The organism is Mesorhizobium sp. CAU 1732, assembly GCF_039888675.1.
GTDB lineage: Bacteria > Pseudomonadota > Alphaproteobacteria > Rhizobiales > Rhizobiaceae > Aerobium.
The window spans coordinates 281,418-338,404 of the sequence record NZ_JBDQQR010000003.1 but is presented as its reverse complement, the minus strand read 5'-3'; the positions used below and the strand labels follow the sequence as shown (position 1 = coordinate 338,404).

The following is a 56,987-nucleotide window of genomic DNA, read 5'->3' as shown; positions in this document are numbered from 1 at the left end:
ATCGGAAGCGCCGGAGATCGCCGTGGTCAGCGTCGCGGTTAGCTCGCTCGCTTCCTTGTTCAACTGCTGCAGGATGAGCTGTGTCTGGGATAGGCGCGACGCAGCGAGTTGATTGGAGTCCTTGAGGCCTTCCAGCCGGTCTATCTCGCGATGCATCGACACCGAGATTCCCGTGCGGGCTCCCAGTGCCAGGCCCTTGTCTGCGACGGTCATCGTCGTCAGCTCTTTCTTCGCGATGACGAGATCGTTTTGCAGTCGGTTCGTTTGATACCGCAAGGCTTGCGATATCGCCTGAGATGAAACGAAAGAAACCTTCATGGTTTATCTCACAATATTCAGGAGAGTTTTGAGCATCTCGTCGATGATCTGCATCATCTTTGCCGACGCGGCATAGGAATGCTCGAGTTCAAGCATCAGCGCGAGCTCTTCGTCTCGGTTCACGCCGGTAACGTTCGACAGGGCTTCCGCCGTTCGGATCATCATCGCGCCCTTGGTTTCCGCTGCATCGGCTGCGGTCTTGCGGGCGTCCTCGAACCAGCTCACGGCTGCCGTCGAGTAATCGGTGAGGCTGAGGGAAACCGTCGTGCCGGCGACCGTTACGAAGCTGGCCGATCGGTCCATGGCCGTGGTGAAGCCGATCAGGCGATCCGAGAAGCTCGCATTGTTGGCGGGGTTGAAGTCGAACGCAACGCCGTCGCGAAGCGCTTCGGCATTGCCGCCCTGCAAAGGATCGATTCCGGCATGAAGGCTGATCTGGCCGGCAAGGCCCGTCACGACCGTTCCGTCTGCCGGGATTGCCGGCGCGCCAGACCATGTGCAGAGGCCGGCGACCGTGTTTCCGGGAGGGGCGGGGTTGGTCTCCGAGAATGCCGAGATGAGGCCGCGCGCGATCTCGTCCAACTGCTGCTGCATGCCGGTGGCGTAGGTGTCGCGCATCTGGACCATGGCAGCGAGGGAGCCGCCCGCGCTGGTGTTCGCCCCGGAAGCCTTTACGATCGGCACGCCATCGACAAAAATCCTGCCGCCGGTCGTGCCTGCCCCATAGGCTGCCGTCGGCTCGAAGGCGACATGGCGCGGCACAGTCTCGAACAGGGTGTTTCCGTCCGTCGTCACGATCATGAGATCGTTGTTCGACCGCGAGATCGTGGAGATCGGAACGAGTTCCGAAATCCTTTTCAGAAGTGTATCCCGCTTGTCTAGGGCATCGTTGACGTCGCGGCCTGCCGCCGTGCCGCCCTTGACCTCGTCGTTGATCGTCTTGAAGTCGGCCAGCAAGGCATTCAATTCGGCAACGCCTGTCGCGATCTGGCTGTCCATGTCGGTTCGGAAAGCCTGGATCGCCTTGGTGCCTTCGTTGAGGCTGCCGACAACCTGGCGCGCTGCCTCGACGGCATTGTCAGCCAGGGTGCGGTTGGACGGGGTCGAGGAGTAGAGCTGTATCGCCTCCTGCAGCTTTCCAATCATGGCTGCGGCCGAATTCACGTTGTCCACGCCGTTGACGGACGTGCTCAGGTGATCGAGGCCGCTCATGATCTTGCTCTGGGCGATGTAGCCGGAGAGCGAGGAAAGGTTCTGCTTGAAGAGAGCGTCGTCCGTCGCGCGGCGGATTTCCACCGCGCGGGAGCCTGGAGCCATCGAGGTCACGACCGCGGTGCGGCGTGAATAGTCGGCATTGTAGGCGTTGGAGATGTTTCGCGTCACGACGTTCGTCTGACGCTGGGAATTCAGGAGCGAGTTCTGCGCAATGTTAAGTGCAGTCGAAAGTGACATGTTCCCTCTATCCCTTACCCAACGCCTTCGTCGCTACCTCTTGAGGTTGACGAGGACGTCCATGAGGTCCGATCCGGTCTGGAAGACCTTGGAGTTCGCGGTGTAGTTGCGTTGCGACTCGATCATGTTCGTCAGTTCGGTCGCGATATCGACGTTCGAATTCTCGAGGGCGCCCGACACGATGTCGCCAAGTCCGCCCGAGCCTGCGAAGCCGATCTGGACATTGCCGGAATCAAGACCAGGCGAAAAAACATTGCCCGGAAGAACCTGGAGCTGGTCGGGGCTCTGCACGGTTGCCAGCGGAAGCCTGTAGAGTGGCGTGGTGGCGCCGTTTTTGTACTGCGCGTACACGATACCGTCCGTGCCGATCACGACCTTGTCGACTGCCGAAGGCGTATTGCCATTGAGATCGGCCGGTCCCTGAACGTATGACGAGGCAAGCTGCGTCATCCCGCTAAGATCGACTTCGACAACCTGCCCATTCAATGCAGAGAGATCGATGTCGATCTTGCTGAGAACGCTGGTGTCAAGCTTTCCAAGGGCGTCGAACGGCAGGGTCTCTGTCGCCACCGCAGGGGTGCCGTAGGGAAACGAGCTGGTTGCCGTCGCATCGGGCTGATAGAAGACCGACATCTCCCATTCGTTGTCGCCCATCTTCTGGAAATAGATGTCCAGAAGCACTTCCTCGCCGACATTGTTGACCGCGGTCAATGACGCCTTCACGACCGAACCCGATTCAATGGCGGCTTCCAGGCCGGCTGGCGGGGTCGTTGGATTGTCGGCCAGACGCGGTGTCGGCCAGGCGTCGGCGCTATAGGGGAGGTTACCGCTGAAAAAGCCGGAGGTAGATGGCGTTGCGCTGAGCGACTGGCCGGAAATCTGCACCGGCTCCAGGCCTGCAAAGCCGTTGGCGACCGGGCTTGGGATACCGTTCTCGTAGTTGTAACCCATCAGATAGAAGCCGGCGGCGTTGACGAGGCGGCCATTGCCGTCAGGTACGAATGAGCCTGCGCGAGACAGGAAAGGCTGGCCGTTCGAATTCTGAACGACAAAGAAGCCGTCACCCTTCACCGCGAGGTCGGTGGCGGAGGTTGTGTACTGGAGGTTGCCGGCTTCGGAAATTGCGTAACGCACCTGGGTGGCGACGCCGCCGGAGACATAGCTCGTACCGGCATTCGGGATCACGAGCGAGGAGAACTCGACGCTGGCGCGCTTGTAGCCGTTCGTGCCGGAGTTGGCGATGTTGTCGGCGACCGTGCCGAGACGTGTCGACTGCGCCGCCATGCCGGATACGCCCGTGCGCATCATTCCATACAAGCTCATTGGGAGTTCTCCTCAAGATTCAGACCGCTCCAGCTGAGGCTAGTCGATCTGTCTTGCGTGAAGCTGGCTATGGCGCGGCGCAGTCGGCAGAAATCCGGCCGGTTCGCTGGCGCCATCGCCGCGTACATCAGGTGATGAGCCGGTAGCCGAGGAACCGCTTGGAATCGATCGGGTCGAAGCCGAGCTTCCCGCGAAGTTTCTTGCGCAGCTTGCTGATGTGGCTCTCGACCACGTTCTCCTCGACCTCTTCGTCGAAGATGCCGTAGATCGCGTTGAAAACCTGCGTCTTGGTCACGCGGCGGCCGGCATTGCTCGCAAGGAATTCGAGAATGCGGCGTTCGCGGCGCGGCAGCGGCAATGGCTCGCCGGAAATCTCCGGATCGCGGCCATCGACGAAGATACGCATCTCGCCGAATTCCGAATAGGGCTTCTCATCCTGAAAGCGCCGGCTGATCGCCGAGATGCGTGCCAGGATTTCCCGAATGTGTACCGGCTTGCGAATGACGTCATCGACGCCGGATTCGAACAATCGAAGCGTGTTCTCAAGGGAGTGCTGGTCGCTCAGCGCAATGACCGGTGCCGAGGTACGGTCACGGATCCTGCGTGGTGAAACCAGGTCGCTGGAGCACTCGCCGATGAGGAATGCGCGCACGGCCTTGAGGTCGTGTTCGTCCACCGTCGAGACCCATTCCCCGAACTCGTGCGACCCAAATCCGGCGCTTGCCACGCCTTCCCGGTCGAAAAGTGAATTGAATCCGTCTTTTACGAGCTCTCGCTCGTCAACTACTACTATCATCGGCCCGCCCTCCGAATCAGTTGATCTTAACTGTGGATAAAGGGGTAACCGGCGTGAGGAATCAGCGACAACCGTAATTTCTTGTAGCTGGTTTCTTGGGAGTCTTAGTTTGCGTGGGAAGTTTGGGAGGAGGTCGGTCGAGGCGATTCGCTCATCATGTCCACCCGGACGCGATGCAACCTATGAGTTGCAGAAGTCGCGCGCAGGCGGGGTCCATTTTCCAAAGCCGGTTGCGACCATGTTGGTGATGACACGGCAGACGTAGCGCTTCTGCGCGGGGTCGTTGTCCGGGCCTGCATGATACCGTGCGACGGCCATCGACCACGTATCGTGCCTGCGCTTGAGTTGCACGAGGAAGCGCGCGGCGTAGTCGACGTTCATGCGCGGATCGAGCATCTGGCCGACATTCGCGAACTGATCCGCGTGGTAATGATGGTTGATCTGCATGCATCCCAGATCGATGAGCTTTACGCCGGCGCTGCGTGCGGCGGAGAACTCGCGAACCGCTTCCTGCTGCGATCTGGCGAAGACGGCACGGCCCGCAATGTTGAGCGCGTAGGGCTGAAGACTGCCTTTGCGGCCCGTTTCGGTGAGGCCCACGGCGTAAAGAATGCCTGGCGGCACGCCATACCGCTCCGACGCGCGGAGGATTTCCGCCTCGCAGGCGTTGCCCGCCGCTTGGGCGGACAGGACCGTCGAGCTAGATATAGAGATCGCTGCCAGAGCGATCCGCAGGGGCTTCGCCAGGCGCATGCCGGCCTCCTTCACCATGTCGCCCGGCCGCATTGCGTTCGCCCTGCTGCCTTGCGCCATTCTCGCTCTGTGCCTGCTGGTTGGACATCGAGTGCTCGCGCCCGCCCATGCCTTGCTGGGCGGATGAGTTGGTGGCGGGCGCCTGCTGGATCGTAACCTTCTCGACGTCGAACCCGACCGCGCGAAGCGCCTTGATGATCGTGTCGCTGTCTGCCGTGAGCTTCTGGTGGGCTTCTCTCGACTCGACTCGGACTGCAATCAGGAGTTGCGTTCCTGAGGTGGTGAGTCGGGCTGTGACCATGCCCAGTTCGGCAGGATTCAACTGAATTTTGAGCGAATTGACCCCATGTGCCTGCCCGGGCGTTCTCTGGAGGACATCGGGATCCTGCGCGACGGCGCGCCAGGTGGGTTCGCTTTCGATCGCGGAGACGAGGCCGGCGGTGGTCACATTTGTTTGCGGGACGACCTGCGCGGGCGCTACGGCGTTGTTTGAGCCCAAAACCGTGACACGGGCAGCAAGCGGATCGGTCGTCGGAGCTGTTTGCGCAGGCTTTCCACCGCCCCCGGCGTTCAGCGCAGGGATCGCGGGCTTGCTGCTCGCATCCTGTGGCTTTTCGGCAACAGATGTCGGTCGATCAACCGCATCCGCCGTCAGAGTCCCGACAGCTGAGGCAGGCGGTCTGATTTGGGTGGCGCTATTGCCGTTGGAGATGCCCTTGGAAGCGGCGGGTTCCTGTCGCTCGCGCGCGGGGATGGCCATCTGGATTTCCGCGCCGACCGACGCGACACGCGGCGCGTCCTTCGTGGCTGTCGCGATAGTCTGGCTGGGAGGGGGGCCTTCGGCATCGAGCGTGCCAGCCACTTTCGCCAATGCTGCTTTGGCCTCGTTCGCGGCAGGCTGCTGTTCAGCCTTCGCCGGGTGTGCATCACCATCCGGCTTGGCTGCAATGAACGCGTTGAGGATCGAAAGGGTCGAAGGCTCCCGCGACGGCACTTCCACAGCGGCGATCGCGTCCAGCGCGCCGGCTTCGTCGTCTGGTCGAAGCTCGGGGGGCAGCGCATCAGCCTGTGGCTCGGGAGTATCGATGTCGCCGACCAATGCGGGGTTCACGCCGAAGCGTTTGGCGAATTCGGGCGCCTTCCAGACCGGCTGCTTGTCATCGGTGTCGGTCGTGCCGGTCTTGGCGTCCCGCTTGCCGGGGCGCATCGAGAGCGCGTCGTCGAAGGTCTCAAGCCTCGCGTCGCCGTCCTTTGGGTCCTTGGCCGTGTGCCCACCAGCGGCCTTCTGAGGCGTGGGCGCAGTTGCGAAATTGACGTTCACTGCGATTGTTCCTCCAGCATCTTGTCGATCGCATCCAGCTTCGCGCGGGCCGCCGCGACGATGTCGTCCGTCTCGCCCGAACCTTCGGCTGGCGCTTCCACGCCGGCTTGCATGTTTTCGTTGTTACGAACCCGGTCGAGCGGAGCCACGGTGGGCTTATCGACGGGCGCTACCACTTCGGCCGCCACTGATCGGGCCGCTTCCAGAAGCGCACGATCTGCCCGCGAAAGCTGGGTCGCATCGAGATCCTCCAGCTTCGCGAGAACCTCCTGCACGGTCTCCGAGGTGACCGAAGAGATGCTTGAATAAAGTTCGCTCCGCGCCGTGTGAACGGTCGGGCTTTCCTCGTCGTAGCTTTTCGCGCGGCTCGATGCGAAGTCCAGAAGAGCGGCATCACCGTCGATGGCGGCGCGTCGCGCCAGACGCAGATAGACCGTCTTGGCCTGTTCCCGCGACATCCAGGCGATCGTCTGCTCGATGCGAGCCAGATCAAGGTCCGTCCGCTTCAGTTGGAGGATGCCGGAAACGAACGCTTCGGCGAACTGGCTGGCATAGGGAGAGCGCAGGAACCTGCGCGCGTATTGCTCGGAGGCCGAGAGGAAGACCTCGGCGTCGCTCGAACTCACGGCAAGCGAGATCGTGCGTCGCAGCGCGGCCTCCTCGACGAGTGTTCCCGGACCGAGCAGCCGCGCCCTGTCGAGCGTCGCGATACCGGATTTCGCGTCCTCCAATGCGGCGACGGAGCCCTTGATGAGCGACAGGAACGCGCCGAGTTCGGGCTGGTGGGTTTTTGGGTCGACGGTGCTCATTGCCGAGCGCGCCAGAGCCATGTCTCCGGTCAGATAGCCGAGTACGCCCGTACCGAGCTGGTGCTCCATGTCCGGCAGTTCGATCCGTCGCATAAGACCGGCGACGGTTGATGGGTTGCCGCCGCTCATCGCGTAGACGAGCAGGGCATCGAAGTTCCGCCGATCGGCGAACTCTTCGTCTCCCGAACTTCGGAACCGGCCATCGATCATCTCGAGGAGCTTCTTTTGCATGGGCAGGGCCGCGTGATCGCCTCCGGCGATGCGGTCCTGCACAAGCTGAAGCGAGCGCACCATCTGATATGGCTGAAGCTCGCTTGCCGCCTCGTCCGACCACGCGCTGCCGGTGCTCAGCGCGATGAGCGCTGCGGCACCCAGTGCACGGCTGCGCAGTCTGGTCACCCGCCTGCCTCCAGGAAGATTTCGATGCGGCGGTTGGCATCCGCAAGCGGATCGTCGGCGATCTTCAACTCGCGATCCGCGAAGCCCGCGACTTCCCTGATGCGGTTCTCCTCCATGCCGCCACGGACGAGCATGTAGTAGGCCGCGTGGGCGCGCGCAGTCGAAAGACGCCAGTTGTCGTAGTTCTCATTGCGGAACGGGCGGCCATCGGTATGCCCGTTGATCCTGATCCTGCCCGCATGCTCGCTCAGCGTCTGGCCGATGCGCTCCATGGCACGCACGAGTTCGCCGCGCGGGACCGCGGAGCCGACCTCGAACATGCCGTAGTTGAGTTCGTCGGTAACGGAGATGAGCACGCCTTCGGCGCGCGCGGTCACCGAAATCGTCTTGTTCAACTCGGAATTCCGGCCGAAAGCCTCGAGAATCTCGTCACGGATCTGCTCGGCCAGCCTGGCGGTCTGTGGCGCGACGGCTTGATCCACCGATTCCGGCTCGGTCGGCGCCTGCTCGGAAACGGATGACATGGTTTCCGCCTCGGCGGCAGCATCGGGCGCGTCGGGAGCAGGCTCGCCGACACCGGGCAGAGCCTGTTCCGCGAGCGTCGCGATTTCTGCTTCGACCGCAGCCTCGGCCTCGCGAATTTCGTCTGCGGTCGACACCGACCTCTCGCGGAAGACGTCGAGCTCCGGGTCGTCCGATTGCGCGATTTCCTGAGACCAGAAGTCCGGCGCGAACGGGTCGCGATAGGATTCGCCACCTTGCGCACCGGTCGCCGGGCCTGACGTCTGCGCTCCGCCGTCACCTTCGGTCGATATGTTCTGAAGCATCGCGGTCTGCTGCGCGATTTCCGCAAGCACCGCGTACGGGTCGGAGAAGAGATGCCGGTCGGAGGGTTCGAGCCTGTCCGACTGGTTGGTCGAACTCTCTTGCTGGCCTGGACCGGATCTATTGTTCTCGATCACGTCCTGCGTATGCGGATCCAACTGTGCGTCAGGCTCTCGGTTCGCCTCGGGATTGGTCTCTTCTCCCGGGTCGCTGAGGCCCTTTTGCGACGGCGCGGCATCGACCAGCGTCATCGGGTTGAAGTAGCTGGCGATTGCGGCCTTCGTCTCCTCGTTGGATGCATTGACGAGCCACATGACGAGGAAGAAGCACATCATCGCGGTCATGAAGTCGGCAAACGCGATCTTCCACATGCCGCCGTGATGACCGTCCTCGAGGTCGTTGTTGCGCCGCTTGACGATGATGATCTCGCGGCGTGAGTCTTCGCCGTCGAACGCGCTCATGCGAGCACCTCCGACAGTGCGGTAGACCACTCGGCCAGACGCGTTTCGAAGACGCTGTCGTCGATCGTTACCGAAAGGTCGAAGCCTGCGCTTTCCGAGAAATCGAATTGGTCGGCATGGGCCGGCAGTTTCATTTTCAGCGCCTCGTAGAGCGGCATGCTGCCTTTGACGCGTATGCGGACAGCTTCGTCATCGTGCAGGGCTTCGCGAATGATTTCGGAGAGACGCTCCAGCGAGCGCTCGCGCATGTCGTCGGTCAGAAGAGAGCCGAGGATGCGGGCGGTCACGGCGCTCGTCAGATCGACGATTCGCGCTTCCATCTCCTCGATCCCGGCCTGAATCCTGATGCTGGCCTCTTCCGCGAAGTTCTTCTGGAATTCCATCAGTTCTTCCGCGTGCCGGTCGCGCTCGATCTGGAGCATGTCCGCATGCTCGCGCTCGAGCCGTTCGGTCAGTGCGGCTTCGGCCTGCGCAACCGCATCCGCGACCAGCGAGTCGATATCGACCTCGGTCGTCGCGGCGCCGTCGAAAGCCGATACCTCGGCTTCATCCATCGCAAAGCTCGGAGGTGCGGCGTAAACGCTGGCAACCGGCCGGGGCCGGGCACCGAAATCCTTCAGCGCGTTTGCGAGAGCGTTTGCTGGCATCAAGCCGCTAGCTCCTGATTGGCCCATTTGCGCAGGATCAGCGCGGAGCGCTCCTCGTTGAGATCAACCATCTGTGCGAGACGATCCTGCGGCGCCGGCTTCAGCTTGAAGCGGATGTCGTTGGCCATATGGTCGGGGAAGGGGCCACCCAACGGGTCCGACATTCCGCCCTGAAGCTGCATCGCGTCGAGCGGATTCGGCAGCGAGAGCTGGATGTCGTCGAAGTTCATCGCGTCAGCCGTCTCATTCTGCTTCGTGACGGCGGCGACCATCGGACGGAGGCCGAACCAGGAGACGAGGAACACGACCACAACGAAGGCGAGCGCGTTGATCATCGTGCCGGTATGACGGCCTGCGGCCTCCAGCCAGGTCGGCGCTACCATCTCGACACCCTCGGCGCTGTCGAGGAATTCAACCGACGTGACGTTGATGACGTCGCCGCGCGCCGCGTCGAAACCGGTGGCCGACGAGACGACGGACTGGATTTCGGCGATCCGCTCCTGCAGCAATTCGGGCGTGGCGTTCTCGCCCATCACCGCCATGATGCGATCGCGATTGACGACGACCGCGATCGACAGGCGCGATACGGAATAGCCGTTGCTGACGGTCGCGATGCGCTTCGAGTTCAGCTCGTAGTTCGTCGTTTCCTCGCGGCGTTCGCGCTGCTCGGACGAGGCGGGGCCCTGGCCGGCTTCCACCGTTTCCTCGGGAAGGTTCTGCTGCACGGTCGTGGGCGGTGCGGCCTGTGTCTGGTTGGCCTGGTCGTTGGCGCGAACCACTTGGACCGAGCGCTCCACGCGCGATTCCGGATCGAAGATCGTCTCTTCGGTCTGGCGGCTGTCGGTGTTGACGTCGGCCTTGACGCTCGCGCGGAAATTGTCGGGCCCGAGATAGGGCGCCAGCGCGCGACGGATGTTTTCCTCGATCTGCGTCTCAACGGTACGTTCGACGGAAAGCGACCGGGCGAAGCTGTTGTTGGACGGATCGTCGCCGGTGGCGAGCAGGTCGCCGGAGGAGTCGAGGATCGTCACCTTGTCTGCCGCGAGCCTCGGGACCGCTGCGGCGACCATGTGCCGGATCGCGTTGGCTGCCTTCAGGCCATCGGCTTCCGATGCGCGGATGACGACCGAGGCGGTCGGAGCCTGCTCTTCGCGCCTGAAGCTTGCGCGTTCTGGCATGACGATGTGGACGCGGGCCGACTTGATGCCGGAGATCGACTGGATCGTGCGCGCGATTTCGCCTTCGAGCGCGCGGACGCGGGTCACTTCCTGCATGAAGGATGTCAGGCCGAACGAGCCGACATTGTCGAAGAGTTCGTATCCGGCGTTGCTGCTCGTCGGCAGGCCGCGCTCTGCGAGCAGCATGCGCGCCTGGCCTGTGCTGCCGACGGGCACGGTGACGCTCGTGCCATCGCTGGAGACGTCGTAGCGGATGCCGGATTCGCTGAGAACGGAGCCGATCTGGCCGACATCGTTGCGGTCGAGCCCGACATAGAGCGTCTCGTAGGTCGGACGGTTGAGATAGAGCGAGGCGGTCAGGATGACCGCGATCACCGTCGCGCCGACGCCGCCAAGCATGGCGAGACGCTTCGGGCCGAAGCTGCGGAGGTTGTCGATGATGGACTGGATCTGTTGTGGCAAGGCTTCGCGCTCCGAATTTCGGCTCTCCCAGAATAGGCGGCGAAGCTTGTGCGAAAATGAAATCGGGCCGCGACGGATCGCGGCCCGAATTTCTTGGCGGTGACTGGCTTACTGGCGGAACAGCGAGAGGATGTTCTGCGCGTTGGAATTCGCGATCGACAGGGACTGGATGCCGAGCTGCTGCTGCACCTGAAGCGCCTGCAGCCTGGTGGATTCCTTGTTCATGTCGGCATCGACGAGTTGGCCCACACCACGGTCGATGGAGTCCATCAGGTTGGAGCCGAAATCCTTCTGCAGGTCGATGCGTTTCTTGGCCGCGCCGATCGAGGTGGCCGCATCGGTCATTTCCTTCAGTGTCGCATCCACGACGGAAAGCATGTCCTTGAGCTGGTCGTCGCTGTAACCCGAGACGGACAGGGACGCGACGGCATAGCCGTCGGTGGCTTCCGCGTCCGCGCCGGGTGTCGCCGGAGCCTCTGCCGTGTCGTCGCGCTTGCCGGTCGAGGCCAGGCGGAGGCCTTCGAGCAACCCCTTGGTTTCATTCGTCGTGGCCGCATCGTCATAGAGCTTGATGCGGTCCACGTCGATTTCGATCATGCCGAGTTCGATCGCGCCGGTATGGCCGCGCGAGAAGGACGAGACGATCTCGACGGGGCGGTGGACACCCTCCGCTGGATGACCGTTTGTTTCGGACGCGTTGACGGCGAGCCAATTCTGCCCGCTGAATGTCGCCGAGCGCGCCATCGATTCCAACTGGGCCTGTATGGCGGATATTTCTTGCTGGATCTGATCCTTGCCGCTGGGATCCTTTCCGATGGCTGCCAGAATTTTCTGCCTCATATCGCTGACGAGGTCGAGCGTGCTTTCCAGCGCCGTGTAAGCCGTGTCCACGCGGCTCGCGCCTAGCCCCAGAGTGTCCTGAACGGTGGCGAGGACTTTGTTGTCGGAGCGCATGGTGGTCGCGATGGACCAGTAGGCGGCGTTGTCCTTGGCCTCGGCCACGCGCAGGCCGGTCGAAATGCGGCCCTGGACCACCGCCAGTGCCTTGTTGGTGACATGCAGCGACTGAAGCGCCGTCATTGCCGATGGATTTGTGTTGATGCTCGCCAAGTGCCGCCCCTCTATGCCGAAACCAATGGTTAACCATAGCTAGGCTTTTACGGTTAACTGTTGGTTAAGGCGGGGAGTGGTCGTTAAGGATTTGTAGAAGCGCGAACAGGAAAGGCCGCGTGTGAAACACGCGGCCTTTCTCGATCATCGGGCTGCTTGTCCGGGACCTTATCCGCGGAAGAGCGTCAGGATGTTCTGCGTGCTGGAGTTGGCGATCGAGAGCGCCTGGATACCGAGCTGCTGCTGGACCTGGAGGGCCGCCAGACGTGCCGACTCGGCGTTCATGTCGGCATCCACGAGCTGGCCGATGCCGCGGTCGATGGCGTCGATCTGCTTCGCGGTGAACGACGACTGCGACTCGATGCGCATCTTCTGCGCGCCGTAGGTAGCGGCTTGCGACTTCATCGCGTCGAGCGCGGCCTGCGCGGTGTCGAGATCGGTGATGCCGTCCACTTCAGTCGACAGGTCGTAGGCCGCGAGGGTCAGTATCTGGAGCTTCTCGGTGTCGGCCGCAGTGCCGATGTAGCCGCTGACGACGTCGACTGGGGTGCCGCCGTCCTTGAGCAGGTTCTGGCCCTCGAAATTGGCGTTGTCGGCGATCGCGGTGATCTGCTCCTTGAGCTGGGTCAGTTCGGCATCGACTGCGTCCTGATCGATTCCGTCGGTGCCGCCGGTGACATACTTGCCCAGCATCTCGGTGACTTTGTCGATGGCTTCCTGGAGGGCGGTGTAGGTGGTGTCGAGGATTGCCTTGCCGAAGCCGAGCGAATCCTGGACGGCCGACAGCGCCTTGTTCTGCGCCTTCATGCCGGTCGCGATCGACCAGTAGGCGGCGTTGTCGGAAGCCTCGGAGATGCGCAGGCCGGTGGCGATGCGGTTCTGGGTGGTGGCGAGGTTCTTGTTGGTGGACGAAAGGGTCTGGAGCGCCGTCATTGCGGACGCGTTGGTCAACAGACTGGTCATGATTTTACGCCTTGTAACTCGATACTTGACAGCATGCCGGATGTCCGGCGAGGCGGCGCGGCGTCATGCCACCGGAGCTAAAAATCCCGGCCCGTCCTTCGAGGTCGTTTATGAAGAAGAATGGCTAATCCCGGGCTAAGAAACATGGTTAACAATTTCTATTTTATGGCTTTTTTTAACCATGACTGTCGGGAGCGTGCGTCCAAAAAGCAGAAGGCCGCGCTCCGAAGAGCGCGGCCTGCAAGATTTGTCGGAACCCGTTTTGGCGGGCTTCGATCCGCTTAACGGAAGAGCGACAGGATGTTCTGCGTGCTCGAGTTGGCGATCGAGAGCGCCTGGATGCCGAGCTGCTGCTGGACCTGAAGGGCCGACAGACGTGCCGACTCGGCGTTCATGTCGGCATCCACGAGCTGGCCGACGCCACGATCGATGGCGGCGATCTGCTTCGCGGTGAACGACGACTGCGACTCGATGCGCATCTTCTGCGCGCCGTAGGTAGCCGCCTGCGACTTCATCGCGTCGAGCGCGGCCTGTGCGGTGTCGAGATCGGTGATGCCGTCCACCTCAGCCGCAAGGTCAAAGGCGGCGAGGGTCAGCGTCTGGAGCTTCTCGGTGTCGGCCGCGGTGCCGATGTAGCCGCTGACGACGTTGACTGCGGTGCCACCGTCCTTGAGCAGGTTCTGGCCCTCGAAATTGGCGTTGTCGGCGATCGAGGTAATCTGCTCCTTGAGCTGGGTCAGTTCGGCATCGACTGCGTCCTGGTCGATACCATCGGTGCCGCCGGTGACATACTTGGACAGCATGTCGGAGGTCTTCTCGATGGCTTCCTGGAGAGCGGTGTAGGTGGTGTCGAGGATTGCCTTGCCGAAGCCGAGCGAATCCTGGACGGCCGACAGCGCGCTGCTCTGAGCCTTCATGCCGGTCGCGATCGACCAGTAGGCGGCGTTGTCGGAAGCCTCGGCAACGCGCAGGCCGGTTGCGATACGGCCCTGCGTGGATGCGAGGTTCTTGTTGGTGGACGAAAGGGTCTGCAGCGCCGTCATTGCGGACGCGTTTGTCAGCAGGCTGGTCATGATTTTACGCCTTGTAACTCGATACTCATCAGGCATGCCGGGTTTTCACCGGCGAAGTAGCGTGGCGTCATGCCGATCGGCTGGAGTCCCCAAACTCCGATCTGCCCCTCGACGCCAACCTACGACGCCAAAGGCTGAAAAACGCATAAGAAACAAGGTTAACGACCCGCTACCGGGCGTATGGTAAACAATTGGGAAATTTACGTTTTCGGGCTCAGGCGAACGAGCGCACGAGGCTTCCGACAAGCAGGTTCCAGCCGTCGATCAGGACGAAGAACAGGATCTTGAACGGGAGCGACACCACCACCGGCGGCAGCATCATCATGCCCATCGACATCGTGATCGTGGCAACGATCAGGTCGATGACCAGGAAAGGCAGGACGATCAGGAACCCCATCTCGAAGCCGCGCCTGATCTCCGAGATCATGAAGGCGGGGATGAGGATGCGGAAGTCGGCGCTTTCGATCTGGATGTCCGCCTGATCGCGCTCGCGCGCGAGGTCGGCGAAGAGGTCGAAGTCCCGGTCGCGCACATTTGCGACCATGAAATCGCGGAAGGGTTCGGCGATGCGTTGGATCGCCTCGCCTTCCTCGATCTGGTTGTTGACGAGCGGCTGCACGCCTTCGTTCCAGGCACGGTCGAAGGTTGGCGTCATGACGTAGAAGGTCATGAACAGCGACAGGCTGATCAGGATCAGATTGGCCGGCGTGGATGGCAGCCCAAGGCCCGAGCGCAGGATCGAGAAGACGATGATGAAGCGCGTGAAGCTCGTCACCATGATCAGGATGCCGGGCGCCAGCGACAGGATCGTCAGCAGGCCGAAGAGCTGGATGATCGAACCGATCGTCGAGCCTTCGAGCTGACCCGTCAGGCCGCCCAAATCGAGCTGCTGCGCCGAAGCCTGCCCGATGGCGATGAGCAGGAAGAATGTGGCAAGGGCGATCCGTCTCATTCGAACAGCAGCGTTCTGATGAGGATGCCCGTCACCTTGCCTTCGCTGCGGATACGTGCGCGCTCCTCGAGATCGGCGCGCAGATGCTGGAAGCCGCTCGGGCCTTCGACCTGATGGATTTTCACCGTCCGCAGATAGGCCAGGATATCCTGGTGGATTGTCTGCGAGATCAGGAGATCGGTTTCGCCCTCGAAGACGAGCGCGAGTTCGAGGCGCGCCCAGGTTCCGGTGGGACCGGCGAGGTTCGTCGTGATCGGCTCGAGATAGACGACGCCCATCGCTTGATGCGCTTCGGCAAGACGAACTTCGCTGGCTTGCGCCGTGGCATGCTCCCCTGCCGGCACGGCGGGCGCCTGCTGTCCGACGAGATACATGCCCGAGCCCCAGCCGATGCCGATCGCCAGGACCGTAAGTCCGGCAAGCAAGGCGATCTGGAGGCCCATCGAGGGGTCCTTCTTGATCGGGGCTGTATCGTCGATGATGGCCAAGTCAGGGGTTCCGCAGCTTAGAAGGGCAGGACGTTGTCGACGATCTGGTGACCCCAGCCCGGCTGTTGCACCTCGGTCAGGCGACCGCGGCCGCCATAGGAGATGCGGGCTTCGGCGATGCGCTCATACGAGACCGTGTTCATCGCGCCGATGTCGGATGGCCGCACGATGCCGCTGATGTTGAGGACGCGGAGCTCCGCATTGACGAGAACCTCCTGCGAGCCGGTGATGACGAGGTTGCCGTTCGGCAAGACGTCGGTCACGACGGCCGCGACAGAGAGCCTGATGTTTTCCGACCGCTCGGTCGCGCCTGTGCCCTTTGAGCGGGTCGCTGAATCGACATCGATGTCAGCCGAGCCGGAGGTGCCGATCCAGTTCCAGCCGGCGGCGGCTGCGACACCTATCCCGCGTTGTCCTGTACGGCTGCGCTCGGACTCGTTGCGGAACCGTGCGCGGTCGTTGATACTGATCTCGACGGTCAGGATATCGCCTGCGCGCAGGGCCCGTGCGTCGGTGAAGAACTTGCTCTGGCGGTCATCCCACAGCGAGTATTTCTTGACCTGCTGTGGAGGTGGCGCCGGATAGCTGTAGGCGGATTTCGGGTCCAGCCCCACCCCATAGCCGACAGGCGACAGCGCGGGAGGCTGATTGATCGCATCGCCGGACGGCGTCGTGCAGCCCGATACCGCGAGTGCTCCGAGGAGAATGAGCGACCTGTAGATCATGTCGGATCCTGTGGGCGTGCCGCGCTGGCCATGATGCCTGTCAGCGCTGCGGCAGCCTTGCTGTCCATTTCGTTGAGGATGATGCCCGCCTGGCGTGCCTGCAGTTTCATCAGGATGCCGGCTGCGAGTTCGACGTTGACCCCGGCGAGGCGCTCTGCTGCCGCGTCGGGGCGCATGCGCGAGTAGATTTCGACGAGGTTGCCTTCGGCCTTCGCAAGGAAGTCGTTCCGGCGCTGGAGCCACGATTCGTATTCCTCGCGCTTCGATTCGAGCGTTGCGATGCGCTGGTCGATATCCTTCTGGAGCATTTCCATCTCGCTCTTCTGAAGGGCGTAGCGGCGATCGCGCGCGGCGTCCGCGATGTTCGAGCAGAAGCGGCGGATGTCCTCGTCGACCTCGCCGGCCACGGCCGTGACGGTTTCGATCGCCTGCGTCGCCGCCGGCGTGCCGCCGAAAACGAGCGCCCCGAAAACGATGCCGGCGCCGCCTGCGAATACTGAGCGTCCGCGTGATGCGAGTTGGGAGAGGAGGGTCATCGCCATTCCTATTGCAGCACGAGTTCGGCCTGCAGCGCACCGGCAGACTTGATGCCCTGAAGGATTGCAATGATGCCGTCGGGCTTCACGCCGAGCCGGTTGAGGCCCGAGACCAGCGTGTCGAGATCGGGACCGTCGAGCATTGCCACGCGGGCATCGGGCTGGCCTGCTTCGATCGCTGTGAAGGGCTCGATTTCGGTTTCTCCGCGCGAGAACGGATCCGGCTGGATAACGCGCGGCATTTCCGTGATGCGCACCGTCAGCGTGCCGTGGCTGATGGCGACGCGCGAGATGCGGACCTGCTGGCCGATGACGATGGTCCCGGTCCGTTCGTCTACGACGACGCGGGCGGGCGCGTCGGATTCGACGACGATGTTCTCGAGCTCGGCAAAGAAGCGCGCGGCCGAGATGTTGGCCGGCCTGGTGATGAGGACCGTGCGCGCATCCTGCTCGCTCGCCACGCGCTTGCCGAAGCGGTTCCGTGCGTATTCGTTGATCGCGTCGGTGATGCGCACCGCGGTCGAGAAATCCGGATTGCGAAGCTGCAACGTGAGCGTGGTATCGCTGCTGAAGGAGGCCGGAACCTGCCGTTCGACGATCGCGCCGTTCGGCACGCGTCCGCCGGTGGGGACGCCTTGCGTCAAGGTCTCCGCCTGGCCTTGCGCCGAAAATCCCGACACGATGACGGGTCCCTGGCCGACCGCGTAGATTTCGCCGTCCGGCGCGCGCAGCGGCGTCATGACGAGCGTGCCGCCGGCCAGCGATGTCGCATCGCCCATGGACGACACGCTGATGTCGATGCGGGCGCCCGACTGCACGAAGGGCGGAAGGTTGGCGGTGACGATGACCGCGGCGACGTTCTTTGCACGCGATGCCCCGCCTCGGGTCGATACACCGAGATTCTCGAGCATGGCGCGCATCGACTGCTCGGTGAACGGCGAGTTGCGCAGGCCGTCGCCGGTGCCTTGCAGGCCGATGACGAGGCCGTAGCCGACGAGCTGGTTGTCGCGTGCGCTCTGCAGCATTGCGACATCCTTGATCCGGGAGGTCACGAAGCCCGCACCCGACAGTCGGTCGTCGCGATAGACGCCGCCATAGGCCGCGCCGCCATAGACTTCCGGGCCACCCGGAAGCGCTTCGTCGGCATGGGCGAAGCCGCTCATGCCCAGTCCGATCACGAATGCGGCGACGATCGAGCGGATCATGAGGAGGACACCCGGATGGTGCCGTCGGCCATGACGACACCGCTGAACACCACGCCGCTGTCGATGTTGCGGACGCGAACCATGTCGCCGGCGGCGCCGGACTGGAGCGGGACGCCCGAGATTGCGATCTGCAGGCCGCCATGCACGAACATGACCTGGACGGGAGCGCCGGTCTCGACCAGATAGGCGTCGCGAACCGAGCCGACCGCGATCATGCGGCCGGGCAGAAGGGTGCGGCGCGCTACCTTACCGTCGAGTTGCTGCATGCCCACGACGACCGAACTCGGGTTCTTCAACTGGCGCCGCAGGGGCACTTCCTCCAGCGCATCCGCCGAGATCGTCTCGCCGGGATAGATGATGCGCGTCGGAATGATCACCGTCTCCTGCGCGAAGGCGGGCAGCGTGGCCGCCGCCAGCGGAGCCAGCGCTGCCGCAAGCAGGGTCGTGCGCAGGAAGCGGCGCATCATCGGTCCTATCTCATGCCTTGGGTGATGGTCGCAGCCATTTCGTCGGCCGCCTTGATGACCTTGGAATTCATTTCATAGGCGCGCTGTGCGGAGATCAGCTCGGTGATTTCCTTCACCGGATCGACGTTGGACGATTCCAGGTAATACTGCTCGATCGTGCCGAAGCCGGGATCGCCGGGAATGCCGACATTGGCAGCACCCGATGCCGGCGTTTCCTGGAACAGGTTGTCGCCCAGTGGCGCGAGGCCGGATTCGTTGGAGAAGTTGGCAAGCGAGAGCTGGCCGAGGTCCTGGAGTTCCAACTGGTCGGAGAAGCGCGCGAAGAACTGGCCCGACTTGTTGATGATGACCTCGACTGCCTCGCCGGGAATGACGATGCCGCCGGCGACGAGATAGCCGTCGGCCGTGACCAGTTCGCCTTCCGCATTGGTGTTGAAGGCGCCGGCGCGCGTAAACAGCGCTTCGCCGTTCGCGCCTTCGACCTGAATCCAGCCTTGGCCCGCGACGGCGACGTCAAGCTTGTTGCCGGTGTTGGTGAGCGCGCCCTGGACATGCACGTTGCGGATCGCGGTCGTCTTGACGCCGAGGCCGACATGGGAGCCTTCCGGCACCAGCGCCTGGTTCGCCCGGTTGGGGACGCCCTGCAGGCGCTCGACCTGATAGAGAAGGTCGGAGAATTCGGCGCGCGCGCGCTTGAACCCCGTCGTGTTGATGTTGGCGATGTTGTTCGCGATGACCTCGAGATTGGTCTGCTGCGCGTTCATGCCGGTGGCGGCGATTGCGAGTGCTTTCATCTCAGTTTTCCTCAGATCGCCATACGGCTGACTTCGAGATACGCGCTGACGATCTTGTCGCGGATGGCGACCGCCGCTTGCAGCGTCTGCTCGGCGCTCATTACGGCGTCGACCACTTCGCGGGTCTCGAGGTCGGCACCCTGAAGTGCCTTCAGGGACATGCTTTCGGCGTTATGAAGCTTGCCGACGGCGGTTTCGGAGGCTGCGGTCAGCGCCGCGCCGAAAGACATTTCCGGGTTGACGGTGGCGGGGCTCATGCCCGGGCCGGCGATCTTGGCGAAGCCGTCGAGCCCCCCGACCGCGGAGGCCGATTTTTCTACGGCTGTTAGTCCCTGGATCATTACTGGCCTCGCATCAGGTCGATGGTCATGGAAATGAGTTCGCGTGCCTGCTTGATCGATTGCAGGTTCGCTTCGTAGCTGCGGTTGGCCTCGCGCATGTCGGCCATCTCGATCAGCACGTTGACGTTGGGCATCTTGACGTAGCCGAGCTCGTCGGCCGCCTCATGTCCGGGCTGGAACTCGGACGGGAAGGCGGTGCGGTCGGGCGAGATCGCCGAGACCTCCACCATCCGCGCGCCGAGTGTCCTGTCGAGTTCGGCCGAGAACGTTATCGTCTTGCGCTGATAGGGGTCCGCACCGGGAAAATTGCCGGTCGACTGCGCATTGGCCAGGTTTTCCGACACGACGCGCAGGCGCTCCGACTGGGCGCTCAGGCCGGACGCGGCAACCTTCATCGAAGAAATCAATGCGTCCATCGCGTCAGCTCCTCGTCGTCATCATCAGCATGCGGTGAAAGGATTTGACGATCGCGGCGTTGAGCTCGAACGATCTGTGCACCTCACCCGACTTCATCAGTTCCGTTTCCAGAACCACCGAATTGCCCGACGGCATCAGCGGCTTGTCCTGGTTTTCCTGGCGAACGGTGAACGCCGCCGGCGTGCCGGCCGTCGACACGTGCATCGGATGCGTCGCGCGCATCGGCACGGTCTTCTGGTTGAGAACGGCCTCGAAAGGCTGAACGTCCATGGTGCCGTAGCCGGGTGTATTGGCATTTGCGATGTTGCCGGCCACGACGGTCTGTCGGACAGACAGCCATTGGGCCTGCTGGGACGCAAGAGCGAACAGATTGACGGGTTGCATCGCTACTCCTTCGAAGCGTAGCGATACTGTATGAGGTCAGTCTTGCGTGGACCTTGCGCGCGGCCTTGTCGGCCCGGATCAGGGCTGCAGTTCGACGACCTTGTCGAGGCTCGTCACCAGCACCCAGCGCCCGTCGCGCTTTTCGATGGATGCGACCCGGCTTGCGTCCGGCAGGCGCGATCCCGGCTGGACCACCCAGAGCCCGTCACCGTCTTCGATCATGGCCCGGCCGTTGGCGACGTGAACCAGCTTGAAGCCGACGAGATCCGACGGGAAGGGCTGGTTTGCGGCTGCGATAATCCGCGGGGGCAAGTCGTCGGCAGGAAGCGTCGCCGTCGGGAAAAAGTCGAGGTTCATCTTGGGAGCCTCGCCGGCCTCGAACGGCTTGACGATCAGGGGAGGCTGGAAGGCGACCTGTGCGGGCGCCGATCCTTCCCGGCTTCCCTCGAACACCATCTCACGCACGCCGAACTTTTCCTGATTGAGGAAGATGTACCAGGGAAACAGTGCGCAGGTGAGGCCGAGCGTGATGCCGAGCGCCGCGACGGTGACGTCGCCGCGGTCGATCTTCTTGCGCTTGGTGGGATTCCAAACCGGCCGGGCAGGCGAGGCGGCCGGGGCCGGCTTCCTGCCGAAGCCAAATCTGCGGCGCTTCGTTTCGGGCAGCCGGGGCTGTACCGGCGAGGCGGGTGCCTGATCCTGTCTGGCGCCTGCCGTCGCTCCTGCTGCCGGCGCAGGACGGGCATCGTTCCCCTTGGCCGGGCGCTCGATCCTTGCGGGCTGGTATTCCGGGTCATCGTTGGAGGGAGCCTGGTTGCCCCGTCTGAACCAGCGCGACATCAGGCCCTTGTTCGTCGCGGCCGGCGGGTCGCGTTTGACGCGCTCGGGCTGAACACGGATGCGTGGTGCTGCGGGCCGCACATCGTCCCTGTGGTTCCTCGCCGCATGGTCGGTGAGATAGACCGCGTCGTTGAGCAGGTTGATCAGGTCCTCGGTGTCTCGCGACAGTGGCTTGGCCGCGCCAGGCTTACTCGGCAGTTTCATCTGACGGCCTTTCCTTGCTCTTCAGATGACGCGCCAGATCCGTGAAGGGATCGAGCGAGGGGTTTTCGTGCGGCGACTGCGTCAGGGCTTCGTAGATGAACGGAACCTGCCTGACGGCGAGATCGAGCTCGGGGTCGGCGCCCGGCTGATAGGCACCCAGCAGACGGATGTCGCGGGTGTCCTCGAAGCGCGAAATCATGCTGCGCAGGCGCGTGACCAGCACCTGCTGGTCGCGCGTCCAGGCCTTCGGCGCCAGGCGCGATATCGAGGCAAGCGGATCGACCGGCGGATAGCGTCCCTGTTCGGCGATGCCCCGGCTCAACACCACGTGGCCGTCGAGAATGCCGCGAACGGAATCCGCAATCGGGTCGTTGTGGTCGTCGCCATCGACCAGCACCGACAGGATGGCGGTTATCGAGCCTGAGCCCATGACGCCGGGACCGGCGCGCTCCAGGAGCTTGGGCAGGTCCGTGAACACCGAAGCCGGATAGCCGCGCGCCACCGGCGGCTCGCCGATGCCGATCGCGACTTCGCGGAGCGCGTGAGCGAAGCGCGTGATCGAATCGAGCACCAGAAGCACACGGTCGCCGCGCTCGCGGAAATGCTCGGCGACACGCATCGCCATGTCCGGCGCGCGCTTGCGCATCATCGCGCTTTCGTCGCTGGTGGCCACGACCGCGACGGTCTTGGCGAAGCTCTCCGGCCCGATCGTGTCCTCGAGGAACTCGCGAACCTCGCGGCCACGCTCTCCGATGAGCGCCACCACGACGGTGTCGAAGGCTTTTGCGCCGGCCAGCATCGCCAGAAGCGTGGACTTGCCGACGCCCGAGCCCGCGAAGATGCCGAGGCGCTGCCCGAAACAGATCGGCGTGAAGATGTCGATGACACGGACGCCGGTGGAAAACCCTTGCGCGACGCGTTGGCGAGACAGGGCTGACGGCGCGTTGTTGTGAAGCTCCGTCTTGCCGCTGACGAGAGGGCCGGCACCATCCACCGGGCGGCCAAGCGCATCGACGACGCGGCCTTTCCACGACGGATGAGGCGCCGAACCCTGGGTGGTCTGGATCACGACGGGGTCGCCGATGCCTGCATCCTGATTGCGCTCATAGGGCGCGATGAGCACGTCGTTCGGCCCGATGCGCACGATCTCGCCCGACCGCAGCCCGGCCGAGGAACGGTGCTCGACCACATCGCCCAGTCGCGCACTGCCCGATATGCCGCGAACGCGATAGTGGCTCGGCGACACCTCGTCGATACGGCCCCCGTTGCGCAGCAGCGTGCGCCCGTTTCTAAAGCGCGACTGGACGCGCTCCAGCGCGAGCAGGGACGTGTCCCGATTGACGCCGGGCGCGACCGCCTCGACGGGCGGGGCCGAGGGCATCTCGCCGGTTTCGATGGCTTCCGGCAGGGTCGACATGGACCTGCCTTACCGCGGGCCGAGTGCGGAGATGGCCTGATCGAGCGCGCTCTCGCTGTCGCGCATCAAGGATGAGGCGTGCTCGAATGCGCGCTGCACCTGAATGAGGCGCGTGATCTCCAGCACCGGGTTGACGTTGGAGTCTTCCACGAAGCCCTGCGCGATGCCGACATCGATGCGGTCCACGATCGGTTCCGGTGCGCCAGACGGCACGATGCCCGAATTGCCGTAACGCGTGAAGTTGAGGCCCGGCTGGAACTCGTAGAGCCCGATCGCCCCGGCAAGGTTGCCTTCCTGACGCAATGTGCCGTCGGCTCCCGCCACGGGCGGTCCGCCCTGCGGATCGAGCAGAATGCCGGCCCCACCGGCGTCGAGAACCGGATAGCCTTCCAGCGTGACGAGTTCACCCGTTTCCAGCATGGTGAAGCGGCCGTCGCGCGTCATCACCGGGCCTCGCGGCGTTTCGATCGCGAACCACGCATCGCCCTGGATGACGAAGTCGAACGGGTTGCCGGTCTCGCGCAGCGGTCCGACCTGCGTCGACAGGTACGTGTCGCCGGCGGATGCGAATGAGACGGACTTTTCGCCGAGCCCACTCACGATGTCCTCGAACTTCACACCGGTCGCGCGGAAGCCGACAGTGCTCGCATTGGCGACGTTGTCCGCGATTGTGTTGAGGCGCTTCTCAAGCGCCATCTGCGAGGAGAGAGCGACGTAAAGTCCAGACTGCAAGATGTTGTTCCTTATCTCTTGATGGCTGCAATCGCCATCAGCGTATTCACGGAGATGCCGAACTCCATCGGCTGGAAAAGACCGACGATAGAGGATTGCGCCGACTGGGTCGGGTTGTTCACTTCCCACATCGTGGCGAAGCGCTCCATCATCTTCGAAACCTTCTCCGGATCCCGGAAATCTTCGAAGTTGATGCGGGATTCGAGCATTGCGGCCTGCTTGTCGATATCCATCTGCGCGATCGCATCGGGCAGGCCGAGATAGGTGCGGATCACGGTCGCCAATGCCCTGTCGCCGAGCAACTGATAGGCATTGGTGATGGTGCCGGCCGTGCGCTCGAAATAGAGCGCGAGGCGAACGCCCTCGTTTTCCTGGCCCTTGTTCTGTTCGAGCTGCTGGCGGACGAACTTGTCCACCGCCGGCCTCAGGGCAAGGTTGTATGTGGTCGCGCTTTCACCAAGGCCGGCGAAGTCGAACGACTTCGCAAACTGCGCCCAGTTCTCGTTCGTATGAGAATTGGCGGGACTTTTCGGATCCGACGTGCCGCCCTCGAGCATCTGGCGGATCAGCTTCTTGTCGGAGAGCGAAGCTTCCAGCCCGAACGCCTGAAGCGCAAAGGTCAGCATGCGATCGTTGTCGAGGAACTGATCGATCGAGGTGATGCTGCCGATGTTGGCTGCGTAGTATTGGGCTTCCTTGACGTAGGCCTCGCCCGGAACGCCGCCGTCGGGCGTGGCGCGCGTCAAATAGCGATCCGTCGTACCGTGGTTCGCCAGATTGAAGGTGGTGGCGTTCTCGCCGAATGCGGCGAAGTTGAAGCTCCTGACGAACTCCGCATAGCGCTTGTCGGTGAGCTTGTTGGCGAAGGCGTCAGGCTCGCTGACGCCTTCCTTCAACGCCTTGAGCATGAAGGCCTTTGCGTAGGCCATGTCCTCGAGACCATGCGCCTTCATGGCATAGTTGAAGAGGCGGTAGTCGTTGACGAATTCCTCGGCGGTTTTCACCTTGCCGATATTCTCGAGGTAATATTCGGTGTCGCGTTTGACGATCGGTTCGCTCTCGACGCGCGCGAGCGACTTATTCAGGTCACGGGTGACAAGCTGATAGCTCAAATACGTATTGATCACGCGTGCCTCCGCTGCAGCGTATCGGACCTCTCATGAATAGTGGAAAATGCTTGCGCGAAACTGAACGGGGCCGCTTCGGCGCCCTTGGCTTTCCTGTTCAAGCTTCGCGCAAGCCATGCGCGCTAGGCAGGAGGACGAAAGCGTCCGAAAGGTGAACCGTGGGCATTGTAATCGGATTTGTCGTCATATTTGGCTGCGTCCTCGGCGGCTATATGGCTATGGGCGGGCATCTGGGCGTGCTGTTCCAGCCGTGGGAGCTCGTCATCATCGGCGGTGCCGGCGTCGGCACGTTCCTGATCGGCAACCCGATGTCGACCGTCAAGGACACCGGCCGGGCGATCATGGAAGCGTTCAAGCAGGACGTCCCGAAAGAGCAGCATTATCTCGAGACGCTGGGCGTGCTGCACAGCCTGATGCGTGAGTTGCGCACCAAGTCGCGCAACGAGGTCGAAGCCCATATCGACAACCCGGAAGAGTCGTCGCTGTTCCAGGCGTTTCCGCTTGTTCTGAAGAACAAGGACCTGACCAACTTCATCTGCGACTATTGCCGCATCATCATCATCGGCAATGCGCGGCCCTTCGAAATCGAAGCGCTGATGGATGAGGAAATCCATACCATCAAGCACGACAAGCTGAAGTCCTACCATGCACTGGTCGTGGTGGGCGATGCGTTTCCCGCGCTCGGCATCTGCGCGGCCGTGCTGGGTGTCATCAAGGCGATGGGCGCGATCGACCAGTCGCCGGAGATTCTCGGCGGCCTGGTGGGAGCCGCACTCGTTGGAACGTTCCTCGGCATCTTCCTCAACTATGCCGTCGTCGGTCCGATCGCCCAGAAGATCAAGATCGTTCGCGACAAGAAGAACCGCCTTTACGTCATGGTGAAGCAGACGCTGCTTGCGTACATGAACGGATCGCTTCCGCAGGTCGCTCTCGAATTTGGCCGCAAGACGATTTCCGCTTACGATCGTCCCTCGATCGATGCAGTCGAGCAGAGCACGCTGCATGGCGGCGACGCTGCCCGCAAGGCGGCGTGATCGATGAGGCGTGAGGCACGAGCGTGACCGAATTGGCACAACCCCGCAATCCGATCGTCGAGCGCCTGCTCGGGGATACCGGCGAACCGGACCACCTCATCAAGGCCGCGCGCTCGCTCGGACTGCGGGCGTTGCCGGCCATCAGGCAGAGCCTGAACGAGCAGGTTTCCTACCCCATCGAGATCGAGATGGAGTCCGTCACGCTGTCGCGCATGGCCGAGGCCAAGCGGGCGGATGTCACGAACGACGCGCTCGTCGTCGCGGCTTCGGCGACGTCGCCCGACGCGCTGATGCTCATCGCCGATGCGGATGCGATCGCACTGCTGGTGAGCGCGCTTTTCGGCGGCGACCCCGACATGAAGGTCTCGCCGATCCAGCGCGACCTGACCTCGATCGAGCTGGAGCTCGCCTCCGTCGTCTTCGAGGCGACCGCCAAGGCGCTCAACGGTTCGGGCGTGCGCGCGCTGTCGATCAAGTTTCCGATGCTGTCCGCGATCTCGGGCGTGGATCTCAAGAAGCTCATCGTGCGCGACGGGCCGGCCGTGCGTATCGCATTCACGCTTCTGGCTCCCTCGGGCGAGGGGCGTTTCATCGTGATGATGCCGCAGCGCGTGCTGCTCCTGCATCGTGGCGACGGCATTGCCGACCAGGGCGACGAGCAGCAGCAGGAAAAGACGTGGCGCGCCCGCTTCAGCGAGGAAGTGATGCGTTCGGCGGTCAAGCTGGAGGCAACCATTCCGCTGTCTCGCATGACGCTTGCCGAACTTTCCGAACTCGTCGTCGGACAGGTTATCGAGCTGCCGGAGGCGGCGCCGGTCAACACGCGCCTCTCGGCGCGGCGCAAGACGCTCTACACCTGCGAGTTCGGCCGGCTCGGCCAGAACTTCACCGTTCAGATCATCGAGCCCTACGACGCGGGCAAGGAATTCATAGATGGGCTGATGCCGCGCTAGACGCGGCGTCACGTCTTCAAGGAGACTACCATGAACCCAACCACTCCTGATCTCGGCGGTTTCGGTGATTTGCCGAAGGGCCTCGGCGACGATCCTCAGGAAGACGACCTGAACAAGGCCATCGAGGAGCTGCGCGGCGTGCTCCACGACGAAGAAGCTGTGGAAATGGCGGGCGACGAACCGGTCGGCGCGAGCTTCGGCCAGCCCGGGAAGCAGGAGCGTTTCCAGAACACCAACGTCATCATGAACATCCCCGTCGACGTGCAGATCGTGCTTGGAAGCGCGGAAATGCCCGTGTCGGAGCTCATGGCGCTGCAAAAGGGCTCGACCGTGGCCCTGAACCGCCGGATCGGCGAGCCGGTGGATGTCGTGGTCAACGGCCGAAAGATCGCAAGCGGCGAGATCACCGTTCTCGACAACGATCCGTCGCGCTTCGGGATCAAGCTCACCCAGATCATTGATGCTACAAAGGCCGGGTAGCCTGTATAAACTACATCGGTGCGAATCGGGGACAGTGTCGGAATGAGCCTGGAAGGCAAGCTGACGAAGGCTCAGAAAGCTGCTGCCGTTCTGGTTGCCATGGGCAAGCCGTCGGCGGGCAAGCTGCTGCGGTTTTTCAAGCAGGAAGAGCTGAAAGCGCTGATCGACGCTGCACGCATGCTGCGGACCATTCCGCAGAGCGAGCTCGAGAACATCGTTGCCGAATTCGAGGAAGAGTTTGCCGAGGGCGCGGGTCTTCTCGACTCCGGCGACCAGATGGACAACATCCTGAATTCGACGCTCTCGCCCGAAGAGATCAGCGCGCTGATGGGTTGGGGCAAGCCTTCGCTGATGAGCGACGAGGCGCCTCCGATCTGGCCCGAACTTGCCGAACTGGAACCGGTGCGGCTCGGCCTGCTTCTCGGCGGAGAGCATCCGCAGACGATCGCGATGGTCTTTTCCAATCTCGAATCCCAGCCGGCGGCCAATGCGTTGCTGACCTTCGACAAGCCGATGCGCAGCGAAGTCCTCAAGCGCATGCTCTCGATGACGACGGTGCAGCCGGCCGCGAAGCAACTGGTCGAGAACCAGTTGCGCGCCCGCATCGCCTCCGACTCGAACGGCAAGGATGTTTCCGCCGGCCAGAGCCGCGTGGCGAGCCTGCTCAACGAACTCGACAAGTCGGTCCTGGACGAGATCGTCGAAGACCTCGAGGCCAGCGGCGTCGACGGCATCGAAGGGGTCAAGGCACGGCTGTTCACCTTCGACGACATCATCGGGCTCGACCAGAAGTCGCGCGTCACCTTGTTCGACGGCCTGTCGACCGAGATGGTGACGATGGCGCTGCGCGGCGCGCCTGCCGACCTGACCGAGGCCGTGTTGTCGGCGATCGGCGCACGGTCGCGCCGCATGATCGAATCCGAACTGACCATCGAGTCCGACGCGGCGACCGCAGCCGAGATCGGCAAGGCCCGCAAGCGAATCGCGGCGACCGCAATCGGTCTGGCTGCGACGGGCGCAATCGACATGCCATCGATGCAGAGCGCGGCCTGAGGGCCTGAACGGAAGGCTCCATGTCCGACGAGCCGGACAAAGACAGCAAAACAGAAGACGCCTCCGAAAAGAAGATCCGTGACACGATCGAGAAGGGGCAGCTTCCGTTCGCCAAGGAATTGCCCGTCGTGGGCTCCTTCCTGGCGATTCTGGTCTTCATGATCTTCATCGCGAAACCCGCCACGATCGAACTCGGCGGGTTCCTGTCGATGTTCGTCGAGCGGCCGGAAACATGGTCCTTGTCGACCGAGCATGATGCGATGCTGCTCTATCGCCAGGTCTTTCTCGAAATCGCCAAGGTGCTGGCAGGGTTGATGGCGCTCCTGGTCGCGGCGGGGATCACCGCGTCCGTCGCGCAGAACGTGCCGCGCATGGTTCTGACGCGGGTTCAGCCGAAGCTTTCCAACATTTCCTTGAAAAAGGGCTGGGGCCGGCTGTTCGGCCAGAAGGGACTCGTGGAATTCGCCAAGTCGCTGGGCAAGCTGGTCTTTGCGGGCGTGGTGCTGACCCTCGTCATGCGCGGGTCGGAGACCCGGCTTTTGGCCGGCATGATCACCCAGCCCGAAGCCTTCGGCGCGGTGATCCGCGAGATGGCCATCGAGATCGTCATCTCCATCACGATCATCATGGTGGTGATCGCGCTGGTCGATCTCCTCTGGACGCGCTTTCACTGGCTTCAGGATTTGCGCATGACCAAGCAGGAGGTCAAGGACGAGCACAAGCAGTCCGAAGGCGATCCGATCATGCGCGCGCGGCTGCGCTCGCTGCAGCGCGACCGCGCACGCCGGCGCATGATCAGCGACGTGCCGCGCGCAACGCTCGTGATCGCCAACCCGACGCACTATTCGATCGCGTTGCGTTATGTCCGCGAAGAGACCGCAGCCCCCGTGGTCATTGCCAAGGGGCAGGACCTCGTCGCCCTGAAGATCAGGGAGATCGCGGAGCAGAACGACATCCCCGTCTTTGAAGACGTGACGCTCGCACGCTCCATGTACGATCAAGTTTCGGTGGATAGTGTGATCCCGCCTCAGTTCTATCAGGCGGTCGCCGAACTGGTTCGGGTCCTTTACGCAAACAAGGCAGCACCCGCTGCAAAGGTGACGTCATGATTCGTCAGCCCCATTCATCGGCACGCGAGCTCATCGTCGCGGAAACGATCAAGGAAGTGGTCAGCGAGCTTCGCCTTGTCGAAGTCGCCGACTACATCGCCTACATCCGGCTGGAGCGTTTCGCCTCCGTCGCCGACCTGGTCGACTCCGCTGCCGAGCTCTACTTTCTGCCCGGCACGCTCAAGCTCGGCCATGGCGGGGAGGCGCGTGCGAGCTGGTCCAAGCCGCCGAGCATCGTCCTCGATCTCGAACTGCGACCGCAGGGCGCGACCGTCTATTTCGCGCTGACGATGTCGGCGCGCCATGCCTCGGTCGAGGTCCACTACATCGCTTTCGACAATGCTTCGGACGATCCGCTGATCAACAATGCGTTTCTCGCGGAGACACTGGAACGGTGTCGTATCCGCAAGACGGTCGGCGCCGGCGCCAGCCGCTAGAGCATTTCAATTTTTACCGAACACCCCCTCCGTCCCTTCGGGCCACCTCCCCCGTAAACGGAGGAGGATCCCCGTCGAGGACGGCCGCAACGTGGATCCCCCCCCTTTTCATGGGGGGCCGCCGAAGGCGGTGGAGGGGGTGTTTCGCGCAACGCGATGCCACCTCATCGGGAACCGCTCTAGTCGATCAGTCCGCAGCGTATGGCCTTCGCCACGGCATGGATGCGGTTGACCGCATTCAGCTTCTGCGTCGAATTCGTCAGATACTGGTTGGCCGTGTGAACGGAGAGCCCGAGCGTCGCGGCGATCGCGTCGCTGGTCAGGCCGTTTGCCGTCAGGCGCAGGCACTCGATCTCCCGCTTCGAGACGACGGGCGTCTTCGCGCAGGTCGGCGTGCGCTGCCGCGCGACCTCCGAAAAGAGCGAGAAACAGCGTGCGTGCGTGTCGCACAGGGCGGCCTCGTCCAGCATCATCTCATTGCCGGCGAAGACGATAGCGCCGGCGCGTACGCGCTCGACGGAGACCGGAAATGCGATCGCCGATGTGCCGGGAGACAGGCAGTCGACCTGCGTCGTCCAGGCGCGGGCCGTTGCGGTCAGGAATGACGGCTCCTCGTCGGGACGCCACCAGTGCGGCACCGCGCTGCCGGCAAGCTGGCGAGCGAACGGTTCGGCCTCGCGCGACGAGATCGTGCGCGACAGGAGCGACACGCCGGGAAATTCGTTGTCGAAGACGGGGACCAGCCTGTGGCCGTCGGTCTGCGGCCCAAGGAAGAACAGGCCGTAGCTGTCGGCGCTGATGCTGCCTGCGATCGCCCTGCATTGACGCACGGCGTCGGGGAGCGTGCCGGATACCGGTGCCGCGCGGTCGAGAGGGGGCTGCCACTGTACGGGCATGTCCTGTGCGGGCAGTTCCGGGCTTTCCAGCAGTGCCGTGTCCGTCAACATCTCAGATGATCCCACTTCTGATCGCGGTGGCGATAGCCATGGCGCGGTTGCTTGCGCCGAACTTTTGAATTGCATGCGCGACGTAGCTGTTCACGGTGTTGGACGAGACACCGAGTATCAGTGCGACCTCATCGGTCGTCTTGCCCTCCGACACCCATGCGAGGCATTCGCGTTCGCGCTCCGACAGAGGGCCGCTTGCCGCCTGTCCGCGAGACTTCGCGAAATACTGGTTGAGTGCGTAGGTGCATTTCATGTGGGCGCGGGCCAGCGCCAGGATATCCATGAGACGCGGCGCGCTGGCCGAGAACAGCGCGAAAACGGTTGCGCCGTTGAGCGAGATCTTCTGGCAGCAGATTTCCGCCGTGCCGTGATCGTGCAGCGCGCGCTTTTCCGTCGCCGACAGGAACGTGGAGTTCGCGACGCCGAGCATGCGGGGCGCTGCACCGGCGCCGGTGGCCAATCCGCTCTCGACGATGCTGGCGATGCCGGCCGAGCCGAGTTCCTCCAGCGCATCGAACACCCAGTTGGACGTGATGATCTGGACCGATTTCGAACCGCGCTCCACGGACGGCTCGACGAGCATGTAGCGCTCGGCGCCCACGTCCGCGCAGATGCGTCTCAGCAGGGACGCCAACTCCGCGCGCGAGGTCACCGGTGTCGCGGTGTTCTGCCTGTCGGAAATCACGGTGGCGTAGGTCATCGGTCCGATGTCTGCCGGGTTGCTGCTTGCGCCCACCCATCTCTGGACAGGCTCTGAAAACTGCGCACGCCAAAACGCATGCCGACGCGATTGCGCGGGCTGTCCAACTGACGCGACTACGGACAAACACTGGAAAAGGGTGCGTGAAAATCACGCTGGAACAAACGCCGAGGCACTCGTTCCCGTACTCAAGTTGGGTGTGGAATTGCAGCCGAAGTCACGTTCGCCACATTGGCGCCCAGCCTCCGGATCGTCCCCACTCGCTCAAGCCCGCCTGCTTTCACTTTGATACGTATCCGTTTGATTCGCGTCAAGATTTCGACGTGATACAAAACGTTAAAAGTTGATTGATGTGGCGAAAATGACTCTCTCGCGCTGTGCGGGGGGCGTTGGCGGAGTGGGTCAGCGCGCCGCCGTTCGTGCGGTTTCGAAGGCCTCGCCAACAGGGAGAACGTCGCATCCGGCTGCAAGCACGCGATCGATCGCGCGCTCCAGGAGTTCGGGGGAGCAGCCATGCTCGCTTGGACCGGACTGCACATCATGCGTGTAGAAGATGAGCCATGCGTTCTTTTCGACCGCTTCGGCGATGATCCGGTCGAGACCTTCATCGTCCAGCCGGCAATCGTAAAGCTGCACGGCGCGAAGCTGGGCGCGGTCGATCGATCCGACATTCAAACCATGGCGTACGCCGCGGCAGGTGGCGAAGCGGTTCGCGGCCTGTCGCTTTCGCATGAAGCCGACCGCGCCATAGGGATAGGCGAAGCTGTCGAGCGAAACGCGCGGGTCGCGTGCGCTAAGCCACGCCGCGTTGCGCTCGAACTCGGATGCGAGCGTCTCCTCCGACAGCGTCTGAACGATCGCGTGCGAATGTGTGTGGCACCCCACCTCGTGTCCGGCGTCGAGAAGCGCGCCGACGTCATCGGGCGAAAAGAAGCGCCATGGACCGTAGGCAGCGTCTGCGAGGCCGCCTGCGAGGTAGAAGGTGCCCCGGCAGCCGCGCTCCGAGAGAAGCCGCGCTCCGTTCGTGATCGCGCTGTCGGGCACGTCGTCGAAGGTGAAGCTGACGAGAGGCCGCTGCGGCGCGATGGTCACCGGCGACCGGCGAAACCACAGGGCGCCGGCGCGGCCGATCCTGCTGATCGGATCGTGGCGGGAGCCTTCTTCCATGTGAACGGATCTGTCTGTCATGAGGGCACCGTTTCAGCGTGCGAAGGCGATCACGTGCCTCATGGCGAGGCGCATGGCGAAGAGGTCGTAGTGCCACAGGATGATCGTCCCGCTTCCGACGATCAGCGTGATGTTGGCAAGAAGGCGCATCAGCTCGTCGGCGACCACGCGATCGACCGCCAGGTGCAGCATCCAGACGACCGCGCCCACAGCCGCGATCTTCGCGATATCCAACGCCGGCACCGGCATACGGAAATCGGCTGAGCGCCAGAGCGCGACGAGGGCACAACTCGCGCACTGGCCTGCGATCAGCGCGATCGCCGCGCCGTGCTCGCGATAGACCGGCACCAGAGCGAAGACGAGGGTGGCGGTCACGAGGAGCTGAAGCGCTGCGGCGTAGAACTGCACCATGCCAGAGGGCAGGAAATAGACGACCTGGCCGAAATAATAGGTTCGGAAGACGAGGATCGAACTCGCGACCAGCAATAGCGGGAGGAGGTCGCGTGCGGTTGCGTGGAACTGCTCGCCGAAGAAGACGGTCACGATCGTATCCTGCAGCGCGAGCACGAGCAGCGAGCCGAAGACCGTGATGACCGCGATCGAGCGCATGGCCTCGCGCAAGGCAGAGCGCGCATCCGTCATGCGGCCTTCGGTGACGGCACGCTTGGCGACGGTGACGAGCGACAGCACCACCACCTCGCCGAAAACGAAGAAGCCCTGTTTGAGAAAGTCGGCCATCGCGCCATAGGGGCCGACGCTGGCCGAGCCGTGATAATGGCCGAGCGCGATGCGGTCGATGTTCTGCGCAAACGCCCAGGTCGCGCCTGCCAGCATGAGCGGCCAGCCGTAGCGAAACAGCTCCAAAGCCATCTCGCGATTGAAGAATTTGAAGAGGTGGGCGCGATAGCTGACGAACATCGGGATCGCAGCGCCCAGATGCGCCAGCGCGACGGCGATCGGCAGGGCCACTGGATCGTGGAACGTCGTGAGCGCGACGCTTCCTGCAACGACGATCAGGACCGCGCGTAGCATCGTGGTCGTGCCCGACAGCAGGACATGCATGCGTGTCCGCGAGGCCTGAACGGAAAAATCATAGGCCGCGAGGCCGGTCGTCGTCAGCCCCAGCGCGAGCGCGAGCGACGGTGTCAGATATCCCTGCGCAACCAGCACGGCGACGGGGAGAGAGGCGACGATCAGGGAGACCACCATCATCGCCAGCGCGGTCGACATGTAGCTGTCGAACGCATCTTCCCGATATCGCGCGAAAAAGGCCTCGTTGATCCACGAGGTGAGAAGGCTGTGGAAGACGAAGGCCCAGGCCAGCACGAGCAGGTAGATGCCGTACGTCTCCACCCCGCCCAGCCGCGTGAAGATCGCGACCGCAGCAAGGTTCAGGATCGCGGATGTGACCCTGCTTCCGAGAAATACAAGCATGCCTGTCTGGTGCCGCATCCGGTCGCCTCGCTCTCCCTGTTGCCTCGCCCGTGTTTCGATTTTCCATAAAGCAAGTCGCATGCCGGTTTGTGAATTCGGGCGCGATGAGCCGCTGCGCCGCCATTTCGAAGATGGCCCGGCGTTTGCAACGCCTCGAACAGGTGGAACGGGACACCATGAAACGTCCCACATCGATACAAACGGAGCGTGTTCGATGAGCCGGACTGGCATGGGGAAACTGGAATGGCACACTCCACCGCGCGGGGTGAGGGCATGACGATCAGCGTCGTTATCGCCGTGCGCAACGGCGAGCGCTTCATCGCCGAGACCGTTCGCAGCGTTCTCGCGCAGGGCGCCTGCGTCCGCGAAGTGATCGTCGTGGACGATGGCTCGGTGGACCAAAGCGTGGACGAGGCGCTGTCGCATGGCGATCCGCGCGTTCGCGTTCTCACCAATCCCGGACGCGGCGTCTCGGCGGCCCGCAATCACGGCGTCGCGGATGCGCATGGCGACTGGCTGTATTTCATTGATGCGGACGATCTCGTTCGTCCAGGCGCGCTCGACGCCCTGCTCGATGCTTCTGAACAGGCTCCCCGCGCGGGACTGATCTATGGCGACTATGATCGCATCCGGCAGGACGGCGCGCCGATCGGACGCCGCAAGCATTTCATGCCCTATCGCGCAAAGCCCAGCGGAGACGTGCTGGAGGCGATCGTCCAGAAGAATTGCATGGTCCTGGGAGCCCAGATCGTGCGGCGCGCGGTCTATAATGGCTGCGACGGGTTCGACGAGCGGCTGCGCGTCGCCGAGGATTGGCACTTCTGGTGCAAGGCTGCGGCCGTCACCGAATTTCTGTTCGTGCCCGACCTTTGCGTCATGAGCTACCGGGTGCACGAGGCGAGCGCGATCCACTCGCGGCCGCTGCCCTTCGAAGCCCTGGCGCCGGCGATCGACACGGTCTATCGCGACGCCTCCATCCTGCGGCGGCTCGATCCGGCGCAGGTCCCGCGTTTCAAGCGACGGGCCGAGGCCGCGCAGTTGAGCTACGTCGCGTCCGTTGCCGTTCGCCGGCGCACCTACGCCGCCGGTCTCTCCATGATGGTGCGATCCATCCGACGCGATCCCTCGCAAGGACCACGCACGCTTGCGCAGTTCGCAGGCGCGTTCGTGGGGCTTTAGGTAACCGGGATCGTTAGGATTTGCAGCATCATTTGAACGAAATGCGTACGGATCGGGAGTAGACTGGCGAAATCGTCGGCTCTCCGGACAGTTTGGACCAGCGGGCAGGTGTTGAAGATCGAGGCAGTGCCGCGATCGCCTGCAAACGGAAAGCGAAAGAACCGGCAAGAGCCGGTTCAGGCGAGGATGCGGACTATGACCATGGCCAATTACGAGGATCTCAAATCCTATCAGCAGAGCGGGCGAGGGCGGCCCGACGAGCCGGCGTTCCTCGACGTGCGCAATTTGATGGCGACGCTTCGTGGAAGCCTGCCGCTGATCCTCGGCACGATGATCGCGTTTGCCGTGCTGGCGGTGGTGATTTCCCTCATCCTGCCGAAAAGCTACGTGGCATCCACGCGCATCCTCGTCGATCCGCGCGGCCTGCGCGTCGTCGAGAACGAGGTGACGCCGCCCAGCCAGACGACGGACGCGAACTCGGCGATCGTCGAAAGCCAGATGCGCGTGATGATTTCGGACAGCGTGCTGAGCAAGGTGGTCGTCGAGCAAAATCTCGGTACCGACCCCGAATTCGGCGCCAAACGCGGTACGCTCGACGGCGTGCAGGCCATGTTCGGCATGAGCGGCAATTCGACCGAAACGCCGGAGCTGCGCGCCCTGCGGGCGCTGTGGAGCGCCGTCAGCGTCAACCGCACGCCTGAGAGCTACATCATCGACCTTTCGGTCAAGACCGGCGATCCCGTCCGCTCGGCGCAGATAGCGACCGCGATCGCCGACACCTACGTCAATTCGGAAGTCGAACAGCGCGGCAGCACGGCGCGCCGCGCATCGGCAGCGCTCTTCGGCCGCCTCGACGAGTTGCGCAACAATCTCACGCGCGCCGAGGAAGCGGTCGAACGCTACCGCTCCGAAAACCGCATCATCGAGGCCGACGGCGCGTTCATGGACGAGCAGCAGGTCGCCCAGCTCAATGCGGAACTCACCCGCGCGCAGGTCGAGACGTCGCGCGCCGAGGAGAAGTATCAGCAGATCAGCCGTGCGGTGAGCAGCGGCGCGGGCATCGAATCGCTGCCGGAAGTGCTGCTCTCGAGCACCATCGCCCGGCTGCGCGAGGTCTATGTCGCGACCTATCGCGAGGAACGCTCGCTCAGCCGCGACCTGATGGGGCGGCACCCCTCGCTGGTGCGTGCGCGTGAAGAACTGGCGGCGCTGCGCAGCCAGCTCGACGCGGAGATCAGCCGCATCGCGGTGTCGGCGGAGCGCGAACTCGACCGGGCGCGCGACAACCAGACACGCCTCGAAACGCTCGTGCAAACGTCGATGAACACATCGCTCGGAACCAAGCAGGCGCTGGTGCAACTGCGCGAATTGCAGCGCAACGCGCAGGCGAGCAAGATGGTCTACGAGTCCTATCTGATGCGCGCTCACGAACTGGAAGAGCAGCAGGGCCTGAACACCACCAGCGCGCGGATCATCTCCGAGGCCCTGCCGCCCGAGAAGCCGCGCGGCCTGTCGCTCGCCGCCGTCCTCGTGCTCGCGCTTGCTGCTGGTGCCGGCGTCGGCGCAAGCCTCGCGCTCGCCCGCGCCGCGATGGACTGAGGGGTGGTGTTCCTTCTCCCCGTTCACGGGGAGAAGGTGGCACGTAGTGCCGGATGAGGGGCGGCGCGAAGGCGTCAGGTTCTGGCTGGTTCTATCCCCATCGTCCTTATCTTTCCGCAAAGATATCCAACGTTCGCGCTGCCCCTCATCCGCCCTTCGGGCACCTTCTCCCCGCAGGCGGGGAGAAGGAAAGTCGACGCGCGTCCTCGCTGCCACGCCCCGTTTCCGGTCTGGCCATTTCGGGAATCCGTTCGCCGTCCCGCGCCGTCATGATGTGTCGGGCGGCTCCATTGCCCAGAGAGCCAGGCCATGGAGGGTGGCGAGCGCGTCGTGGACCTCGTGGGTTGGTCGGGAGCGCGCGCCGGGCGGGCGGCCGGGACGCAGCGGCCAGACGCGGCGACCACCCGCACCCCGTCTCGCAATCCTTCGCTCCCCTCCGATGGCCTGCCGACCCTTCCCGCAAAAGGGAGGGTCAAGTGCGGCACCGTGGTTTCTGTTTTGCGCACTTATGGCGTCGCGGTTTGCGCGCCAGCGCGCGAAGCGGCGGGCGTGGGCGGGCAGATCGTCGAGTGCGCGACCGAGCGCCTGCAGGCGCAGCGCGAGACGCGCCGCGTCGATCGGATCGTCGGCCCGAGGCGGGCGGCGCAAGGCGACTATGGACGGCGCGCTGAAGCCGGGAACGCGGATGCGTGGCACGCCAAGTGCCGCCGGCCGCCTGCGTCCGCGCCATCGCGGCAGCGGATCGAACAGCGGCAGGGTCATCGTTCTGGCCGGGGTTTTCGGGGGCGTGCCGGGATGCGCCACCGGTTTGCGATGCGCGACAGGCGCTGGCTGCGTCGCCTTGCGCGTCGGCGGTGGGTCCATGTCACGCGCGGCGACGATGACCAGCCGCCGCGCCGCGGCTTCCGCCGGGCGCAGCAGCCGCAGCACGGCGCGGTGGAGATGGCGCGGCAAGGTGGTGGTGCGGTCTGCGTTGTTGCCGCCGGTGATGCCGGCGAGTGCCACAAGGGTTACCAGCACGCGCTTCAGCGCCTGACGGTTCGTCTCGATCGCGGCCTTCCAATCCATCGCATCCTCCGCGCCCATTTGGTCAGGGCGGCGGGATTATCGCGCGGGTCGGGAGGGGGGTGGATAAAATGGGGCGGGGTTCGGAGGGGGTATTTCGCAAGTGGCTGATCGGGCTTGGGAAACGGTTTCGGCGATGTGAAATTCTCTCCACCGGCGATCTCCACCTCGATTTCGTCATTCTCGGGCGACCGGAGCGCAGCGGAGGAAGACCCGAGAATCCATGCCTCGCCGGTGGGTGACAAGCGGGGTGGTCCCGATGGTTCGCGGTCTCTGGTTCCCCGGATAAGCGCCCGGTTCTGCCCCATCCAGTGGTGGGACCGGCGAGGCATGGATCCCCGGGTCTGCGCATCGAGCTTCGCTCGACGCTCCGCCCGAGGATGACGAAGTGGAGTGGGATGCTCATCGACAACCGTCACCGCCTCCGAATCTGGCTCAGTTGAAACCACCTCACCTTAGCGATCTCCACCCCACTTCGTCATTCTCGGGCGACCGGAGCGCAGCGGAGGGAGACCCGGGAATCCATGCCTCGGCAGTTGGTGACGAGCGGGGTGGTCTCGGATGGTCGCAGGCGCGCCAAGTTCTGCACCACCGAGCAACGGAGCCGGAGAGGCATGGATCCCCGGGTCTGCGCCTCTCGCTTCGCTCAAGGCTCCGCCCGAGGATGACGAAGTGGGTGGGGGGATGCCTTGAGGATGACGAAGTGGGTGGGGATCGTTCGTGTACTTCGCCCGAGCATGACGACGTGGGGTGTGACCAGGCAAGCGGACGGCAAGGGCGCTTGCGGCGGGGAAGCCGGTTGTTACCATGGCGTTATGACCGATACACCGACACGATTCGAAGGCACTCCGACCGTTGCATGGCGCGTGGCGGGGGTGATGGCGGTTGTGTTCGTGGTCTACATAGTCGGGTCGCGCATTCCGCTTCCCGGGCTCGATACCGAGCGATTGATCCAGCAGGCGGGCTATTCGAGCGGCTTTCTGGCGCGGCTGTCGATCTTCGCCCTTGGCATCGTCCCGTTCTTCAGCGTCCTCGTCCTTGCGGAGATCGCCAAGCTTGCCATTCCGCCGCTGGCCAGATGGCAGATGGCCTCGGAGGCAAACGCCAACAGGCTGAACCTCGTCATAGTCGTCATGGCGCTCCTGATGGCGGGCCTGCAGGCCTATGGGATCATGGTCGCGCTGGAAACGTCCGGGCTGGCCGGTCCCGATGCCATCGCGTTCGTGCCCGTCGGCATCGCATGTCTCGTGGGAGGCGTCGCGGTCCTGATCTGGATAGCCCACGGGATCGAACTCCCGAACCGCGTTGCCGGGTTCTGGCTCCTGCTCGCGATACCGTTCCTGTCGGCGCTGCCGCCCGAGCTCGTATCCGGGCTGGAGATGGTGCGGATCGGAGCGACCCCGGCCGCGGACGGATGGACTGTCGGTCTCTATGTGGTGGCTGCCGTGGTGCTCGCGGTCTATGCCAACGGCCTTCTTTCCCGCCGACATGGCGATGGCGACACGGATCGCATCCTGTCGCCGGCAATTCTTCTGTGGCCGCCGTTCCTGGCGTCAGCGGTGGCGGGTTATGTCGTTGCGCTGGTTTCGCCATTCGTCGCGGTGGACATGGCGATGTCCGACCAGGCGACCAGCGACTTCATCTGGCTGGTTTCGAACGCCGTCCTGATGCCGTTCTTCGTGTGGGCCTATGCGCGTGTCTACATGCCGCCGGGCATGGACGCCGCGCGCAAGCGCGAGGTGACAGTGGTGCTGGCGATCGTCGCCGCGATCCAACTGGCGATATGCGTGGGAGCAGACCTTTTCCATCTGTACCGGCCTCTGCCGCTGGATCTGGACGGAACGTATATCATCGTCGTCGTGACGGTGATGCTGACGCTGGTGCGCTTTCCGGCACGCGAGGCGGCCGTGCAATCGCGGGCTTGAGGCTCGCTCACGCCTTGCGCAGGCGTTCGCTCATGTTCCAGAAGATGCCGATCGCGAGGCCCGACAGCATGGCGTGGTAGATCGGCGCGTCGAGATCTTCCGTGAGGCACCAGACCAGCACCACGAAGACGATGCGCGAGAGATAGGCCATCTCCAGCCGCGCTTCCATGGTCAGGAATGTGCCGCGTGACAGCGAGATGAGCTGTATCGCGGCGATGCGGACGAGCAGCGTCGCGTAGTAGGCGAGGAACAGGATCAGGCCGATCAGACCGGCGCGGGTGAAGACCGAGACGACGCTGGAATGCGAGCCGATCGGGATCGCCGGAAAATACTCGTTTTGCGGCTTGATGCCGAGGCCCATCAGGAGGTTCTGGTCGAGCACCATGCGAACCGCGATCTGATAGGTGGCCATGCGCGATTCCGTCGAGCCGGCGCGCGCATCGGCGACCGACTGGGCCATGGATTCGATGCCGGTGACGATGTCCGACGCGAAGAACAGGAGCCCCGCGACGATCACCGGCCCGAGCAGGATCGCCGCCAGCTTCAACCCGCCGCGCCACAGCGTGACGACGAGGAGCAGCGACGCGACATAGGCAAGGCCGGTGGTGCGGCTGCCGAAAGGAATGAGCATCGGCAGGATCGACAGCTCGGCCGCGATGGCCCAGCCGAAGCGACGCTTGCGGATGAGATAGACGACCGCGATGAGGCCGAGCAGCACGACCTGCATCGCGCTTTCGGTGGCGTAGACGCCCATGCCGTGGATGCGCGACTGCACGGCGCCGGCGATCCAGTCGGAATCGACCACGACATTGTCGACGTAGAGTTCGAGGATGCCCGGCAGGCCGGGAATGCGGCCCAGCAGGAGCGCGTCGAAGGAGTATCGGACCGTGCCGGTGGCCGCGATCCAGGCCTGTACGGCCACCATGTAGAAGACATAGGCGAGGTAGGCGTAGAACGCCGCGCGATAGACCGCGTCCTTCGGCCATGTCCCGCGCCGCGTGCGCGCGGCGTTGTCGATCTGGCGGCCGTGATTGATGAACAGGATGAAGATCAGCATCAGCGCGATGTTGTAGAGCGCCGCCAGCGCGCGCTGGCCCTGATAGTCCATGATCATGGCCAGCAGCAGGGACATCAGGAGCGCCCCCACCACGGTCACGAGCTGCCATTCGGGCAGCGAGAGGCGGACGATGCCGAAGGCGAGGAAGGCCGAGACGCCGAAAATCCAGGGCAGGCTGGTGCCCAGGAACCAGTTGAGCGGCAAAGCGACGATCGTTGCCGTGATCAGGAAAAGCTGGAAGGCGCGCGCATCCGTGATGATGGGCGCGGCGGCCTTGCGAGCGCGAATTCCGGAATGGTCGATCGCCGTCATCGTCGTGTCAGCCCGTGCGCGTCAGCAGGAGGAAGAGGCTGTGCGGGTTGGTGACGATGTAGCGCATCGCCAGACGCCGCGGTTCGAGCGCGGTGCGGTAGAGCCATTCGAGGCCCATGCGCTGCATCCAGGCAGGCGCGCGGCGGCGCGAGCCGGAGATGAAGTTGAACAACCCGCCGGAGGTCTTGATGACCTTGACGCTGCCGAGGCGCTCCATGTGGCGCACGACGAAGGCCTGTTCGCGCGGAACGCCGAGGCCGATCCACAGAATGTCCGGGCGCAGGCGGTCCAGATCGTCGAGCAGGGCCGCTTCGCCGGCCGCGTCGAGATAGCCGTGCGAGTAGCCGAGAAGGCGGATGCGGGGATAGCGCTCGCGCACGGTCTGCGCCGCGCGCTCGATCTCGTCCGCGGTCGCCCCGAACATGAAGTAGGTCGTGCCTTCGGGCAGCATGAGGCTCGCATCGTCGAACAGGTCGGTCGTGCTGGTGCGGTCGGGCACGGGCCGCGAGGTCAGGAGACGCGAGACGGTTACCATGGGCTGGCCGTCGGCGCTGATCACGTCGGCCTGCTGGAACAGCTCGCGAAGCTCCGGATCGCGCGCATACATCGAGATGACCTGGCCGTTCGACGAGGTCATGAAGAGCGGCTGCTGCATGTTCGGCAGGCGGCCCGCGATCGCGTCGTCGATCAGTTGCACGGTTTCCCTGCGGCTGAGGCTGGCGCTGATCATGCCGCCGAGCGTGCAGACGGGGATCATGTCCCGGATTTCCCTGTTTCGCATCGTCATGTCCTTCAAACGGCGTTCTTGTGGATGAGCCCGATGAAGGGCGTCGCAGCGATGATCGAGACGTCGAAGAGGATGGACCAGTTCTCGATGTAATAGAGGTCGGCGTCGAGGCGCTTGCGCATGTCCTCGACCGTGTAGGTCGGGCCGCGATAGTCGTTGACCTGCGCCCAGCCGGTGATGCCGGGCTTCACCCGATGGCGGTTGTTGTAGAGCGGCAGGAGCTGGCAATAGGCCGCGTTCATCTCGACGGCATGGGGGCGCGGACCGACGATCGACATCTCGCCGCGCAGCACGTTGAAGAGTTGCGGCAACTCGTCGATCGACAGGCGGCGCAGGATGCGGCCGACCCGCGTGACGCGCTTGTCGTTGCGCGTGGCCTGGAGGAAACGGTTCTCCTGCTGGACGTGCATGGTGCGGAACTTGAGGACCGAGATGACCTTGTTGTTCAGCCCATGGCGCTTCTGGCGGAAGAAAACCGGGCCGGAGCTGTCGAGCTTGATGGCGGCGGCGACGACGAGGAGCAGGGGCGCGAGCAGGATCGTGGCGATCGCTGCGATCGAATAGTCCTCGACGGCCTTCATCATGTGACCCCAGCCGGAGATCGGCTTTTGCTGGATGTCGATGAACTGCACGCGCGCCAGCGAGCTGATGCCATGCATGGGCACCGCCTGCGTCTCGATATCCGGCAACAGCTTGATCTCGGCCGGAAGCACGCTCAGCTCCGCCAGCATGGTCTGCAGATAGCGGCGGCGGGACGGCGGCAGGGCGATGATGATCGTGTCGAGGCTGTGGCTCTGGCCGAAGGCGATGAGCTTTGCGAGGCCCTGGTCGCGTTCGATCGGGTCCGTGTCGGAGACCGACGATTCCGGGCTGAACACGCCCATGATCTTGACGCCGCTGTCGTCGGAGGCGAGCGCCTTCAGCGCGCGCTGGAGCGGCTGGTCCATACCGAAGATGGCGGCCTGCCGGCAAATCGCGCCGCGGATGAGTTCGCTTCGGAAGACGCCGGACGCGATCGCGCGCATCGTCCAGACGCTCGCGGCGGCCGCGATCAGCCACACGCCGAACCAGACGCGCGAGAATTCGCCGGCCGCGCCGAACACGACGCCGATGAGCGCCACGACGCCGAAGGCACCGGCAAGGTTGGCGATGGTCCCGCCGGAATGTGTCACAAAGCGGGACAGCCGATCGAGCGAGTACTGGTCCGACCTGTAGTTCAGGTAGCCGAACACCACGACCGTCAGGATCGACGGCCAGATATAGGTGTTCATGAAGTCGTGGTGTTCGAGCTGGCCGTAGACGTAGAGGTAGCCGATCGCCACGCCGAGCGTCAGGACGACGGTCAGTTCGATGGCCGCGTAGATCTGTCCCGCGACCTGCGGGCTCACCGCCTGGGGCCGCGCGCGCAGTCCCAGCGGCTGATATTCGCCGAGAGGTACCGCGTGCTGGAAGCGCGGTTCCGGGAAGTCTGTGTCTTTAAGAGACAATATCTTCACCCCCTGATACGTTTTGTGCGTCGTGCGGACGCCTCATGAGGGGTCAAGCAAGGAGCGGGCCACGGGGAGGGCGGGACGGCGTAATGCTGCAGGTGATGGGCCGCGCAAAGGGATATGGCTTTACCCCACCCCCTACCCCTCCCCACAAGGGGGAGGGAGCCGGAAGCGCCGAACTGCGACAGGTCAAGAAGCACCAAGCGGAAAAGAGAAGCGTGACGTTGAAGCCCTCCTTCCCCCTTGTGGGGAGGGGTAAGGGGTGGGGGTAGGCTTTCCGCGATCGCTTGCCGGCACTTGAATCGGTTTAGGTGATGCGCGACAGTCCCGGCGCTTTTTGAGATGGAGTGCGACATGGCAGGCGAGAGCAGGACCCCGGGCGACAACACACCGATCCGCTACGGGATGGTCGGCGGCGGGCAGGGCGCATTCATCGGCGGCGTGCATCGCATCGCGGCCCGGCTCGACGGCGAGTTCCAGCTTGTCGCGGGCGCGCTGTCTTCTGATCCAGCGCGCGCCAAGGCGTCGGGCGCGGAACTGGGGCTCGACCCGGACCGCAGCTATGCGTCCTTCGCGGAGATGGCGAAGGCGGAGGCGAAGCGACCCGACGGCATCGAGGCCGTCGCGATCGTGACGCCGAACCACATGCACTATCCGGCCGCGAAGGCATTCCTCGATGCGGGCATCCACGTCATCTGCGACAAGCCGCTGACGTCGAACCTGGCAGACGCCAAGAAGCTCGCGGCGGCTGCGGCGAAGAGCGGGAAGCTGTTCGTGCTGACGCACAACTACACCGGCTATCCGATGGTGCGGCAGGCGCGCGAGATGGTGGCGAAGGGGCTGCTCGGCGACATCCGCGTCGTCCAGGCGCACTATGCGCAGGACTGGCTGACCGAGAATGTCGAGGCATCCGGCTCCAAGCAGGCGAGCTGGCGCACCGACCCGAAGCAGTCCGGCGCGGGTGGCGCGACAGGCGACATCGGCACGCACGCCTACAATCTGCTGCGCTTCGTGACCGGGCTGGAACTCGACACGCTCGCGGCCGACCTGTCGGCCTATGTGCCGGGGCGGCGGCTCGACGACAACGCGCATGTGATGCTGCGCTTCAAGGCCCAGGCGAAAGCGCCGGCGGCCAAGGGCATGCTGTGGGCGAGCCAGGTCGCGCCGGGCCACGAGAACACGCTCAAGCTCGCGGTGTACGGCACGAAGGGCGGGCTCGAATGGGAGCAGGAGCATCCGAACCATCTCTGGTTCACGCCGTTCGGGCAGGAGAAACGGCTGATCACGCGCAACGGCGCGGGCGCGGGCGCGGCGGCCGCGCGGGTCTCGCGCATTCCCGGCGGCCACCCGGAAGGCTATCTCGAAGGCTTCGCCAACATCTACGCGGAGGCCGCGCGCGCGATCCGCGCCATGCGGCGCAAAAACGCCAAGCTGCCCAAGGAGGTCGTTTTCCCGACGGTCGCCGATGGCGTCGAAGGCGTCGCGTTCGTCGAGGCCTGCGTGAAATCGTCGGCGAAGAACGGCGCGTGGACCAAACTCCAGCTTTGACGGGGCGTTTTTCACAGGCGCGCGCAATTTTTTCGAAGGCCTGCAACAGGCCGAAGCTTTCGCCGCGGGTCTTGCGCGCGCAAGATTGCTAAAGGCCGGTAAGGCGACGCCGACAGAACCGGAAAAACGAAGCCGCGGACGCCGCTCCCCGTTGAGCCGGCCCGGTGCCGGGCCCATAGCGCGCGTGTAGACAAGAGCCTTTTCTTCGCCTTAGCTGGTCCTATCTTGGGTTGGCGAGGAGACGACAATGCCCGAATACGGGGCCGAGACTGCAAGGCTGAGCCTTCACGTTCCCGAGCCGGAGGTTCGCCCCGGAGACACGCCCGATTTCTCGAAGGTGGTGATCCCGAAGGCGGGGTCCGTCGATCGTCCGCCGGTCGATGTCGATCCACGCGAAATCCGCGACCACGCCTATTCGATCATCCGCGTGCTGAACCGCGACGGCGATGCCGTCGGGCCATGGGCGGGCACGCTGACCGACGACGAGGTGATGGAAGGCCTGCGCCACATGATGACGCTGCGCACCTTCGATGCGCGCATGCTGATGGCGCAGCGGCAGGGCAAGACGTCCTTCTATATGCAGCATATGGGCGAGGAGGCCGTCGCCTGCGCATTCCGCAAGGCGCTGGAGCCGGGCGACATGAACTTCCCGACCTATCGACAGGCCGGCCTGCTCATCGCGGGCGACTATCCGATGGTCGACATGATGAACCAGATCTATTCCAACGAGGCCGACCCGCTGAAGGGCCGGCAACTGCCGATCATGTATTCGTCGAAGGATCACGGCTTCTTCTCGATCTCCGGCAATCTCGGCACGCAGTTCATCCAGGCGGTGGGCTGGGCGATGGCTTCGGCCATCAAGCGGGACACGCGGATCGCAGCCGGCTGGATCGGTGACGGATCGACCGCCGAGAGCGATTTTCACGCGGCACTGGTCTTCGCCTCGACCTACCGCGCACCCGTGGTTCTCAACATCGTCAACAACCAGTGGGCGATCTCGACCTATCAGGGCATCGCACGCGGCGGCTCGGGCACGTTCGCCGCACGCGGCCACGGCTTCGGCCTGCCGTCGCTGCGTGTCGATGGAAACGACTACCTGGCCGTTCACGCCGTGGCCAAGTGGGCGGTGGAGCGCGCGCGCCGCAATCTGGGGCCGACGCTGATCGAATACGTCACCTACCGCGTCGGTGCGCATTCGACCTCGGACGACCCCTCCGCGTATCGACCCAAGACGGAATCCGACGCCTGGCCGCTCGGCGATCCGGTGATCCGGCTCAAGAACCATCTGATCAAGCGCGGGCTCTGGTCGGACGAACGCCACAAGCAGACGGAGGCCGAATTCCTCGACACGGTGATCGCCGCGCAGAAAGAAGCCGAAAAGCACGGCACGCTGCATGCGGGCGGCAAGCCCTCGACGCGGGATATGTTCGAAGGCGTCTATGAGACGATGCCACCGCATCTGCGGCGTCAGCGGCAGAAGGCGGGGGTGTGAGGATGGCGAGCGCCAGCATTTCCTTCTCCCCGTTCACGGGGAGAAGGTGGCCCGAAGGGTCGGATGAGGGGCAGCGTCCCGTTCTGACAAGTTCGCGCCGCCCCTCATCTGCCTGCCGGCATCTTCTCCCCGTGAACGGGGAGAAGGGAGCCTTCATCAACGCCGGAGCGTACCCATGCCCCGCATGACCATGATCGAGGCCATTCGCTCGGCGATGGATGTCACGATGGGCCGCGACGACAATGTCGTCGTGTTCGGCGAGGATGTCGGCTATTTCGGCGGCGTGTTTCGCTGCACGGCGGGCCTGCAGCAGAAATACGGCAAGACGCGCTGCTTCGATGCGCCGATCTCGGAGCTCGGGATCGTCGGCGCCGCGATCGGCATGGCGGCCTACGGGCTGAAACCTTGCGTCGAGATCCAGTTCGCCGACTATGTCTATCCGGCCTATGACCAGATCGTTTCGGAGGCGGCGCGGCTGCGCTATCGCTCCAACGGCCAGTTCACCTGCCCGATCGTGATCCGCATGCCGACCGGCGGCGGCATCTTCGGCGGGCAGACGCACAGCCAGAGCCCGGAGGCGCTGTTCACGCACGTCTCCGGCCTGAAGGTCGTCGTGCCGTCCAACCCGCACGACGCCAAGGGCCTGCTGATCGCCGCGATCGAAGACCCCGACCCGGTGATCTTCCTCGAGCCGAAGCGGCTTTATAACGGGCCGTTCGACGGGCATCACGACCGCCCGGTGACGGCGTGGTCGAAGCACCCGCTGGGTGAAGCACCGGACGGGCATTACACGGTGCCGCTCGGCAAGGCTGAAGTCCGGCGCGCGGGAAGCGCGGTCACGGTGCTCGCCTACGGCACGATGGTCTATGTCGCGCAGGCGGCGGCCGAGGAAACCGGCATTGACGCGGAGATCATCGATCTGCGCACGCTCCTGCCGCTCGATCTCGAGACGATCGTCACGTCGGTGAAGAAGACCGGACGCTGCGTGGTGGTCCATGAGGCGACGCTGACGTCGGGTTTTGGCGCGGAGCTTGCGGCGCTGGTGCAGGAACATTGCTTCTTCCATCTGGAAGCACCGGTGGCGCGCGTCACCGGCTGGGACACGCCCTATCCGCATGCGCAGGAATGGGATTATTTCCCCGGCCCCAAGCGCGTCGGCGAAGCGCTGGTCGAGACGATGGGGGCTTGATGATGCTGCTTGAAGCTGAGTTTTCCTTGTCGATCGCAGTGCTGCCCCTCATCCGACCCTTCGGGCCACCTTCTCCCCGTGAACGGGGAGAAGGGGAAGCGGCGGCGCTGCGGCCATCCTCCTTCTCCCCGTTCACGGGGAGAAGGTCCCGGCAGGGGGATGAGGAGCAGCGCTGTCATGACGCGGGGGGACGCCGAGATGGCTGAGCACACGATCAAGATGCCGGATGTCGGCGAGGGTGTCGCGGAGGCGGAGCTTGTCGAATGGCATGTGAAGGTCGGCGATCTCGTCCGCGAGGACATGGTGCTGGCCGCCGTCATGACCGACAAGGCGACGGTGGAAATTCCGTCTCCGGTGGAAGGCGAGGTGACATGGCTGGGCGCCGAGATCGGCGAGACGGTGGCTGTGGGGTCGCCGATCGTGAAAATCGCGGTGGGAAGTGCTGTCGGCGAGGAGGTTGAGTCTTTCGGAGAGGCGACCCCCACCCCTAACCCCTCCCCACAAGGGGGAGGGGAACCGGCTACGGCATCGCCGCAGTCCGGGAAGCCAGCCGATTCTGGTGCGTCCGCCCAGCCTTCCGAAACGGTGAAAACAAAGGCGCAACCGTCTCCCTCCCCCTCGTGGGGAGGAGGTAGCCACCTATCAACCGGCGCGCCGCGCGCGGAGGGCGAGAAGCCGCTGGCCTCTCCGGCCGTGCGGCTGCGGGCCAAAGAGGCGGGCATCGATCTGCGGCAGGTTGCGGGAACCGGTCCGGCTGGCAGGATCAGCCATGAGGATGTCGACGGGTTTCTCGCGCGCGGGAGCCAGACTGCCGTTGCCGGGCTCCAGCGCAATACGGGCGTCGAGGAGATCAAGGTCGTCGGGCTGCGCCGCAAGATCGCCGAGAAGATGGCGCTGGCCAAATCGCGCATTCCGCACATCACCTATGTCGAGGAGATCGACGTCACGGCGCTGGAGGAGTTGCGCGCCAAGCTCAATGCCGAGAAGAAACCCGACCGTCAGAAGCTCACTTTGCTGCCGTTCCTGATGCGCGCGATGGTCAGGGCGATCGGCGAGCAGCCGCAGCTCAACGCGCATTTCGACGACGATGCGGGCGTGATCCATCGCCATGGCGGCATTCATATCGGCATCGCCGCGCAGACGCCGTCGGGGCTGGTCGTGCCGGTGGTGCATCACGCGGAAGCGCGCGATTTGTGGGATTGCGCGGCCGAGATGGCGCGGCTTGCCGACGCCGCCAAAGCCGGCACCGCGACGCGCGAGGAACTGTCCGGCTCGACCATCACGATCACCTCGCTCGGCGCGATGGGCGGGATCGTGACCACGCCGGTGATCAACCATCCCGAGGTCGCGATCGTCGGCGTCAACAAGATGATGGTGAGGCCGGTCTGGGACGGCTCGCAATTCATCCCGCGCAAGATGATGAATCTGTCGTCGTCCTTCGATCATCGGGTCATCGACGGGTGGGATGCGGCGGTGTTCATCCAGCGGATCAAGGTGTTGCTGGAAACGCCGGCGATGATTTTTGTGGAGGGGTGAGAGATGATTGCTTCCGTCGAGGCTTGCGTTTCTTCGCGCCCCCCTCTGTCCTGCCGGACATCTCCCCCACGAGGGGAGAGATTATTCTCGTCATCGACACAGCGTGATCTCCCCCCGTGTGGGGGAGATGTCCGGCAGGACAGAGGGGGGCAACGTAGCGCGCGGCATTCCAGTGCGGGAGCGGGATCATGAAAGACATCTCCTGCAAGCTTCTCGTCATCGGCGCCGGGCCGGGCGGGTATGTCTGCGCGATCCGGGCGGGCCAGCTTGGCGTGGATACGGTGATCGTCGAGGCTGTGAAGCCGGGCGGGACGTGCCTCACGATCGGGTGCATCCCGTCCAAGGCGCTGATCCATGCGGCGGACGAGTTTCACATGGTCTCGCAGATGGCGTCGGGGAAGAGTTCGCTCGGCATTTCGGTGGCGGAACCCAGGCTCGACCTGAAGAAGACGGTGGCGTGGAAGGACGGCATCGTGGGGCGCCTGACGACGGGCGTTGCGGGGCTGCTCAAGAAGGCCGGCGTCAAGTCGATCCAGGGATGGGCGCGGTTTCGGGACGGCAAGACGGTCGAGGTCGAGACGGAGACGGGGCTTCAGGTGATCCGCGCCGAGACGATCGTGATCGCGACGGGATCGGTTCCGGTCGAGCTGCCGTTCCTGCCCTTCAAGGACAATGTGATTTCGTCCACCGACGCGCTTGCGCTGAAGGCTGTTCCCAAGACGCTCGCGATCGTCGGCGGCGGGTATATCGGGCTGGAGTTGGGCACGGCGTTCGCCAAGATGGGTGCGGCGGTGACGGTGGTCGAGGCGCTGCCGCGCATCCTGCCGCTCTACGATGCCGACCTGACGCGGCCGGTTATGAAGCGTCTCGAAACGTTGGGCGTCACCGTGATGACCAACGCGAAAGCCAAGGGCCTGTCGCCGAAGGGCGATGCGCTGCTGGTCGAAAACGGTGACGGCAAGGAGAGCAGGATCGCGGCGGAGAAGGTGCTCGTCACGGTCGGCCGCAAGCCTGCCGTCGAGGGGTGGGGGCTCGACGAGATCGACGTCGATCGTGTCGGAGCGTTCATCCGCGTGGACGACCAGTGCCGCACGTCGATGCGGGGCGTCTACGCGATCGGCGATGTCACCGGCGAGCCGATGCTGGCGCATCGCGCGATGGCGCAGGGCGAGATGGTGGCGGAGATCGTCGCCGGCCACAGACGAAGCTGGGACAAGCGCTCAATTCCCGCTGTGTGTTTCACCGATCCCGAGATCGTGTCGGTCGGGCTGTCGCCGGACAAGGCGAAGCAGGCGGGCACCGAGGTCAAGATCGGGCAGTTTCCGTTCTCGGCCAACGGCCGCGCCATGACGTTGCAGGGCGAGGCGGGGTTCGTGCGGGTGGTGGCGCGGGCGGACAACCATCTGGTGCTCGGCATCCAGGCGGTCGGGTCAGGCGTGTCTGAGCTCTCGGCTGCGTTTTCGCTGGCGATCGAGATGGGCGCGCGGCTGGAGGACATCGCCGGCACGATCCACGCGCATCCGACGCAGAGCGAGGGTTTTCAGGAAGCCGCACTCAAGGCGCTGGGGCACGCGCTGCATATTTGAGTCGACGTCTGCGCCGCCCCTCATCCGCCCTTCGGGCCACGGGTCTCCCGTCCTTCGGACCCCCGTAAACGGGGAGAAGGGAGAAGGGTCGGCGTCGCGGCAGCGTCGTACCCCCACCCCTTACCCCTCCCCACAAGGGGGGAGGGGGACCTTGATCGCCCATCATCTCCGCGAGTTTTCGTGTCGGGTATCCACGTTCCCGAATCCCCCTCCCCCTTGTGGGGAGGGGTAAGGGGTGGGGGTTGCTCCATATGCGATAGCCCTGCCGTTCACGGGAGAGGATGCCGGCAGGCAGGTGAGGGGCAGTGCCAGCGTTGCCAGTCAATGCATTTACCCGCGCATCAAGCGCAGCCTGCCGGCGACTTCCGCGATCTGGTCGGTGTCCACGTTGGCGAAGGCGACGCGCAGGTGCCGCTCCAGGCCTTGGCCGAAATAGGCGCCGGGGATCGTGACGAGGCCGTAGTCCCTAGCGAGCATCTCGGCGACGGAGGCCGACGAGCGGCCTTCGAACGGATGGCGCACGAAGGCGAAATAGGCGCCGATGGCTTGCAAGTCCCAGGCGGGCGTCCGCGCGAAGGCCGCGCGCATGGCCTCCGCGCGGCGCTCGATTTCGAGGCGGTTGGCCTCTCGCCATTCAACTAGGGCGGGGAGGCCCTTCGCGACGGCCTGCTGCGGCGCGCGGGGCGCGCAGATCTGGAGATTGTCCATGACCTTGGCAATCTGCTCGACGACGGCGCTTCCGGCGGTGATCGCGCCGAGGCGGTGGCCGGGAATGCAGAACGACTTCGAGAAACTGTAGAGCTGGATGAGGTTTTCCTGCCAGCCCGGTTCGCTGAACAGCGCATGGGGGCTGTCACCGCCGGCGATGAAATCGCGATAGGTTTCGTCCAGGATCAACCAGATGCCGCGCGCGCGGCACAGCGCAAAAATCTCGGCCAGAAGCGCGGGCGGATAGACGGCGCCGGTCGGGTTGTTCGGCGAGACGAGGGCGACGGCTTTGGTGGTTTCCGTAATCGCGGCGGCGACATCCGATGGGCGCGGCAGGAAGCCGTTTTCCGCCGGGCAATCCACATAGCGCGCCTCGATGCCCATCATGGCAAGCGTCGTTTCGTGGTTGAAGTAGCACGGATTGGTCATCAGGACCGCGTCGCCCGCACCGGCGACCGCAGTGAGCGCGGCGACGAAGGCCTGGTTGCACCCGGCGGTGAGGTGAGTGTCCTCCGCCGAGATGGATGCGCCGTAGAGCGCCGAGACGTGATCCGCATAAGCGTCCCGCAGGACCATGTCGCCCTCGATCGCGCCGTAGCCTGCGAGGTTGGCCGAGCCGGCCGCCTCCGAGAGCCACGCCAGCAAATCGGGGTGCGGCGGATAGCCCGGCACGGCCTGCGACAGGTCGATCAGGGGACCATGCGCGCCGTCATAGGCTCTGGCCCACGCCTGAACGGCCGGGATCGGGGGCGGTGCGAGCATCTCGACCAGCGGATTGAACACTGCCTTCGGCATTGGCGACCTTCCCTCGCTATCGGATCTTGGGCGCGCGTGGCGCCGATTTTCTCTTGGCCCGCGCATCGTCGGGGCTGACCTGCGGGCGGCGAAGCGTCCGTCTGGCGGACGCCTGCGGCTCGGCGCGGGCATCGCCTTCCTCAAGCTGGGCGAAAAGCCAGTCGATGAAGACACTGACGATCGGGGCCGCGCGCAAATCGTTGCGGCAGGCGACGTAAAACGCGTCGGCCGCGGGCACCGCCAGATTGAAGGGCGCGACGAGCTGACCCTTGGCGAGCAGACCCGCCGCCGTCATCGTATCGCCGAGCGCCACGCCGTGGCCGTGCATGGCGGCCTCGATGCCGAGCCGCGCATCGGAAAAATGGTGCTGGGGACCGCGCGCGAGGTCGAGCGCGTCGGCAGCGGCAAGCCAGGTCTGCCATTCGCGGCCGTCATCGGCGTGAAGCATCACATGGCTGCCGAGATCGCGCACGGTGCGGATCGGCCTTGTGTTCATCAGCGTCGGGCTCACGACCGGAAAGAGGTCGAGATGCGTCCAGCGCCGCAGCCAGCAATCCGGCCAGTTGCCGTCGCCATAGAGGATTGCGACATCGATCTCGGTCGAGCGGATGCCCTGCGGATCGTTGGAGGCATCCATCTGCAAGCGGATATCGGGGAACTGGGCGATGAAGCTGCCGAGGCGCGGAATCAGCCAGAAAGAGAGAAGCGCGGGTACGCAGGAGACGGACAGCGTGCCGGAACTGGTCGGCCGCGTCATGCGCGCGGTCGCGGCGGCGATGTTCTCGAAAGCGGTCGAGACGGCCGGCAGAAGCTCCGCGCCGTGTGCCGTCAGCCGCAGCCGATGCCCGCTGCGATCGAACAGGCGGACGTCGAGCGAGGATTCCAGCGCCTTGATCTGATGGCTGATCGCGCCGTGGGTGACGTTGAGCTCGGTCGCAGCGCGCGTCAGCGAGCCATGACGGGCCGCAGCCTCGAAGGCGCGCAGGGGGTTGAGGGGCGGCAGACGGTTCGCCAAACGAGCGGGCTTTCACCATTGAGAAAAATTCACATCAACACGTATAACAATATCAATTGAGTTTCCAATCCCGCTATCGCAGCATGATGCTGGAAAAAGCGGTCTGCGCTGTCTGGCACTGGTTGGCCGCGACCGAAACGGGAGAGACGCGATGGCGTGGGACGCGGGCAAGCTCAGCGCTTTGAAAGCGAAGTACGATTCCGGGCATGGCGGGGATATTTTCGATCCGCGCTTCCGCCGCGTCGCCGACCGCATCTTTTCGGCCAGCGGGACGCGTGTCGCGCCCTATGCCGGCATGCCGACCCTTCTCGATGCACCGCACCGCCCGATTGACCCGGCAGCGCCCGATTTCGGCGATCTCCAGGTCGCGCTCGTCGGCATGCCGATGGATCTTGGCGTGACCAACCGCAACGGGTCGCGCTTCGGTCCGCGCGCGCTGCGCACGATCGAGCGCATCGGCCCCTACAATCACGTGCTCGACTGCGCGCCGGTCTATGAAATGCGCGTTGCCGATATTGGCGACGTGCCGTTCCGCAGCCGCTACCGGCTGGAAGACAGCCACGAGGATATCGAGGCGCATATAAGAAAGATCGTCGATGCCGGCGTGACGCCGTTGTCGGTGGGCGGGGATCATTCGATCAGCCATCCGATCCTGCGCGCGGTCGGGCGCGACCGGCCGGTGGGCATGATCCATATCGATGCGCATTGCGACACGTCGGGTGCGTTCGACGGCACCAAGTTCCATCATGGCGGGCCGTTCCGGAACGCGGTTCTGGACGGCGTGCTCGATCCGACGCGCACGATCCAGATCGGCATTCGCGGCGCGGCGGAATATCTGTGGGAGTTCTCCACCGATTCCGGCATGACCGTCATCCACGCCGAGGAGATGCCCGCCATGGGCATTCCGGCGATCATCGAAAAGGCGCGCCAGATCGTCGGCGATGGACCGACCTATCTGTCTTTCGACATCGACAGCCTCGACCCGGCCTATGCGCCGGGCACCGGCACACCGGAGATCGGCGGTCCGTCGACCCGCGAGGTTCTGGAGTTGATCCGGGGCCTGAAAGGCGTCAACCTCGTGGGCGGAGACGTGGTCGAGGTTGCGCCGCAATATGATGCCACGACGAACACCGCACAGGCCGGTGCTCAGGTTCTGTTCGAGATCCTGAGCCTGATGGTTTTCAGCCCTTCCATCGGTGGGCGGGCTGCCTGACCCGGCGAAGACCGGGAACAACAGACGGGAACAACCGGACAGTGTCCGACAGAGGAGATTTTGACATGAAGAGATTGCTCAATTCAGGCGTGAGCCGGCGCAGCGTGCTTGGCGCAGGGCTGGCGACAGCCGGCGTGCTCGCCATGCCGACGATCCTGCGGGCGCAGGACCGCTCGATCAAGGTCGGCGTCTATGGCGGCTATTTCAAGGATTCGTTCGACACCAACATCTTCCCCGATTTCACCAAGGCGAGCGGGATCGCGGTGGAATCGATCGCGGAGCCGACCGGCGAGGCCTGGCTCGTCCAGCTCGAACAGGCGGCGCGCGCCGGCCAGGCTCCGGCCGACCTCTCGATGATGTCGCAGGTGGCGATGCTGAAGGGCCAGTCGAGCGAACTCTGGACGCCGATCGACACCGCGAAGCTCGAGAACGCGGACAATCTGCTCGACCAGTTCGTCAACAAGTACCCGGATGGCCGCGTGGCGGGTATCGGCGCGGTCGCGTGGTACATCACGCTGGTGACCAACACGGACGCCTATCCTGAAGCGCCGACAAGCTGGGCCGCGTTCTGGGACCCGGCGAACGCCGACAAGCTCGGCCTGCTGGCGCTCGTCTCCAACTCCTTCCTGCTGGAAGTGACGGCCAAGACATTCCTCGGCGGCACGAATGCGCTCGACACCGAGGAAGGCCAGATCAAGGCGTTCGAGAAGCTCGCCGAGGTGAAGCCGAACGTGCGGCTGTGGTATCGCGACGAAGCCCAGTTCGAGCAGGCGCTGAAGTCGGGCGAAATCCCGATGGGGCAGTACTATCATGACGTGACCGGCCTTGCCGCAGCCGATGGCAACCCTGTGCGCTCGACCTTCCCGGAGGAGGGCGGCATCCTGGATTCCGGCTGTTGGGCGCTGTCCAAGGCGTCGCAGAAGGCCGAGGAAGCGCATGTCTTCATCGACTATATGAGCCAGCCATCCATCCAGGCGCTGATGTCGCGCAAGGTGGGAACCGCGCCGACGGTCAAGCGCGACCTGCTGGACCTGACGGACGAGGAATTTTCGGCGGTGTCGTCGGATATCGAGCCGATCATTCCGCGCTACGATCTCTATACCGAGAAGTCGGACTGGCTGAACCAGAAGTGGACGGAGTTGATCGCGGGGTAGGTTTCTTTTTCCTTCTCCCCGTTTACGGGGAGAAGGGAGCAGTTTCAGCGTTTCCGCCAAGTAAGGCACCCCAATGTCAGGCCTTGTTCTCCAGAATGTCACCAAGCGCTTCGGCGATTTCGCCGCGGTGGATGACGTCTCGCTGACGATCCCGCATGGCACGTTCGTCTGCATGCTGGGGCCGTCGGGCTGCGGCAAGACCACGCTGATGCGGATGATCGCGGGGTTGGAGGAGCCGTCCGGGGGGGCGATCCTGCTCGACGACACGGACATCACACCGATCCCGACGCACAAGCGCGATTTCGGCATGGTGTTCCAGTCGCTGGCGCTGTTCCCGCATCTCAACGTGGCGGAGAACGTCGCCTATCCGCTGCGCATCCGTGGCATCGACAAGGCGCAGCGCCAGAAGCGCGTCGACGAACTTTTGGCGCTGATCCATCTGACGGGTTTCGGCGAGCGGCCGGTGGCGAAACTGTCCGGCGGCCAGAAGCAGCGCGTCGCGATCGCGCGTGCGCTGGCGCATTCGCCAAAACTATTCCTGCTGGACGAGCCGCTTTCCGCGCTCGATGCGAAGCTGCGCGAGGCGATGCAGGTCGAACTGCGCCAGTTGCAGCAGCAACTCGGCATCACGACGATCGTCGTCACGCACGATCAGCGCGAGGCGATGACGATGGCCGACCTCGTCGTCGTGATGGGCGAGGGCCGCATCAGGCAGGCCGCCGCACCGGTGGACATCTATCGCAAACCGGCCGACGCCTTCGTCGCGGACTTCATCGGATCGACCAATCTGTTGCCCGTCGAGGTCGATGGCGCGGGACGGGCGGCGGTACTGGGCCACGCCGTTCCCGATCTCATCGTGCCATCCGGCTTCAGCAAGGGCCGCATTTCCATCAGGCCGGAAGACGTGCGGCTCGTGCCTGCCGGCGGCGCGCTGCCCGGAACCGTCACCTTCGTGCGCGATCTCGGCGGCACGATCGAGACGTTCGTCGAAACCGGCGGCGAGACGATCGTCGCGGTGACGACGCCGCGCGAGCGGACCGGGTTTGCGGCGGGCGATGCGGTGGGCATCCAGCTTCCGGCGGATGCGTGCGTGGTGCTGAAGTCGTGAGACAGCGAGCTATCAGGTTCAGCGGTCGGCGCTGCCCGTCCTTCGGACCCCCCTGCCGGGACCTTCTCCCCGTGAACGGGGAGAAGGGGGTTGCCCGCAGCGTCTCCGCTTCCCCTTCTCCCCGTTCACGGGGAGAAGGTGCCCGAAGGGCGGATGAGGGGCGGCGCAAGCGTTTTTTCGTCAAGCTCGATGTGGGTCAACTCCCATGAGACGCGAGCCGCCACGGACGATTGGCGACTACGCGCCGCTGGTGTTTCCGGCGATCATGCTGGTCGTCTTCTTCGTCATTCCGTTCTCGACCATGATCATGGTCTCGTTCTTCCGGCGCGACCAGGCGGGCTTTTATACGCCCGACTTCACCTTCGACAATTACGAGCGGTTCCTGTCCGCCTTCTT

At 64.2% G+C, this 56,987-nt stretch carries 55 protein-coding genes (2 of these 55 cut by a window edge); 18 read left to right on the top strand and 37 right to left on the bottom strand.

Translation table 11 applies throughout. The features are described from left to right. The 27 genes from AAFN55_RS23220 to AAFN55_RS23090 form a co-directional block, all read right to left on the bottom strand. Positions 1-318, bottom strand: partial view of a flagellar hook-associated family protein gene (locus tag AAFN55_RS23220; protein ID WP_347801356.1) — the start only. 732 nt of this gene lie to the left of the window's left edge; only the first 318 of its 1,050 coding nucleotides appear in the window; it begins with the start codon at positions 316-318; the stop codon falls past the left edge of the window. 3 nt (positions 319-321) lie between these two features. Then, positions 322-1,770, bottom strand: coding sequence for a flagellar hook-associated protein FlgK (gene flgK, locus AAFN55_RS23215; protein ID WP_347801355.1), 1,449 nt, complete (start codon positions 1,768-1,770; stop codon positions 322-324). 33 nt (positions 1,771-1,803) lie between these two features. Further along, positions 1,804-3,093 carry a flagellar hook protein FlgE gene (locus AAFN55_RS23210; RefSeq protein ID WP_347801354.1) on the bottom strand — a complete coding sequence of 430 codons (1,290 nt, stop codon included), beginning with the start codon at positions 3,091-3,093 and terminating at the stop codon, positions 1,804-1,806. A gap of 127 nt (positions 3,094-3,220) precedes the next feature. Then, positions 3,221-3,889, bottom strand: a complete 669-nt coding sequence (locus tag AAFN55_RS23205) for a winged helix-turn-helix domain-containing protein (RefSeq protein ID WP_347801353.1) — start codon at positions 3,887-3,889, stop codon at positions 3,221-3,223. A 180-nt stretch (positions 3,890-4,069) separates the two neighbouring features. After that, positions 4,070-4,642: a transglycosylase SLT domain-containing protein gene (locus AAFN55_RS23200; protein ID WP_347801352.1), complete on the bottom strand. Its 573-nt coding sequence runs from the start codon at positions 4,640-4,642 to the stop codon at positions 4,070-4,072. Continuing rightward, positions 4,590-5,849: a flagellar hook-length control protein FliK gene (locus AAFN55_RS23195; protein ID WP_347801351.1), complete on the bottom strand. Its 1,260-nt coding sequence runs from the start codon at positions 5,847-5,849 to the stop codon at positions 4,590-4,592. The genes AAFN55_RS23200 and AAFN55_RS23195 overlap by 53 nt, the downstream gene beginning before the upstream one ends. Before the next feature lie 110 nt (positions 5,850-5,959). Next, positions 5,960-7,171 (bottom strand): chemotaxis protein MotC, encoded by a 1,212-nt coding sequence (locus AAFN55_RS23190; RefSeq protein ID WP_347801350.1) that lies wholly within the window; start codon positions 7,169-7,171, stop codon positions 5,960-5,962. Beyond that, a complete protein-coding gene (locus AAFN55_RS23185) occupies positions 7,168-8,457 on the bottom strand; it encodes a MotB family protein (RefSeq protein WP_347801349.1) in 1,290 nt (429 codons plus the stop codon). The genes AAFN55_RS23190 and AAFN55_RS23185 overlap by 4 nt, the downstream gene beginning before the upstream one ends. Beyond that, the gene (locus tag AAFN55_RS23180; protein ID WP_347801348.1) at positions 8,454-9,104 is read right to left on the bottom strand and encodes a hypothetical protein; all 651 of its coding nucleotides are present in this window, start codon (positions 9,102-9,104) and stop codon (positions 8,454-8,456) included. Before AAFN55_RS23180 ends, AAFN55_RS23185 begins: the two co-directional genes overlap by 4 nt. Beyond that, positions 9,104-10,744 (bottom strand): flagellar basal-body MS-ring/collar protein FliF, encoded by a 1,641-nt coding sequence (fliF, locus tag AAFN55_RS23175; protein ID WP_347801347.1) that lies wholly within the window; start codon positions 10,742-10,744, stop codon positions 9,104-9,106. Before fliF ends, AAFN55_RS23180 begins: the two co-directional genes overlap by 1 nt. Before the next feature lie 108 nt (positions 10,745-10,852). Further along, positions 10,853-11,854, bottom strand: coding sequence for a flagellin (locus AAFN55_RS23170; protein WP_347801346.1), 1,002 nt, complete (start codon positions 11,852-11,854; stop codon positions 10,853-10,855). 168 nt (positions 11,855-12,022) lie between these two features. Then, positions 12,023-12,817: a flagellin gene (locus AAFN55_RS23165; RefSeq protein ID WP_347801345.1), complete on the bottom strand. Its 795-nt coding sequence runs from the start codon at positions 12,815-12,817 to the stop codon at positions 12,023-12,025. Between the two features lie 281 nt (positions 12,818-13,098). Next, complete coding sequence (locus tag AAFN55_RS23160) at positions 13,099-13,890, bottom strand: flagellin (RefSeq protein ID WP_347801344.1); 792 nt, start codon at positions 13,888-13,890, stop codon at positions 13,099-13,101. Between the two features lie 214 nt (positions 13,891-14,104). After that, the gene (gene fliP, locus AAFN55_RS23155) at positions 14,105-14,842 is read right to left on the bottom strand and encodes a flagellar type III secretion system pore protein FliP (RefSeq protein WP_347801343.1); all 738 of its coding nucleotides are present in this window, start codon (positions 14,840-14,842) and stop codon (positions 14,105-14,107) included. Continuing rightward, positions 14,839-15,330, bottom strand: coding sequence for a flagellar basal body-associated FliL family protein (locus tag AAFN55_RS23150; RefSeq protein WP_347801342.1), 492 nt, complete (start codon positions 15,328-15,330; stop codon positions 14,839-14,841). Before AAFN55_RS23150 ends, fliP begins: the two co-directional genes overlap by 4 nt. A gap of 17 nt (positions 15,331-15,347) precedes the next feature. Next, positions 15,348-16,055: a flagellar basal body L-ring protein FlgH gene (flgH, locus tag AAFN55_RS23145; protein WP_347801341.1), complete on the bottom strand. Its 708-nt coding sequence runs from the start codon at positions 16,053-16,055 to the stop codon at positions 15,348-15,350. Beyond that, complete coding sequence (locus AAFN55_RS23140) at positions 16,052-16,591, bottom strand: MotE family protein (protein WP_347801340.1); 540 nt, start codon at positions 16,589-16,591, stop codon at positions 16,052-16,054. Before AAFN55_RS23140 ends, flgH begins: the two co-directional genes overlap by 4 nt. 8 nt (positions 16,592-16,599) lie before the next feature. Next, positions 16,600-17,796, bottom strand: coding sequence for a flagellar basal body P-ring protein FlgI (locus AAFN55_RS23135; RefSeq protein WP_347801339.1), 1,197 nt, complete (start codon positions 17,794-17,796; stop codon positions 16,600-16,602). After that, positions 17,793-18,263 (bottom strand): flagellar basal body P-ring formation chaperone FlgA, encoded by a 471-nt coding sequence (flgA, locus tag AAFN55_RS23130; RefSeq protein ID WP_347801338.1) that lies wholly within the window; start codon positions 18,261-18,263, stop codon positions 17,793-17,795. The genes AAFN55_RS23135 and flgA overlap by 4 nt, the downstream gene beginning before the upstream one ends. Before the next feature lie 5 nt (positions 18,264-18,268). Beyond that, positions 18,269-19,057 (bottom strand): flagellar basal-body rod protein FlgG, encoded by a 789-nt coding sequence (flgG, locus tag AAFN55_RS23125; RefSeq protein WP_347801337.1) that lies wholly within the window; start codon positions 19,055-19,057, stop codon positions 18,269-18,271. A gap of 11 nt (positions 19,058-19,068) precedes the next feature. After that, the gene (locus AAFN55_RS23120) at positions 19,069-19,314 is read right to left on the bottom strand and encodes a flagellar hook-basal body complex protein FliE (RefSeq protein WP_347801481.1); all 246 of its coding nucleotides are present in this window, start codon (positions 19,312-19,314) and stop codon (positions 19,069-19,071) included. A gap of 83 nt (positions 19,315-19,397) precedes the next feature. Then, positions 19,398-19,814: a flagellar basal body rod protein FlgC gene (flgC, locus tag AAFN55_RS23115; protein ID WP_347801336.1), complete on the bottom strand. Its 417-nt coding sequence runs from the start codon at positions 19,812-19,814 to the stop codon at positions 19,398-19,400. Between the two features lie 4 nt (positions 19,815-19,818). After that, positions 19,819-20,199 (bottom strand): flagellar basal body rod protein FlgB, encoded by a 381-nt coding sequence (gene flgB / locus AAFN55_RS23110; RefSeq protein WP_347801335.1) that lies wholly within the window; start codon positions 20,197-20,199, stop codon positions 19,819-19,821. A 78-nt stretch (positions 20,200-20,277) separates the two neighbouring features. Continuing rightward, positions 20,278-21,243 carry a hypothetical protein gene (locus tag AAFN55_RS23105; RefSeq protein ID WP_347801334.1) on the bottom strand — a complete coding sequence of 322 codons (966 nt, stop codon included), beginning with the start codon at positions 21,241-21,243 and terminating at the stop codon, positions 20,278-20,280. Continuing rightward, on the bottom strand, positions 21,227-22,624 hold the full coding sequence (gene fliI, locus AAFN55_RS23100; RefSeq protein WP_347801480.1) for a flagellar protein export ATPase FliI: 1,398 nt from the start codon (positions 22,622-22,624) through the stop codon (positions 21,227-21,229). Before fliI ends, AAFN55_RS23105 begins: the two co-directional genes overlap by 17 nt. 45 nt (positions 22,625-22,669) lie before the next feature. Beyond that, the gene (gene flgF / locus AAFN55_RS23095) at positions 22,670-23,392 is read right to left on the bottom strand and encodes a flagellar basal-body rod protein FlgF (RefSeq protein ID WP_347801333.1); all 723 of its coding nucleotides are present in this window, start codon (positions 23,390-23,392) and stop codon (positions 22,670-22,672) included. Between the two features lie 11 nt (positions 23,393-23,403). Further along, on the bottom strand, positions 23,404-24,519 hold the full coding sequence (locus tag AAFN55_RS23090; RefSeq protein ID WP_347801332.1) for a DUF1217 domain-containing protein: 1,116 nt from the start codon (positions 24,517-24,519) through the stop codon (positions 23,404-23,406). Between the two features lie 158 nt (positions 24,520-24,677). On the opposite strand from AAFN55_RS23090, the gene motA reads away from it, so the two are divergent. From motA to AAFN55_RS23060, 6 genes are read left to right on the top strand one after another with little or no spacing between them, the layout of a single operon-like run. Then, entirely contained in the window at positions 24,678-25,553 is an 876-nt protein-coding gene (gene motA, locus AAFN55_RS23085) for a flagellar motor stator protein MotA (RefSeq protein WP_347801331.1), read from the top strand. 23 nt (positions 25,554-25,576) lie between these two features. Continuing rightward, a complete protein-coding gene (locus AAFN55_RS23080; protein WP_347801330.1) occupies positions 25,577-26,506 on the top strand; it encodes a FliM/FliN family flagellar motor switch protein in 930 nt (309 codons plus the stop codon). A gap of 30 nt (positions 26,507-26,536) precedes the next feature. Continuing rightward, a complete protein-coding gene (gene fliN / locus AAFN55_RS23075; RefSeq protein WP_347801329.1) occupies positions 26,537-26,986 on the top strand; it encodes a flagellar motor switch protein FliN in 450 nt (149 codons plus the stop codon). A gap of 42 nt (positions 26,987-27,028) precedes the next feature. After that, positions 27,029-28,039 carry a FliG C-terminal domain-containing protein gene (locus AAFN55_RS23070; protein ID WP_347801328.1) on the top strand — a complete coding sequence of 337 codons (1,011 nt, stop codon included), beginning with the start codon at positions 27,029-27,031 and terminating at the stop codon, positions 28,037-28,039. 20 nt (positions 28,040-28,059) lie between these two features. Continuing rightward, the gene (gene flhB / locus AAFN55_RS23065; protein ID WP_347801327.1) at positions 28,060-29,148 is read left to right on the top strand and encodes a flagellar biosynthesis protein FlhB; all 1,089 of its coding nucleotides are present in this window, start codon (positions 28,060-28,062) and stop codon (positions 29,146-29,148) included. Beyond that, a complete protein-coding gene (locus AAFN55_RS23060; protein WP_347801326.1) occupies positions 29,145-29,585 on the top strand; it encodes a hypothetical protein in 441 nt (146 codons plus the stop codon). Before flhB ends, AAFN55_RS23060 begins: the two co-directional genes overlap by 4 nt. Positions 29,586-29,764: 179 nt before the next feature. On the opposite strand, the gene AAFN55_RS23055 is transcribed toward AAFN55_RS23060, so the two are convergent. The 4 genes from AAFN55_RS23055 to AAFN55_RS23040 form a co-directional block, all read right to left on the bottom strand. Beyond that, entirely contained in the window at positions 29,765-30,532 is a 768-nt protein-coding gene (locus tag AAFN55_RS23055) for a helix-turn-helix transcriptional regulator (protein ID WP_347801325.1), read from the bottom strand. A gap of 1 nt (position 30,533) precedes the next feature. Continuing rightward, a complete protein-coding gene (locus AAFN55_RS23050; RefSeq protein ID WP_347801324.1) occupies positions 30,534-31,232 on the bottom strand; it encodes a LuxR C-terminal-related transcriptional regulator in 699 nt (232 codons plus the stop codon). Positions 31,233-31,634: 402 nt separating this feature from the next. Next, on the bottom strand, positions 31,635-32,420 hold the full coding sequence (locus tag AAFN55_RS23045; protein WP_347801323.1) for a polysaccharide deacetylase family protein: 786 nt from the start codon (positions 32,418-32,420) through the stop codon (positions 31,635-31,637). Between the two features lie 12 nt (positions 32,421-32,432). Next, a complete protein-coding gene (locus tag AAFN55_RS23040; protein WP_347801322.1) occupies positions 32,433-33,833 on the bottom strand; it encodes an oligosaccharide flippase family protein in 1,401 nt (466 codons plus the stop codon). 243 nt (positions 33,834-34,076) lie between these two features. Between AAFN55_RS23040 and AAFN55_RS23035 the strand changes: the two genes are divergently transcribed. Together AAFN55_RS23035 and AAFN55_RS23030 are read left to right on the top strand one after the other, a co-directional pair. Continuing rightward, on the top strand, positions 34,077-35,012 hold the full coding sequence (locus AAFN55_RS23035; protein ID WP_347801321.1) for a glycosyltransferase: 936 nt from the start codon (positions 34,077-34,079) through the stop codon (positions 35,010-35,012). Positions 35,013-35,207: 195 nt separating this feature from the next. After that, entirely contained in the window at positions 35,208-36,611 is a 1,404-nt protein-coding gene (locus AAFN55_RS23030) for a GumC family protein (RefSeq protein WP_347801320.1), read from the top strand. Positions 36,612-36,878: 267 nt separating this feature from the next. On the opposite strand, the gene AAFN55_RS23025 is transcribed toward AAFN55_RS23030, so the two are convergent. Continuing rightward, the gene (locus AAFN55_RS23025) at positions 36,879-37,679 is read right to left on the bottom strand and encodes a hypothetical protein (protein WP_347801319.1); all 801 of its coding nucleotides are present in this window, start codon (positions 37,677-37,679) and stop codon (positions 36,879-36,881) included. Between the two features lie 875 nt (positions 37,680-38,554). Between AAFN55_RS23025 and AAFN55_RS23020 the strand changes: the two genes are divergently transcribed. Further along, complete coding sequence (locus tag AAFN55_RS23020) at positions 38,555-39,601, top strand: preprotein translocase subunit SecY (RefSeq protein ID WP_347801318.1); 1,047 nt, start codon at positions 38,555-38,557, stop codon at positions 39,599-39,601. A gap of 7 nt (positions 39,602-39,608) precedes the next feature. Here the strand turns inward: AAFN55_RS23020 and AAFN55_RS23015 are convergent, their stop codons facing one another. The 3 genes from AAFN55_RS23015 to AAFN55_RS23005 are packed head-to-tail and all read right to left on the bottom strand — an operon-like array spanning position 39,609 to position 43,244. Continuing rightward, positions 39,609-40,970, bottom strand: coding sequence for an O-antigen ligase family protein (locus tag AAFN55_RS23015; protein WP_347801317.1), 1,362 nt, complete (start codon positions 40,968-40,970; stop codon positions 39,609-39,611). 7 nt (positions 40,971-40,977) lie between these two features. After that, positions 40,978-41,751, bottom strand: coding sequence for a WecB/TagA/CpsF family glycosyltransferase (locus AAFN55_RS23010; RefSeq protein WP_347801316.1), 774 nt, complete (start codon positions 41,749-41,751; stop codon positions 40,978-40,980). An 11-nt stretch (positions 41,752-41,762) separates the two neighbouring features. After that, entirely contained in the window at positions 41,763-43,244 is a 1,482-nt protein-coding gene (locus AAFN55_RS23005) for an undecaprenyl-phosphate glucose phosphotransferase (RefSeq protein ID WP_347801315.1), read from the bottom strand. A gap of 357 nt (positions 43,245-43,601) precedes the next feature. Here AAFN55_RS23005 and AAFN55_RS23000 point away from each other — a divergent pair, with 357 nt between their 5' ends. The 5 genes from AAFN55_RS23000 to lpdA all read left to right on the top strand — a co-directional run bounded on the left by AAFN55_RS23000 (position 43,602) and on the right by lpdA (position 50,598). Further along, positions 43,602-44,795, top strand: a complete 1,194-nt coding sequence (locus AAFN55_RS23000) for a Gfo/Idh/MocA family oxidoreductase (protein WP_347801314.1) — start codon at positions 43,602-43,604, stop codon at positions 44,793-44,795. Between the two features lie 247 nt (positions 44,796-45,042). After that, complete coding sequence (locus tag AAFN55_RS22995; RefSeq protein WP_347801313.1) at positions 45,043-46,287, top strand: 3-methyl-2-oxobutanoate dehydrogenase (2-methylpropanoyl-transferring) subunit alpha; 1,245 nt, start codon at positions 45,043-45,045, stop codon at positions 46,285-46,287. A 175-nt stretch (positions 46,288-46,462) separates the two neighbouring features. Then, on the top strand, positions 46,463-47,476 hold the full coding sequence (locus tag AAFN55_RS22990; protein ID WP_347801312.1) for an alpha-ketoacid dehydrogenase subunit beta: 1,014 nt from the start codon (positions 46,463-46,465) through the stop codon (positions 47,474-47,476). A 198-nt stretch (positions 47,477-47,674) separates the two neighbouring features. Then, positions 47,675-49,012 (top strand): dihydrolipoamide acetyltransferase family protein, encoded by a 1,338-nt coding sequence (locus tag AAFN55_RS22985; protein ID WP_347801479.1) that lies wholly within the window; start codon positions 47,675-47,677, stop codon positions 49,010-49,012. Positions 49,013-49,200: 188 nt separating this feature from the next. Next, positions 49,201-50,598, top strand: coding sequence for a dihydrolipoyl dehydrogenase (gene lpdA / locus AAFN55_RS22980; RefSeq protein WP_347801311.1), 1,398 nt, complete (start codon positions 49,201-49,203; stop codon positions 50,596-50,598). A gap of 330 nt (positions 50,599-50,928) precedes the next feature. Here the strand turns inward: lpdA and AAFN55_RS22975 are convergent, their stop codons facing one another. Then, the gene (locus AAFN55_RS22975; RefSeq protein WP_347801310.1) at positions 50,929-52,101 is read right to left on the bottom strand and encodes an aminotransferase; all 1,173 of its coding nucleotides are present in this window, start codon (positions 52,099-52,101) and stop codon (positions 50,929-50,931) included. A 16-nt stretch (positions 52,102-52,117) separates the two neighbouring features. Then, positions 52,118-53,116: a transcriptional regulator GcvA gene (gene gcvA, locus AAFN55_RS22970; RefSeq protein WP_347801309.1), complete on the bottom strand. Its 999-nt coding sequence runs from the start codon at positions 53,114-53,116 to the stop codon at positions 52,118-52,120. A gap of 151 nt (positions 53,117-53,267) precedes the next feature. Between gcvA and speB the strand changes: the two genes are divergently transcribed. The 4 genes from speB to AAFN55_RS22950 all read left to right on the top strand — a co-directional run. Then, positions 53,268-54,329: an agmatinase gene (gene speB / locus AAFN55_RS22965; RefSeq protein WP_347801308.1), complete on the top strand. Its 1,062-nt coding sequence runs from the start codon at positions 53,268-53,270 to the stop codon at positions 54,327-54,329. 74 nt (positions 54,330-54,403) lie between these two features. Next, positions 54,404-55,483, top strand: a complete 1,080-nt coding sequence (locus AAFN55_RS22960) for an ABC transporter substrate-binding protein (protein ID WP_347801478.1) — start codon at positions 54,404-54,406, stop codon at positions 55,481-55,483. Between the two features lie 73 nt (positions 55,484-55,556). Then, on the top strand, positions 55,557-56,591 hold the full coding sequence (locus AAFN55_RS22955) for an ABC transporter ATP-binding protein (protein WP_347801307.1): 1,035 nt from the start codon (positions 55,557-55,559) through the stop codon (positions 56,589-56,591). A gap of 205 nt (positions 56,592-56,796) precedes the next feature. After that, positions 56,797-56,987 carry the 5' portion of an ABC transporter permease gene (locus AAFN55_RS22950; RefSeq protein ID WP_347801306.1) on the top strand. Its footprint extends 667 nt past the window's final position, so only the first 191 of its 858 coding nucleotides appear in the window; the start codon lies at positions 56,797-56,799; the stop codon falls past the right edge of the window.

Bases quoted from the DNA above. Each gene is read 5' to 3' on its own strand.
- flgK (WP_347801355.1), bottom strand. From the start codon at position 1,770: ATGTCACTTTCGACTGCACTTAACATTGCGCAGAACTCGCTCCTGAAT.
- AAFN55_RS23210 (WP_347801354.1), bottom strand. From the start codon at position 3,093: ATGAGCTTGTATGGAATGATGCGCACGGGCGTATCCGGCATGGCGGCG.
- AAFN55_RS23205 (WP_347801353.1), bottom strand. From the start codon at position 3,889: ATGATAGTAGTAGTTGACGAGCGAGAGCTCGTAAAAGACGGATTCAAT.
- AAFN55_RS23200 (WP_347801352.1), bottom strand. From the start codon at position 4,642: ATGCGCCTGGCGAAGCCCCTGCGGATCGCTCTGGCAGCGATCTCTATA.
- AAFN55_RS23195 (WP_347801351.1), bottom strand. From the start codon at position 5,849: ATGCGCCCCGGCAAGCGGGACGCCAAGACCGGCACGACCGACACCGAT.
- AAFN55_RS23185 (WP_347801349.1), bottom strand. From the start codon at position 8,457: ATGAGCGCGTTCGACGGCGAAGACTCACGCCGCGAGATCATCATCGTC.
- AAFN55_RS23180 (WP_347801348.1), bottom strand. From the start codon at position 9,104: ATGCCAGCAAACGCTCTCGCAAACGCGCTGAAGGATTTCGGTGCCCGG.
- AAFN55_RS23165 (WP_347801345.1), bottom strand. From the start codon at position 12,817: ATGACCAGTCTGTTGACCAACGCGTCCGCAATGACGGCGCTCCAGACC.
- AAFN55_RS23160 (WP_347801344.1), bottom strand. From the start codon at position 13,890: ATGACCAGCCTGCTGACAAACGCGTCCGCAATGACGGCGCTGCAGACC.
- fliP (WP_347801343.1), bottom strand. From the start codon at position 14,842: ATGAGACGGATCGCCCTTGCCACATTCTTCCTGCTCATCGCCATCGGG.
- flgH (WP_347801341.1), bottom strand. From the start codon at position 16,055: ATGATCTACAGGTCGCTCATTCTCCTCGGAGCACTCGCGGTATCGGGC.
- AAFN55_RS23140 (WP_347801340.1), bottom strand. From the start codon at position 16,591: ATGACCCTCCTCTCCCAACTCGCATCACGCGGACGCTCAGTATTCGCA.
- AAFN55_RS23135 (WP_347801339.1), bottom strand. From the start codon at position 17,796: ATGATCCGCTCGATCGTCGCCGCATTCGTGATCGGACTGGGCATGAGC.
- flgA (WP_347801338.1), bottom strand. From the start codon at position 18,263: ATGATGCGCCGCTTCCTGCGCACGACCCTGCTTGCGGCAGCGCTGGCT.
- flgG (WP_347801337.1), bottom strand. From the start codon at position 19,057: ATGAAAGCACTCGCAATCGCCGCCACCGGCATGAACGCGCAGCAGACC.
- AAFN55_RS23120 (WP_347801481.1), bottom strand. From the start codon at position 19,314: ATGAGCCCCGCCACCGTCAACCCGGAAATGTCTTTCGGCGCGGCGCTG.
- flgC (WP_347801336.1), bottom strand. From the start codon at position 19,814: ATGGACGCATTGATTTCTTCGATGAAGGTTGCCGCGTCCGGCCTGAGC.
- flgB (WP_347801335.1), bottom strand. From the start codon at position 20,199: ATGCAACCCGTCAATCTGTTCGCTCTTGCGTCCCAGCAGGCCCAATGG.
- AAFN55_RS23105 (WP_347801334.1), bottom strand. From the start codon at position 21,243: ATGAAACTGCCGAGTAAGCCTGGCGCGGCCAAGCCACTGTCGCGAGAC.
- fliI (WP_347801480.1), bottom strand. From the start codon at position 22,624: ATGCCCTCGGCCCCGCCCGTCGAGGCGGTCGCGCCCGGCGTCAATCGG.
- fliN (WP_347801329.1), top strand. From the start codon at position 26,537: ATGAACCCAACCACTCCTGATCTCGGCGGTTTCGGTGATTTGCCGAAG.
- AAFN55_RS23070 (WP_347801328.1), top strand. From the start codon at position 27,029: ATGAGCCTGGAAGGCAAGCTGACGAAGGCTCAGAAAGCTGCTGCCGTT.
- flhB (WP_347801327.1), top strand. From the start codon at position 28,060: ATGTCCGACGAGCCGGACAAAGACAGCAAAACAGAAGACGCCTCCGAA.
- AAFN55_RS23060 (WP_347801326.1), top strand. From the start codon at position 29,145: ATGATTCGTCAGCCCCATTCATCGGCACGCGAGCTCATCGTCGCGGAA.
- AAFN55_RS23055 (WP_347801325.1), bottom strand. From the start codon at position 30,532: ATGTTGACGGACACGGCACTGCTGGAAAGCCCGGAACTGCCCGCACAG.
- AAFN55_RS23050 (WP_347801324.1), bottom strand. From the start codon at position 31,232: ATGACCTACGCCACCGTGATTTCCGACAGGCAGAACACCGCGACACCG.
- AAFN55_RS23045 (WP_347801323.1), bottom strand. From the start codon at position 32,420: ATGACAGACAGATCCGTTCACATGGAAGAAGGCTCCCGCCACGATCCG.
- AAFN55_RS23040 (WP_347801322.1), bottom strand. From the start codon at position 33,833: ATGCTTGTATTTCTCGGAAGCAGGGTCACATCCGCGATCCTGAACCTT.
- AAFN55_RS23035 (WP_347801321.1), top strand. From the start codon at position 34,077: ATGGCACACTCCACCGCGCGGGGTGAGGGCATGACGATCAGCGTCGTT.
- AAFN55_RS23030 (WP_347801320.1), top strand. From the start codon at position 35,208: ATGACCATGGCCAATTACGAGGATCTCAAATCCTATCAGCAGAGCGGG.
- AAFN55_RS23025 (WP_347801319.1), bottom strand. From the start codon at position 37,679: ATGGATTGGAAGGCCGCGATCGAGACGAACCGTCAGGCGCTGAAGCGC.
- AAFN55_RS23020 (WP_347801318.1), top strand. From the start codon at position 38,555: ATGGCGGTTGTGTTCGTGGTCTACATAGTCGGGTCGCGCATTCCGCTT.
- AAFN55_RS23015 (WP_347801317.1), bottom strand. From the start codon at position 40,970: ATGACGGCGATCGACCATTCCGGAATTCGCGCTCGCAAGGCCGCCGCG.
- AAFN55_RS23010 (WP_347801316.1), bottom strand. From the start codon at position 41,751: ATGCGAAACAGGGAAATCCGGGACATGATCCCCGTCTGCACGCTCGGC.
- AAFN55_RS23000 (WP_347801314.1), top strand. From the start codon at position 43,602: ATGGCAGGCGAGAGCAGGACCCCGGGCGACAACACACCGATCCGCTAC.
- AAFN55_RS22995 (WP_347801313.1), top strand. From the start codon at position 45,043: ATGCCCGAATACGGGGCCGAGACTGCAAGGCTGAGCCTTCACGTTCCC.
- AAFN55_RS22990 (WP_347801312.1), top strand. From the start codon at position 46,463: ATGCCCCGCATGACCATGATCGAGGCCATTCGCTCGGCGATGGATGTC.
- AAFN55_RS22985 (WP_347801479.1), top strand. From the start codon at position 47,675: ATGGCTGAGCACACGATCAAGATGCCGGATGTCGGCGAGGGTGTCGCG.
- lpdA (WP_347801311.1), top strand. From the start codon at position 49,201: ATGAAAGACATCTCCTGCAAGCTTCTCGTCATCGGCGCCGGGCCGGGC.
- AAFN55_RS22975 (WP_347801310.1), bottom strand. From the start codon at position 52,101: ATGCCGAAGGCAGTGTTCAATCCGCTGGTCGAGATGCTCGCACCGCCC.
- speB (WP_347801308.1), top strand. From the start codon at position 53,268: ATGGCGTGGGACGCGGGCAAGCTCAGCGCTTTGAAAGCGAAGTACGAT.
- AAFN55_RS22955 (WP_347801307.1), top strand. From the start codon at position 55,557: ATGTCAGGCCTTGTTCTCCAGAATGTCACCAAGCGCTTCGGCGATTTC.